This window comes from Mesorhizobium onobrychidis (genome assembly GCF_024707545.1).
Lineage (GTDB): Bacteria > Pseudomonadota > Alphaproteobacteria > Rhizobiales > Rhizobiaceae > Mesorhizobium > Mesorhizobium onobrychidis.
Window position 1 is genome coordinate 7,240,265 of record NZ_CP062229.1, and the last position, 57,671, is coordinate 7,297,935.

The following is a 57,671-nucleotide window of genomic DNA, read 5'->3' on the forward strand; positions in this document are numbered from 1 at the left end:
TCACCGGCAAGCACCGACTGCACGGCGCTGCGGATCTCCTCCATGCTGGCCGATTTGGAGATGAAACCCGAAGCGCCGAGATCGAGCGCGCGCCGGATGGTCACCGGATCGTCATGCGCCGACACCACCACCAGCGGCACCGTCGGATGGATGCCGCGCAGCGAGATCAGGCCGGAAAGGCCGCTAGCGCCCGGCATCGACAGGTCGAGCAGCACCAGATCGACGTCCTCATTGGCCACGACCAGCGCCTTGGCGCTTTCGAAATCGCCGGCCTCGTGAATGCCGGCGACGTTGCCGATGCCGGCAAGCGCCTCTCTCAGCGCACCGCGAAAAAGCGGATGATCGTCAGCGATGACGAAAGTGTAGCCCGACGGCACAAGTCCCTCCCCGAATCCCATTGATGATTGTCTGCTTCTTACGGGATCAGTCGAACGATTATGCGGCGATATCAGCCGTTTTCAAGCGGCAAAGGCTATGTGCCGGGTTTCCCCGGTGAACGGTGCTCAGGTTTTTTGCGGATTGGGCTTGGCGGCATCCTCGCCGCTATCCTTTTCCATGTCCTTGACGATGCCGATGAAGCTGCGCAGGAAGCGCTCCATATAGCTCATCGTCTTGTTGAAATCCTCCTCGCTTGGCAATGTCGACTCAAAGCGGGCGGCAAGCGAGTTCTCGAGCTTGACGACGCGCTGGTCGAGCGCCTTCACCGAATTTTGCAGCCGGTCGATCTCGTCCTGGAAGGCGGCGCGTTCATCGGCCGCCATCTTGCAGACGAGCTGACCGGAACGCTCCTCGCAGATCGACATCGCACCGGTCTGCGTGTCCATGCGGACATAGCCGGTGGCCGACTTTTCCAGCCGGTAGCGGTCGGCTTCCTCGGAAAAGGCCGATGCCGCGACGAGCGAGACGAGCGCTGCGGGTATCAAGACGTGCTGCGGACGCATATTGTCCTCCATAGGCCAGTAAGTGCAATTTATCGCATGTTTGCGCCGGAAATGGGGAAGAACCCTGGCCCGCTCTTTCCCGTATGGCTGGTTCGGACTATAGCGCAACCATGTCTCAGATTATCTACAAGATAGTGCCTGAACCGCTGTGGCGCGAGGCCGAAAGAGATGGCAGCTTCGCCGGCGCGCCGATCGATGTCGCCGACGGATTCATTCATTTTTCCACCGCCGGCCAGGCCAGGGAAACGGCGGCCAAACACTTTGCCGGCCAGACCGGGCTGCTGCTGGTCGCCGTCGATGGCGCCAGACTCGGTGATGCGCTGAAATACGAGGTCTCGCGCGGCGGCGCGCTGTTCCCGCATCTTTACGGCCCGCTCGACCTCAACGCCGTCGTCTGGGTGCAACCATTGCCGCTCGGCACCGATGGCCTGCACCAATTCCCGACGCTGGAGGCCGAATGAGCGTGCTCGATCGGCTCGGCCAGAGGTTCCTGTTTGCATTCGATCCGGAGGCCGCCCACGGCCTGTCGATCGCCGCGCTGAAATGCGGGCTGCCGGTCGCCCGGCGCCCTGTGCGCGACGAAAGGCTGAAAGTCAGCGTCTGCGGCATCGATTTCCCCAATCCGCTCGGCATGGCTGCCGGCTACGACAAAAACGCCGAGGTTCCCGATGCGCTGCTTGGCCTCGGCTTTGGCTTTGCCGAGGTCGGCACGATCACGCCGCTGCCGCAGGCCGGCAACCCGAAGCCGCGCATCTTCCGGCTGACATCGGACGAAGCGGTGATCAACCGGCTGGGCTTCAACAATGAGGGTCACGAGGCCGCCGAACAACGGCTTGCCGCCCGCAAGGGCCGCGCCGGCATCATCGGCGTCAATATCGGCGCCAACAAGGACAGCACCGACCGCGTCAGTGACTATGAACGAGGCGTTGTCAGGTTTGCGCCATACGCCAGCTATCTGACGGTCAACATCTCCTCGCCGAACACGCCGGGTCTGCGCAACATGCAGGCGCGTGAACAGCTTGGCGAGCTCCTGTCGCGCGTCATTGCCGCACGTACGGCGGCTGCAGTGCAGCCACCCGTCTTCCTCAAGATCGCGCCGGACCTGGTCGAGGCCGAGTTGGAGGATATCGCCGCCGAGGTCACCGAGAAGGCAATAGACGGTGTCATCGTCTCCAACACCACCATCGCGCGGCCGGGGCTGCGCAGCGCCGATCTTGCCGGCGAGACAGGCGGGCTTTCGGGAAAACCGTTGTTCGAGCGCTCGACCATCGTGCTGGCCAAGATACGCAAACTGCTTGGCCCGGACCGCGCCATCATCGGCGTCGGCGGCGTCGATTCCGCTGAGACGGCACTTGAAAAGATCCGCGCCGGCGCCGATCTCGTCCAGCTCTACACCGGCATGATCTATGCCGGGCCGGCACTGCCGGGCCGCATTCTTGCGGGGATGGCGCGTTTTGCGGATATGCAACGGCTCAAGTCGCTGCGCGAGTTGCGCGATAGCAGCCTCGATCAATGGTCGGCCAAGCCGCTCTGACCCGAAGTCGCTCTAAAACGCCGTCCGCATCCGCACACGCAAAATGGTAAGCAGGCTGAAGCCGCGCACCAGCAGGAAGACGTGCAGCGCCGCCCACAGGCCGTGATTGCCGAAGGCCGGCGCCAGGATGAGCAAGGCCGCGCTGAAGACAAGGAACGACAAAAGCATCATGTTGCGCATGTCGCGCGACCAGGTCGCGCCGATGAAGACACCATCCATCTGAAACGCCAGCACGCCGCTGAGCGCGGTGAACGCCGCCCAGGGCAGATAGATGTCAGCAACGGCGCGAACATCTTGTGACGTCGTGATCAGGGCGACCAGATCAGTTCCGCCCAGCAAAAGGACAAGCGTCGCCGTGGCCGCCAGCCCTAAGCCCCAGAACAGGGTCAGTCGCACCGCCTGCCGGAATTGCATCGCGGCACGCGCGCCCACGGCACGCCCGGCGAGCTGTTCGGCTGCCGTGGCGAAACCGTCGAGGAAATAGCCGGCGATGAGGAAGAAATTCATCAGCACCGCGTTGGCGGCCAGCGTCACCGTGCCGAATTGTGCGCCCTGGCGGGTGAACAGCGCGAAGGCGGCGAGCAGCGAAAACGACCGGATCATGATGTCACGGTTGAGCGACATCATGCGCAGGAATGCCGACAGGTCGAGGATGCGATGGCGCGGCAGCCGGGGCGCTGCCCAGAAGCGCCGGCCGATAATCGCCAGACCAAGCAGCATGGCGACGAATTCACCGGTGACGGTTGCCCAGGCGACGCCGGCGACGCCCCAGCCGAGCTCCAGCCCCAGCAGGATGCAGAGCGCGATGTTGATGCCGTTCAGCACCAATTGCAGCATCAGCCCAAGCACTCCCTCGCCACGCCCCAGCACATAGCCGAGGATGGCGTAGTTGATCAGCGAGAACGGTGCTGCAAGCAGCCTGATGCGGATGTAGACGGCCATCGCTTCGCTGACGCGCGGCTCGGCGCTCATGAACCATTGTCCGGCGATGGCGACCAGTGGCGCAAGTGCGGCAAGCACGATGCCAGCGACGACCGCGATCAGCACGGCGCGCCAGAAAACCGCCTGTTCCTCGAGTTCGTCGCCGCGTCCGAGAGCCTGGGCGACGAGACCGGTGGTGCCGGAGCGCAGGAAATTGAAGGAAGTGAAGACGACGTCGAAGACCAGGGCGCCCGCCGCCAGGCCGCCGAGAAGGGCAGCGTCGCCCAACTGCCCCACCACGGCCGTGTCGACGACGCCGAGCAGCGGCGTCGTCAGATAGGCAAGCGTCATCGGCACCGCGATGGCGAGCACCGAGCGGTTGGTGACGACGAAAGACCGGCCGTTGGCCGCTGCTGACACCTGATCCAGGACCGGCTTCCCCATCGTGGCTTGATCGAACAGCCGATGTGGCCCAGTTTCCGGACGCCGCGCAACCACTCATCCCGCCACGGCCAACCGAAACCCGCCTCTGGCGCACCCGCCGTAAACCACTCAAATGTCCCTGCAGATCGTTCATCATCCCGACTACGACGCCGGCTTCGCAGTCAACCATCGCTTCCCCATGAGCAAATACAAGCTGCTGATGGAAGCCTTGGGCGCGCGCGGACTGACCGGCCCCGCCGCTCTCAACGTGCCCGAACCGGCGCCGGCATCATGGCTGAAGCTTGCCCATGACGCCGGCTATGTCGACCAGGTGCTGGCCTGCGAAGTGCCTGAAAAAATCGAACGCGAGATCGGCTTCCCGGTGGGCCCGCGCGTCTCGCTCAGGGCGCAGCTTGCAACGGGCGGCACCGTGCTGGCCGCGCGGCTGGCGTTGCTGAACGGCATCGCCTGCAATACCGCCGGCGGCAGCCATCATGCGCGGCGCGCGCAAGGCGCCGGCTTCTGCACCTTCAACGATGTTGCCGTGGCTTCACTGGTGCTGCTTGCCGAAGCTGCCGCCGGCAACATCCTGATCGTCGATCTCGACGTGCATCAGGGCGACGGCACGGCGGACATTGTTGGCGAGCAGCGGCGCGTGTTCACCTTTTCCATGCATGGCGACCGCAACTATCCGACGCGAAAGATCGCTTCCGACCTCGACATCGCTCTGCCCGATGGCACCGGCGATGCGGCCTATCTCGAAAGGTTGGGCGGCGTCCTGCAGGAACTCACCGCCAAGGCGCGCTGGGACATCGTTTTCTACAATGCCGGGGTCGACGTTCATGCCGAGGACCGGCTTGGCAGGTTGTCGCTGTCGAACGAGGGGCTGCGCGCCCGCGACGACATGGTGATCCGCCATTTCCGCGCGCTCGGCATCCCGGTCTGCGGCGTTATCGGCGGCGGCTATTCGACTGATGTGGCGGCCCTCGCCGCGCGCCATTCCATCCTGTTCGAAGTGGCCTCAGGCTTCGCCTGAGCGCCTATCGTTTGGGCATGATCCTTTCCGAAAACCGGTTTCCCCTTTTCGGGATCATGCTCTATTTCCGATAATTGGTGATCCTGAGCAGGATGAAGGCCGGAATGACGATCGCCGCGCCCAGCAGGATATAGCCAAGGAAACGCTCAATGGCGCGGAAGCCCAGATTCCAGAGATCGACGAAGAAATTCCGGATGCCGTAGAGCACATCCATCGGCGACCAGCCGAATGCGTTCATGACAAGGCCGACGAGGAACGACACCACCAACAGCTTCAGGAGCACCCGGAGCGGCGTATCGCCGAGAAAGCGCGTTAGTGCGGACAAGGCGTGTCTCCAGATTCGGTTACAGGTCCAGAAATACGCACTTGCCGCGCTGGCATCAAGGCGGTCACCAACTCCAGTTGCCCCGGACAACGGGTTGGCCGGATTGTCTGCTCGCCAGTCTTGACACCGATGCTGCAGTGCAGCAAAATTAGGCGACAGAGGGTGACCCGTTGATATCGATCTGCCAGACCCACTCGTATCGCCCGGTGATGGACGGACTGCGCTGTCTCGCCGTGACCTGCGAACACAGGACTTCTTGAATGAAGTACAGGCGCGATATCGATGGTCTTCGGGCCGTTGCGGTCCTGCCGGTTGTACTCTTCCATTTCGGAATCTCGGCAATTCCAGGCGGTTTTACCGGCGTCGATATCTTCTTCGTCATATCCGGCTATCTGATCACCGGAAGCCTTCTGGACGACCTTGAACGCGGCCAGTTTTCGATCATCAGCTTCTATTGGCGCCGTGCCCGGCGCATCCTGCCGGCTCTGATCTTTGTCACGCTTCTCAGCTGCATTGCGGCATTGTTCATTCTTCTGCCGTCAGATCTCCACGAATTCAGTCTCAGCGTCATAGCGGCCTCGACTTTCTGGTCGAACATCTATTTTTGGAAGACGTCAAATTACTTCTCCATCGATGCCGAGCTCCGACCGCTGTTGCACACCTGGTCGCTTTCGGTCGAGGAGCAGTACTATATCTTTGCCCCAATCCTGATGTTCCTGATCTATCGCTATTTTGCCAAGCGCTGGCTGACGATACTCCTGCCGATCATTCTCGGCAGCTTCGTGCTGGCGGTCATGGCGACATGGCTGGCGCCAAACGCGGGATTCTACCTGCTGCCGACACGAGTCTGGGAACTCATGCTGGGCGCGGTGCTCATGCTGAAACGGCCCCCGCCCTTGAGCAACCGGTTCCTTATGGAACTGGTCGGGCTGGCCGGATTTGGCCTTCTCGCCATCGGGTTCTTCACGATTTCAGAGAGCGACCCGTTCCCGGGCTACAACGCTTTGTATCCGTGCCTCGGAACGGCCCTCCTTATCTATGTCGGCCAAAATAGCCCCTCGACGATCGCCAGCCGCATACTCGAAGTCCGGCCGCTGGTCTGGATCGGCCTCATCTCCTATTCGCTGTATCTTGTTCACTGGCCGATCAATGCGTTCGCACACTATCTTTCGTTACAAAAACTCGACCCTTCGATGACCGTTGCGATGACGGTTGCAAGCTTCGCATTGGCTGCATTTTCCTGGAAGTATATCGAGCAGCCGTTTCGGCAGAAAAGGAGCTTCACCGCCCCGGTGCCCATCTTCGCCTTTTCAGCGGGCGCGATCGCTCTTCTTTGCGCTGGCGGGGCGGCGGGGGCGCTCGGCAACGGCTTTCCGCAAAGGTTTCCGGACTATGCCCAACAGCGGATTCCTGTCGGGGACTGGGGCAATGGCACCTGTTTCAACGAGGGCTCCAGCCGGATCGAAAACTGGAATATCGAGGATTGCACGCGCACTCGCGGCTTCCCAACAACCGTTTTGTTGTGGGGCGACTCGTTCGCCGCCCACTATGTTTCAGGCCTGGACGCCAACATAAATCAGCTTCAAGCCAACATCGTGGAATACACTTACGCAGGCTGCCCACCGATTCTCTCCTACTTCTCCTATGCACGCCCGGATTGCGTGCGGTTCAATCAGCAAGCCCTGAAGATCGTCCAGGACGCCGGCATCAAGACGGTTGTACTCAGCGGTCGGTGGACCGACTACGAGGCCAGAAGTTTCGACGGTCTCCAGCAAACGATCGATACGCTTCGTGGCATGGGTGTGCGTGTGTTTGTCATCGGCCAGTCTCCACAGTTCATAACCGACGTTCGGAAAATCGCGTTCTTCGCAAAGCGCGAAAATCTCGATGATACATCGTGGCCAATGGCCATGGATCCCGACATCAACAACCGTGTGCGCACATTTACCAAAGGCGCCACCTTTATCGATCCGCTGAATTTCCTCTGTAGTGCAGGACGCTGCTCCTACGCCGACGCAGGCCAGTTTCTTTATTTCGACTATGGCCATTTCTCTTCAATCGGGGCCACGCTGGCAATTTCGAAATACTGGCCGGCCTTTGCCGCAGACGATGCCCTTGCCACGACGGAATAACAGTCGGGCGGCTGGCAAGGCACGAGTGCACGCTTAACCATTGCCCGAACGCCGGCTTGCGTGGTAACGAGGCTGCTGCGCGGGTATGATGTAATGGTAGCTTGTCAGCTTCCCAAGCTGAACGCGCGGGTTCGATTCCCGCTACCCGCTCCACCTTGCTCGCAAAGGGTTTGTGCTGGAACTCCCGACCCGTCCCTTTCGACTTGGGATCTCGAAGGTTCACAAATTATCTGCGATTTTCCTCAGGAATAGCCTGCGAGAGCAGGTCTGCTGGCCAATCCATTTTGCTACGGAGCGAGCTCGTCGACGGCATGGGCGATCTCGTTCTTGAACTCGACTTTCGTGCCCGGCTGCACGATAGAGCCAAGGTCTTCGGCATCCCAATTGGTCAGTCGGATGCAGCCATGCGAGAAGGTCGTGCCGATCTTGCCCGGTTCGGGCGTACCGTGGATGCCGTAGCTTTCGATGGAGAGATCGATCCAGACCGATCCCACGGGATTGTTCGGCCCGGCAGCGATGGTGAAGGGCCGCTTGGTCCGGACTCCCTTGAAAGCGAAGTCCGGATCGTAGTGATAGGTGGGGTTGCGCACCACGCGCTTGACCTCCGCCATGCCGCTTGGCGCCGGGTTTTCATCACTCCCAATCGAGGCGGGGTAGACTGAGAGCCATTTGCCGGAAGGATCGAGCACGCGCACCAGGCGAGCGCCTTTGTCGACCTCGATGCGGGCTACGCCAGCGGGAGGATCGCCCCGGCCAATATCAGGCACCACCAAGGTCGTGCCGGCCTTCCTGAAGCCGATGCCCGGATTGAGCATCCTGAGCAACTGTTCGCTGATATGGAAGCGCTCCGCCAGCTTCTCCGCCGCGGTGCGATAGCCGAGCCGCCGCAGACGGGCCATCCACTCCATGCGAGCCGGAATACGCCTGGTGAAGGGTCCGCGCACATCCTTGCGCGTTACCTCATAGGTGACCAGCACCGGGTCGGTGGAGGTTGCCATGAGCTTGCTCCAGGTCTGCGGAGTGAGCTTGCCATCGGGTGCGAGTCCGTTCGCCGCCTGAAAGGCGCCGACTGCCTTGGCGAAGTTCGCTGAAAGGCGACCGTCAATCAGCCCAGGCGAGAAGCGGGCGCGATCCAAGAGAATCTGCGCCTTCAGCACGGTCGGATCGACACCCTTCGGTTCGCCGGCGGCGAACTGGGCCTGATTGACGGTGGTTAGGTCCAGCTTGGCCGCCCCCGTCCCGCCGCATGCGAAGGCAAGCGTCGCGGCGAAGACGAGGAGAAATCTTATCATCGATAGCCTCGCTGGGACTGCAACAAGAGCCCGCCTCTATGACGCGGCACGGCCCTGTGTGGTTCCTTCGCTCGAGCGATATTCTGAATTGACGCGACATGACCGAAGAGCCGTGCAGCTGCGATAGCTGCCCAACGGATTGGCAATGGATTGCTTGATTTAACGCCGTCAGCCTACCTCTCTCAAAATGAAGTCGTGCAGCATCTTGGCCGCCGGCGACAGCACGCGATTTTTTACGGTGATCAGGCTGTAAGGCCTGACCTCGATGTCGAACTCGGTCTGGACGACGTCGATGGCGCCGGCCAGGCCCTCGGGGTTCTGGATGAACTTCGCCACCTGGATCGACACCGGCGCGATGGCGTCCGACTGCGCGACCATGACCAGGGTCAGGAGCAGCGAGCTGGTGTTGAGGATGCGGTCCGGCAGCGCGATGTTGCGGTTCAGGAAATTGCTTTCCATCGCCTGGCGCAACGGCGAGCCGCCCGACTGGAAAACCCAGTCGTAGGCGGCGGTCTCCTCCAGCCGCACCGCCTTGCCCTTAGCCAGCGGGTGGCCGCGGCGCACGATCAGGCAGGCTTTTTCGACGCCGATGACGCGGGCCTCGAACAGCCGTGGATTAAGATCGTCGGGGATGCGCGCGATGATGAAATCATGACGTGTGGCGATTAGCTCGCGCGCCAGCACATTGGAGGTCTCGACCTGCATGGTGATCTCGATACGCGGATAGATGCGCCGGATTTCGCGGATCGCCGGCACGGCGAGCTCGATCGCAGGGGCCGTCACCGCGCCCAGGAACACCGAGCCGCCCTTGCCCGCCTTGAGCTCGGATATCTCGCGGTCGACTTCACGCATCTCGAGCAGGATCGAACGCGCGCGCCTCGCCAATGCCTTGCCATAGGGCGTCAGCGTGATGCCGCGCGGCAGCCTTTCGCACAGCTTGACATCGAGCACCGCCTCCATCTCGGCGATCATGCGCGAGGCGGCGGGCTGCGAAATGTTCATGACCTGGGCTGCCGCGCTGACCCGGCCATGGTCATCGAGGGCTGCGATCATACGCATATGGCGCAGACTGAGGCCGCTGCGCAGCAAGGTCTCTCCGTCGCCGGGGGGTTCTTCGTAACTGGCTGAAAGTCCACCAGGATTCCGCAGCGCTGCCATGATCTTTGTTTGCTCCCCACTCATCGCCGGCCGGCAATCCGGCCAGGTCTTCGTCGGCTCTCAATATATCAGTTTCGGTATAGCAACCATCAAAGATCGCATTTGACAGTTATGGCAAAGAGCCACACCCTTGGCGCGTCCTGAGGCTTGACCGTCGCCAGCGAGAAAAATCGCATCGACCGGAACCAGAGTCTCAGGGCCGATTGGGAGGATACCGGAGATCGATATGGCGGCAGCGGCGCGTTTTGGCGCTCCTGCACGATCGCGCGGCCCACGAAACCCAGGGTGCGCGTCCATCAACCAGGGAGAGTTATGTGAAGATCATCAAGACACTGGCCGCCGTCGCGGCCCTTAGCATCGCGGCCATGACGGTCCCGGCGCAGGCAGGCGAAGGCCTCATCGGCGTGCTGATGCCGACCAAGACCTCGCAGCGCTGGATCAACGACGGCGACGCCGTCAAGTCCCAGCTCGAGGCTCTGGGCTACACTGTCGACCTGCAATATGCGCAGGACGATATCCCCAATCAGCTCAGCCAGCTGGAAAACGAAATCACCAAGGGCCCGAAGGCACTGATCATCGCCTCGATCGACGGCACCACGATGTCGGACGCACTGCAGAAGGCGGCTGACGCCGGCGTCGTCGTCGTCGCCTATGACCGGCTGATCAAGAAGACCCCGAATGTCGACTACTACACCACGTTCGACAATTTCGGCGTCGGCGTCATCCAGGCCAAATCGCTGCTCAAGGGCCTCGGCTATCCGGAAAACAAGGGTCCGTTCAACATCGAGCTGTTCGGCGGTTCGCCGGACGACAACAACGCCTTCTTCTTCTACGACGGCGCGATGTCCGTTCTGCAGCCGCTGATCGACGACAAGACCCTCGTGGTGAAGTCCGGCCAGATGGGCATGGACAAGGTCGGCACGCTCCGCTGGCTGGCGGCGACCGCCCAAGCCCGCATGGACAATCTGCTGTCCGCCAACTACTCGGATGGCAGCCGCGTCGATGGCGTGCTCTCGCCGTATGACGGTCTGTCGCGCGGCATCATCGCCTCGTTGCGCGCCGTCGGTTACGGCACGGCCGATCAGCCCTGGCCAATCGTCACCGGCCAGGACGCCGAAACCGCTTCGGTCAAGGCGATCATCGCCGGCGAGCAGTACTCGACGGTGTTCAAGGACACCCGCGAACTCGCCAAGGCGACGGTCGAGCTCGTCGACAAGGTGCTCTCGGGCGGCAAGCCGGAAGGCCTCGACACCACGACCTACAACAACGACGTCAAGGTCGTCCCCTCGATCCTGCTGACGCCGCATGAGGTCGACAAGTCGAACTACCAGGCGCTGGTGGTCGATTCCGGCTACATCAAGGCCGAAGAGCTGAAGTAACCGCAGTTGTAAAAACCGGGGTCCTGCGTAGCGCAGGACCCCTTTTGGTTAGCGAGCGACCCCGGTATTGTTTCCGGACCTCGGAGGAGTGGTATTCCTGATGGCCTCGACGATTTTGGAGATGCGTGACATCACCAAGACGTTTCCCGGCGTCAAGGCGCTGTCGAATGTCAACCTCAGCGTCGAGGAAGGCGAGATTCACGCCGTTGTCGGCGAGAACGGCGCCGGCAAGTCGACGCTGATGAAGGTGCTGTCGGGCGTGTATCCATCCGGCACTTATGACGGCGAAATCATCTATCGCGGCGATGAGTGCCATTTTAAGGGCATCCACGACAGCGAGCGCCGCGGCATCGTCATCATCCACCAGGAACTCGCGCTGGTTCCGATGCTGTCGATCGCCGAAAACATCTTTCTTGGCAACGAGCATGCCAGATACGGCGTCATCGACTGGAACGCCAACGAGACGCGCACCAGCGCTCTGCTCAAGAAGGTGGGCCTTAAGGAAGACCCCAAGACGTTGATTACCAATATCGGTGTCGGCAAGCAGCAATTGGTCGAGATCGCCAAGGCGCTCAGCAAGGAAGTGCAGCTGCTGATCCTCGACGAACCGACGGCGAGCCTGTCCGAAAAGGACAGCCAAGCGCTGCTCGACCTGCTGCTCGAATTCAAGCGGCAGGGCATCACCTCGATCCTGATCTCGCACAAGCTCAACGAGATCAACCGGGTCGCCGACAAGGTCACGATCATCCGCGACGGGCGGACCATCGAGACGCTGCCTAAGAAAGACATTTCGGAAGACCGCATCATCACCTCGATGGTCGGCCGCTCGCTAGACGACCGTTATCCGTCGCGCGAGCCCGAGATCGGTGAGATCGTGCTCCAGGTGAGGAACTGGTCGGTCTATCACCCGATCCATGCCGAGCGGCAAGTGATCAAGGGCATCGACATCGACGTCCGCAAGGGCGAGGTGGTGGGTATCGCCGGGCTGATGGGCGCTGGACGCACCGAATTCGCGATGAGCCTGTTCGGCCGCTCCTATGGCCGCCGCATCACCGGCGAGGTGCTGCTCAAGGGCAAGCCCATCGATGTCTCCTCTGTCAGCAAGGCAGTGGAACACGGCATCGCTTACGTCACCGAGGACCGCAAGACCTACGGTCTCAACCTGATCGATCACATCAAGCACAACATCACGCTGGCCAATCTTCCCGGCGTGTCGCGCCATAGCGTGATCGACGACATGCGCGAGCTCGCCGTCGCCAACGACTACAAGGCCAAGACCAACATCCGCTCGTCCAGCGTTTATCAGATGACCGGCAATCTATCGGGCGGCAATCAACAGAAGGTGGTGCTGTCGAAGTGGCTGTTCGCCAATCCGGAGGTGCTGATCCTCGACGAGCCGACGCGCGGCATCGACGTTGGCGCCAAGTATGAAATCTACACGATCATCGCGCGTCTCGCCTCGGAGGGTAAGGCGATCATCGTCATCTCGTCGGAGATGCCCGAACTGCTCGGCATCACCGACCGCATCTATGTCATGAACGAAGGACGTATCGTCGGCGAAATGGCGGCGAGCGATGCCAGCCAGGAAAAGATTATGCGCGCCATCGTTCGCGGAGAAGGAAAAGCATCATGAGCACCGAAAGCGCTCCCGTCCCGAAAAGCGGCGTCGCCGAAGATGTGCAGCAGGGGCCGCGCGTTGCCGTCTCGGCGCTGGTCACCAACCTGCGCGAATACGGCCTGATCCTGGCGCTTATCGCCATCATGGTATTCTTCCAGTACACGACGTCCGGAACGCTGTTCAAGCCGGTGAATTTGAGTAACCTGGTGCAGCAGAACAGCTTCATCATCGTGATGGCGCTGGGCATGCTGCTGGTGATCGTCTCCGGCCATATCGATCTCAGCGTCGGGTCCGTCGCCGGTTTCATCGGCGCGCTGGCGGCGATGATGATGGTCATCTGGCCTCTCGGCCCTTTCAGCAATCCGCTGGTGGTGTCGATCATCTGCCTGATCATCGGCGGCGCGATCGGCGCGGGACAAGGCTACTGGATCGCCTATCACCGAATACCTAGCTTCATCGTCACGCTGGCGGGGATGCTGATCTTCCGCGGCATCTGCCAGGCGCTGCTGGGTGGCGGGTCTTCCGTGGGGCCGCTTCCAGCCGGCTTCAAGGCGCTCAGTTCCGGCTTCATTCCGGACGTGATCGGCTCGTTGACGCTGATCCCGCCGGTCGTGAACGCCGCCGGCAAGACCATCGTCGGCAGCGGGCTGACGCTGCACATGACGACGATCGTGATCGGCCTCGTTGCCGTGCTCGCCTATGCCTATTTCGGACTCAGGGCACGGCGCAGCCGCGAGCGGCATGGCTACAAAGCCGAACCCTTCACGCTGTTCGTCGTCAAGACCCTGGTGACCAGCGCTCTGGCGCTGTTTCTGGTCTACCAATTCGCCACCTACAGAGGTCTGCCAATCGTTCTCGTGGTGATGGGCGTGCTGATCGCGCTGTTCGTCTTCGTCACCAAACGCATGACAGTCGGCCGCCGTATCTACGCAATGGGCGGCAATGCCAAGGCGGCGCAGCTATCGGGTATCAAGACCGAGCGGCTGACCCTGATGGTGTTCATCAATATGGGCGTGCTCTCGGCGCTCGGCGGGCTGATCATTGCGGCGCGCCTTGGCCAGGCGGTGCCGGCGGCCGGCCTCGGCAGCGAGCTCGACGTCATCGCCGCCGTGTTCATCGGCGGCGCTTCGGCGATGGGCGGCGTCGGTCAGGTTATTGGCGCGGTGGTCGGCGGTTTCATCATGGGCGTCATGAACAACGGCATGTCGATCATGGGCGTCAATGTCGATTGGCAACAGGTGGTCAAAGGCCTGGTGCTGCTCGGCGCCGTGGTCTTCGACGTCTACAACAAGAACAAGGCTTGAGGGCGAGGGAACACATGCATGTCGCCAAACGTGTGCAGCGTGTTGGGACAACAACATGCATAAAAACAAGGATTAAAGCGGGCCCCCTTTCAAACGCGGCGCGCTTTTAGGAGGCACGGGTCACATCGCGGCGCTGCCGGGCGGCGCAAAGAAGTCCCCCAGGGACCGGGCCCGCGAGCGCAATCCGGACGAAGAGTTCACCAGTGGCGCGGATACCATCCAAGCCGCGCTGGTCAAGGTTTGCCAACCCGGCAGCCAGGCCAAAGGCAATTGAGAGAGGGTACATCATGCTGATCTCCCAGATCCTCGACGACGCAGAGACCATCCGCGTCGTTGCCCGCAACGGCGGCAAGACCCGGATCATCAACGGCGCCCGCAGCGTCTATTCGCTGGCGATGGAGGCCGCGCGCACAGGCACCGGACTTGTCGCCCTCATCGAGCGCAAGGGCTTCGGTGAAGCGGTCGACCTCGATGCCGCCTACAAGAAGGGGCGGCTGTTGTCGCCAATCAACCATCCCGACCCGGCGCATCTCCACCTCACCGGCACCGGACTGACACATCTCGGCTCCGCCGCGACCCGCGATTCCATGCACAAGAAGCTCAGCACCGACGGCGAGGAGCAACTCACCGATTCCATGAAGATGTTCCGCATGGGGCTGGAGGGCGGCAAGCCGGCCAAGGGCCAGACGGGCGTGCAGCCGGAATGGTTCTACAAGGGCAACGGCACCATGGCGGTGGCGCCCGGTGCGGCACTTCTGTCGCCCGCCTTCGCCGAGGATGCCGGCGAGGAGCCGGAAGTCGCCGGCATCTATGTTATCGGCGACGACGGCGCCCCTTTCCGCGTCGGCTTCACGCTGTCAAACGAGTTTTCCGACCATGTCACCGAGCGCGTGAACTATCTTTTCCTCGCGCATTCCAAGCTGCGCAACGCTTCGTTCGGGCCGGAGATCCTGATTGGCGAACTGCCGTCGGACGTCCGGGGCTCCTCGCGCATCGTCCGCGACGGCAAGCTGCTGTGGGAAAAGCCGTTCCTGTCGGGCGAGGCGAACATGTCGCATACCATTGCCAATCTCGAACATCACCACTTCAAATATTCGGCCTTCCGCCAGCCGGGCGACGTGCATGTGCACATGTTCGGCACGGCAACGCTGTCCTTCGCCGACGGCGTCAGGACCGAGGCCGGCGACGTGTTCGAGATCGAGGCCAGGGATTTCGGCCTGCCGCTGCGCAACCCGCTTGAAATCGAGCAGCCGGTGAAGGTGGCGGTGAAGGCGCTGTAAAGTGGCACCTCTCCTTCTCCCCTTGTGGGAGAAGGTGGCCGAGCGAAGCTCGGTCGGATGAGGGGTGTTCCAGGGAACGCCAACCCCTCACTCCGTCCAGCACCCCTCAACCGTCTTGGCGCTGCGCGCCAATCCACCTTCTCCCACAAGGGGAGAAGGAAAGGACGCCTGACCTCAATAAATATCGAAATCGAAATATTTGGCCTGGATCTTCTTGTAGGTGCCGTCTGCGACGATCGCATCGATCGCCGCGTTGAGTTTTTCGCGCAGCGCATTGTCTTCCTTGCGCACGGCGATACCGGCTTCGGTCTCAGTGCCCTTGACGTCGCCGACCATCTTGCAGCAGCCGTCGCTCGACTTCTTCATCCAGTCCATCAGCACGAATTTGTCTGAGAGGACGGCATCGAGACGGCCGTTCATCAGGTCGGCGACCGCCTCCTCCTGGGTCGGGTAGAGCTTCGCCTCGGCGCCGGCCTTGATATAGACATCCTGGGCATAGTCGGCCTGGGTGGTCGAAGCCTGCGCGCCGACTGTCTTGCCGGCGAGTGCTGCGGGTTCGGTCGAGGCAATATCGCTGTCCTTCAAGGCCACCAGCGAAAGCGGCGTCGTATAGTATTTGTTGGTGAAGGAGACCTGCTTCTTGCGCTCCTCGGTGATGCTCATGGACGCGATGATGGCATCGAATTTTCTGGCCTGAAGCGCTGGGATCATGCCGTCCCAGTCCTGCGTGACAAGTTCGCATTCGACCTTCATCTGAGCGCAAAGCGCATTGGCAATGTCGATGTCGAAGCCGACGAGCTTGCCATCCGCGGTGATGGTGTTGAACGGCGGATAAGCGCCTTCGGTGGCGATCTTCAACTTTTCCTGTGCTTGCGCCGACAAGGACCCGGCAGCCATCACCAGCATGGCAGCGGCTGCTGTCGATGCGATCCATCTTGAAATCTGCATTTCTTGTTCCCTTGGTTCCAACCACCTTAACGGTTGGGCACAACCAAGCACGGCCCACAAGGTCAGGCAAGCACAGTCTGATTTAATCGGCGATCAGCGCGCGGCGCGGAAATGCTTGGACAGTTTCAGGCCCTGTGCCTGGTAGTTCGAGCCGAGATCAGTGCCGTAGAGCGCCTGCGGCCGCTTCAGCATGTGCTCGTAGACCAGCCGCCCGACGATCTGGCCGTGGTCGAGGATGAACGGCACTTCGTGGCTGCGCACTTCGAGCACCGCCCTGCTGCCGGTGCCGCCGGCCGCCGAATGACCGAAGCCCGGATCGAAAAAACCGGCATAATGGACACGGAATTCGCCGACCAGCGGATCGAATGGCGTCATCTCGGCGGCATAGAGCGGCGGCACATGCACCGCTTCCTGGCTGACGAGGATATAAAATTCGTCCGGATCGAGCACCAGTTCGCCGGCGCCGCTCTTGTAAAGCGGCTCCCAGAAATCGACGACATCCTGTGCCGCGCGCTTGTCGACATCGACCAGGCCGGTGTGGTGCTTGCCGCGGTAGCCGACCAGCCCGTCCTTGTCGCCATCGAGGTCGATCGACAGCGCGATGCCGCCACCGGAAATGTTCGGTGGCTCGGTGGCGACGAGCGTCTCGGCACGGTGCAATTCGTGCAGCTCGCTTTCCGACAAAAGTGCATTGCCGGTGCGGAACCTGATCTGAGACAGCCGCGAGCCGGCGCGGACAACGATCGGAAAGGTGCGCGGGCTGACTTCCAGATAGAGCGGGCCGTTGTAGCCGGCAGCGATCTTGTCGAACTCGTGGCCACGATCGGTCATCACGCGGGTGAAGATGTCGAGCCGTCCGGTCGAGCTCTTCGGGTTGGCGGAGGCGGAGATGTTTGCCGGAAGCGCCAGGCTCTCGAGCAGCGGCACGATATAGACGCAGCCCGTCTCCAGCACCGCACCGTCCGCGAGATTGATTTCGTGCAGCTTCAGACGGTCGAGTTTTTCAGCAACCCTGTGGTTGGGGCCGGGAAGGAAGGAGGCGCGCACCCGCCAGGCCTTGTCGCCAAGCCTGAGGTCGAGGCTGGCCGGCTGGACCTGGTCGGCATCAAGCGCGCGCGGCGACTTCAGCGCGCCCGACTGAAACAGCGCGGAAATGTCCTGATCGGGAAGAATGCCTGTCTGCCGCAAAGTCTGGCTCCGCTCGAAGGCCGGGCGAGGTCTCGTTTTTTTGCAGGTCCTTGCCACGGAACCTACTGGTACAAACCTCTTAATCATGCCGGCAATTGACGCAAGCGCGGTGCAGGTCTAAAGGGTCGTTATCCCGTGGTGATTTGGCCGGTCGGCTTGCAGCCACGTTAAACAAGTCGCTAAAGGACCGTCGGGCCGAAAGGCCGTATGGACCGGTTGCGACTTTCGCGGCCGGTTTTTTTGTGTTTGGACCATTTTTGGTGTTTGGAACAAGGTGATGACGAGCAACAAGCGCAACTGGAAGCCTCAGACCGCCCTCGTGCATGCGGGAACGCTACGTTCCGGCTTCGGCGAAACCTCCGAGGCGATGTATCTCACGCAAGGCTATGTCTACGACACGGCGCAGGCGGCGGAAGCCCGCTTCAAGGGCGAGGAACCGGGCTTCATCTATTCGCGCTATGCCAATCCGACTGTCGACATGTTCGAGAAGCGCATGTGTGCGCTGGAAGGTGCCGAAGATGCCCGCGCCACCGCATCCGGCATGGCGGCGGTCACAGCGGCGTTGCTGTGCAGCGCCAAGGCCGGCGACCACATAGTGGCGGCGCGCGCGCTGTTCGGCTCCTGCCGCTGGGTGGTCGAAACGCTGGCGCCGAAATACGGCATCGAGGCGACGCTGGTCGATGGCACCGAAATCGCCAATTGGGAAAAGGCGGTCAGGCCCAACACAAAGCTGTTCTTCCTTGAAAGCCCGACCAATCCGACGCTGGAAGTCGTCGACATCGCAGCCGTCGCCTCGCTTGCCAATTCGATCGGCGCGCGGCTGATCGTCGACAACGTCTTTGCCACGCCCTTACAGCAGAAGCCGTTGCAACTCGGCGCCCACATCGTCGTCTATTCGGCGACCAAGCACATCGACGGCCAGGGGCGCTGCCTCGGCGGCGTCATCCTGTCGGACAAGAAGTGGATCGACGAGAACCTGCACGACTATTTCCGCCACACCGGTCCCAGCCTGTCGCCGTTCAATGCCTGGACGCTGCTGAAGGGCCTGGAAACGCTGCCGCTGCGCGTGCGCCAGCAGACGGAAAGTGCCGGCCGGATCGCGGACTTCCTCGCCGAGCAGCCGGAGATCGCCCGCGTCATCTATCCCGGCCGCGCCGATCACCCGCAAGCGGCGGTCGTCAAGAAGCAGATGTCGGGCGGCTCGACGCTGATCTGCCTCGACGTCAAGGGCGGCAAACAGGCGGCTTTCGCCTTCCAGAACACGCTCGATATCGTGCTGATCTCTAACAATCTCGGCGATGCAAAGAGCCTGATCACCCACCCGGCGACGACGACGCACAAGAATCTGAGCGATGAGGCGCGTGCCGAACTCGGCATCGGGCCAGGCACGCTCAGGCTGTCCGTCGGCCTGGAGGACACAGACGACCTGCTCGAAGACATCGAGCAGGCACTGAAAGCCGCCAGATAGGGATACGCGCCGAACGGCTTCGCTCGAATTGTCAAAAGCAGGCGCGGTCAGGCGCCCGACGGGGTCTCTTCCAATTCCGCAACGGCGCTGGTGTGGATGGTCATCGTGTTGCCGCGCCAGTCGACGGCACCGCTGAGCCAGCCGCGCACCCAGATGGCGGGAAGCATCACGTCCCGCGCAACCATCGCCGGGATCATGCGCAGCGACAGGTGCCAGCCCTTGGCCGAGGCGAGAGCGCATTCCGGGAGATAGGCGACTACCAGCACGGCGACGGCGGTTGCCGACAGGCTGAAGCCGGCGCCGGCCGCAGCAATCAGCGCAAGCGCCAGCGGAACCGCCGCGCCGACCAATATTTCTGGCGCGAAGAACAGGGGGAAGGTGACCCGGCGCAGGCGTGCCCAGCGGGCCTGGCGCGACCAGATTTCGCCAAACGTGCGCAAACCGAGCGGCTGCTCGAAGGGCGAGGCGACGAGATTGACGCGCAGTCCAAGCCCGTTGACCAGCTTGGTCGCGGCGGCATCCTCGGCGATCTCAGCGGCAAGCGCACGGATGCCGCCATTGGCGTCGAGCATGAGCTTGTTCCACAACATGCTCTTGCCCTGGGCGAAACCGAGGCCGAGCGCCTCGCCGGTATATTGCCAGCGCGCCTGCAGCGTGTTGAGGAAAGCGCATTCGACCTCCGCCCAGAACCCGTCCGGCCGCGAGCCGATCGGCGTCGAGCAGACAAGGCCAGTGTCCGGCCGCCATGCCGCCATCAGATGCTGGACATAGTCCCTCGACATCAGGACGTTGGAATCGGCAAGGATGACCCAGCGGTGTCGCGCTGCCTCCCAGCCCTTCACGCAATTGTTGAGTTTCGGATTGCCGCTGATGCGGTCGTCGCCGACGAGCAGCCGGGCCGGCACGGCCGGAAAGCGGGCGATCGCGTCGGTGATCGGCCCGACCACCGGGTCGTCGGCATGGGCGACGCAGAAGATGAGTTCATAGCGCGGCCAGTCGAGAGAGAAGGCGCGCTCGAGCGTTTCCTCGGCAAACGGTTCGACGCCGCGCGACGGCACGACGATCGACACCGGCTGCGCCTTGCCCGCTGGCGGTGTGATCCTGCCAGGCCGCTTCAGCTTCAACGAAGCGAGCAGGATGCTGGCGAGATTGACAAGAAGCAGAGCTGTGGAAAGCAAGGCGGCGGTGACTGTCAATTCCATCGATATCTGGTCACTCCAGAAAAAACCGCCCGCATGAAAGCCGTTTCAACAGTTCGACAGAATGCTGAGTCGCCCGGCCCTGCACACCATCATTGTCATGTGTCACTTAAATGACATTGTTCTTCGGCACCTGCGCGCAAAGGAGGCGGGCAGCGACGGGAAGCACCCCGTTGACCAAGCTGCGGAGAGCGTCGAAAGTTCCGTCTACATATTGTGGAGTAGTCTATGTACAGCGCCGTCACGCGCAACATCGAAGTACAGGTCAGGCCGTTCTATCTGGAAGATCGCTCCGACCCGTCGGAGAACCGCTATGTCTGGGGCTACCAGGTGACCATCGACAACCAGTCGGATGAATTCGTGCAGCTTCTGTCACGCTATTGGCACATCACCGACGGCACCGGCCGGGTTGAGGAAGTGCGCGGCGCCGGCGTTGTCGGCGACCAGCCCGAACTCAACCCCGGCGACAGTTATCAATACACGTCTGGGTGCCCGCTCTCAACGCCATCCGGCATCATGGTCGGCCACTACACGATGCGCAACAAGCGGGGCGAGACGTTCGATGTCGCCATCCCCGCCTTTTCGCTCGACCTGCCGGGCACGCGGCGCACCGTCAATTGACGCTCACTTGAGTTCCTCGCCCTCGCGAAGCGGGGGAGAGGTGGCCCCACTCCGTCGGGCGAGGAACCCAAGTTCTGCGAAGGCACCGCACTCGGTATTTGGCGATTCCTACTTCCATTGGAAGAATGCCAGCGGGCAGATAGGCAGCACTGACGCTCGTTATTGCGCGGCGGCAAACTCCGCCGGGTCGAAGTCATATTGTTTCGAGCAGAATTCGCAGGCGACGTGAATGCCGCCATCCTCGGTGCTGTCCCTGATCTCGTCGGCGGAGAAGCCTCCGAGAATGCCGCGGATCTTCTCCCTGGAGCATGAGCACTGGTCGGCAACCGGTACGCCGCCGAAGACGCGCACGCCGTGCTCGTGGAACAGCCGGTAAAGCAGCCGCTCGGCGCCGATCGTCGGGTCGATCAGTTCCGTCGGCTCAATGGTGCCAAGCAACGCCAGCAGTTCCTGCCAGGAATTGTCGGCCGGATCGTGGATCTCCTGGCGCGGATCGCCGTCGCCGCCCGGAAGATCGGGCACGCGCATGCGGTCCGGCGATTGAGGCAGGAACTGCGCCAGGATGCCACCGGCACGCCATTGCTCGCGGGCGCCGCCGACGCCGGGCGTCAACAGCTTGGCCACCGTGAGCCTGAGATCGGTCGGGATCTGTTCCGACTGCCGAAAATAGGTGCGCGCGGCCTGCTCCAGCGTCTCGCCTTCGAGCTGGACGATGCCCTGATAGCGCTGCGTGTGGGCGCCCTGGTCGATCGTCAGCGCCAGGACACCGCTGCCGAGCAGCGTCTGCTGCGAAGTCTCACCGGCAGACGTCAGAGCCTCCAGCCGGTCGGCGTCGAAGCGCGCGTAGGCGCGTAGCGCATGCGGCGTGGAAAAATCCGCCACCAGCATATCGACCGGTCCGTCCGTGCGGGTCTGCAGGATGAACTTGCCTTCGAACTTGAGCGAGGTGCCGAGCAGCACCGTCAGCACGCAGGCTTCCGCCAGCAGGCGAGCGACCGGCTCGGGATAGTCATGACGGCTGAGGATCGCGTCGAGCATCAGCCCGAGCTGGACGGTGCGGCCACGCACGTCGAGCGGGCCGACCTCGAAGGGCACGACATGATCGTCGCCAGCGTAGCCGAATTCGCCGAGTTTGGGTTGTTGTTCAGCCAATTGATGAGTTTCCAACATGACAAAGCTCCAGGGCGCGGCCATGCCGCCCTCCGGGGCGCATGCGTCGAAACGCGCTCGATTTGCGTGATGCGCCTGAGATAGGCACCACGCAGTGCCGGATCAAGGTGGCCCGGATCAAGCGCCCAGACACCAGGCCAAAACCGCCTTCTGGGCGTGGAGCCGGTTCTCGGCCTCGTCGAACACTACCGAATGCGGCCCGTCGATGACTTCGTCGGTGACCTCCTCGCCGCGATGCGCCGGCAGGCAGTGCATGAACAATGCGTCCGGCTTTGCCTTCGCCATCAGCGCCGCATTGACCTGGTAGGGGGAGAAGACATTGTGGCCGCGAGCACGGTGCTCCTGGCCCATCGACACCCAGCAGTCGGTGACGACGCAGTCGGCCTCGTGGACCGCCTCCTCGGGCGAGCGGGTGAAGTGCAACTTGCCGCCATGCGCCGTCGACCAATCGACATGCTTCTGCGCCGGCTCGCTGCCTTCCGGCACGGCGACGTTGAGGTTGAAGCGGAACCGCGCCGAGGCCTCCAGCAGGGAATGCAGCACGTTGTTGCCGTCGCCAGTCCAGGCGATTGTCTTGCCGGCGACCGGACCGCGATGCTCCTCGAAGGTCATGATGTCGGCCATCAGTTGGCAGGGGTGGGTATCGTCGGTCAGCCCGTTGATGACGGGAACGGTGGCGTTCTCGGTCAGCTCCAGCAGCCGGTCATGCGATGTGGTTCGGATCATGATCGCATCGACATAGCGTGACAGCACCTTGGCCGTGTCGGCGATGGTTTCGGAGCGGCCGAGCTGCATCTCGGTGCCGGTCAGCATGATGGTCTCGCCGCCGAGCTGGCGCATGCCGACGTCGAAGGACACGCGCGTGCGCGTCGACGGTTTGTCGAAGATCATCGCCAGCACTTTGCCTTCGAGCGGTTTTGTCCGCTCGCCAGCCTTGAGCCTTGCCTTTCGCACCACGGCATCGTCCAGCATGAAGCGCAGATCGCCCTCGGAAACGGCGGAAAGATCAGTGAAATGGCGAAGGCTCATTTGGGGTCTTTCGACTGTTACTTCGCGGCAGCCGCGGCGATGGCATCGGCCAGGCCCCGGGCGCCGGCACGGATGCGGTCGAGCGCCTCATGGATCTCGGCGTCGGTGACGGTGAGCGGCGGCAGCAGGCGAAGAACGTTGTCGCCGGCCGGAACCGCAAGCAGATGCTGGTCGCGCAACGCCATGTTCACCTTGGTGTTGGGTGCGGCGCATTTCAGGCCGAGCATCAGGCCTGTGCCCCTGATGTCTTCGATGATGTCAGGAAACTCGTCGGCGACGCCCGCCAGCCCCTGCTTCAGCAGCAACGCCTTGCGCTGGACATCCTCCAGGAAGCCGTCTTCCAGCACCACGTCGAGCACGGCGTTGCCGACCGCCATCGCCAGCGGATTGCCGCCGAAAGTCGTGCCGTGCACGCCGGCGGTCATGCCGACGGCCGCCTCGTCGGTGGCGAGACAGGCGCCCATCGGGAAGCCGCCGCCGATGCCCTTGGCAACCGCCATTATGTCGGGCGTGACGCCAGCCCATTCATGCGCGAACAGTTTTCCGGTGCGGCCGATGCCGCACTGGACCTCATCGAAGATCAGGAGCAGGCCATGCTGTTCGCAGAGCTGCCTCAGCCGCTTCAGCGACTGCGTCGGCACCGGGCGGATGCCACCCTCGCCCTGCACCGGCTCGATCAGTATCGCGGCGGTCTCGGGCGTGATCGCCTTTTCGGCGGCGTCGATGTCGTCGAAGCCGACCTGGTCGAAACCTTCGACCTTGGGTCCGAAGCCTTCCAGGTATTTATACTGGCCGCCGGCGGCGATGGTCGCCAGCGTGCGGCCATGAAAGGCGCCTTCGAAGCTGATAATGCGAAAGCGCTCGGGATGGCCCTTGACGAAGTGGTAGCGCCGCGCCGTCTTGATGGCGCATTCCAGCGCCTCGGCGCCGGAATTGGTGAAGAACACCTTGTCGGCGAAGGTGGCGTCGACCAGCCGCTCGCCCAGACGGCTCTGCCCCGGAATCTCGTAGAGGTTCGAGACATGCCAGACCTTGGCCGCCTGCTCGGTGAGTGCCGAGACCAGATGCGGATGGCTATGGCCCAGCGAATTCACGGCGACGCCGCCGCCAAAATCGAGATATCGCTCGCCCTTGTCGGTGACCAGCCAAGTGCCTTCCCCATGGTCGAAGGCCAGGGGTGCGCGGGTAAAGGTCTCGAAAAGCGCCGAACCGCTCATTATATGCGTCTCCGGAACCGGAAAATCAAAAAGCCGCCAAAGCGGCGGCCTTTGCGGCTTATCGTGTTTTTCGGCCATGAAGTCAACGAAAACGTCGCGCAAGGACGCGCGGCAAGCTCTCCAGCGAGACGCCGGCTCATCAGCGACCGGGCAAGTTGGGGAAAACCGAAAAAACCGATTCGTGTTGGCCCTCAGACTCTTGTCACCGAGTCAGCGCATAAGGTAATTGTAGTCGAGAAATAACTAGATTTCGTGCGGCGGACCTAATCACCCGATATATGTGGTGTCTGCCCGGCGGAAGCCGGATCGTGGAAGGATTCCGATCGCCGCACATTTCAGCAGGAGCGCGGTCTCATGAATTGGACTGACGAGCGGGTCGAACTTCTTAGAAAATTGTGGTCGGAGGGACTGAGCGCCAGCCAGATCGCCGCACAGCTCGGGGGCGTCAGCCGCAATGCCGTCATCGGCAAGGTGCATCGGCTGAAACTGTCGGGCCGCGGACGCTCGACCGCCACGCCGGCACGCCAGAAGAAGAGCGTGCAAGGATCGAGCGTCCAGAAATCGGTGTCGCGGGCGGCAAGCACCGCGCGGCATATCACCACGTCGATCGGCGCGACCGCGCTGCAGGCGCAATTCGACACCGTACCGGTGGCGCGTCATTACGTCCGTCCGGTCGAGAACGTCGTCGTGCCGATCTCGCGGCATCTGCAACTCGTCGAGTTGACCGAGCGGACATGCAAATGGCCGAATGGCGATCCGCTTTCGGAAGAGTTCCATTTCTGCGGCAACGACGCGGCCGAAACCGGACCCTATTGCAAGTACCACGCTCGCATTGCGTTTCAGCCCGCTTCGGAGCGGCGGCGCAGTCGCTGAATAGCGAATAGCCTTTGCGAAAGGCGCAAGGTCGTTTCTTGCCCTATTCGCCATTCGCTTCCTTCACAGCCAGCCGCTCTTGCGGAAGCGCCAGTAGAGAACCGAGCAGACCAAAATAATCGCTCCCAGAACGACCGGGTAGCCATATTCCATCCTAAGTTCCGGCATGTCGTTGAAGTTCATGCCGTAGATGCCTGCGAGCGCTGTCGGCACCGCCAGGATTGCAGCCCATGAGGCGAGCTTCTTGGTGATCGCCGTTTCCTGGCTCTGGCCAACCAGGAGGCTCGCCTCGAAGGCAAATGCGAGCACCTCCCGCAAGCTGTCGATCTTCTCCTGGACGGTGCGGATGTGGTCGGTGACGTCGCGGAACAGCGGGTGCATGGCCGCATGGATCTGCGGCAGGTCGGCGCTGGTCAGCCGGCGGCAGACTTCCACCAGCGGCAGCGCGGCGTTGCGCAGGCGCAAGAGATCGCGGCGCAGCATGTAGAGCCGCTCTATGTCGGAGCCGGTCATCGGCTTCAGCAGAACCCTGTCCTCGATCGCCTCGACCTCGTCCTCGATCTGCTCGAGCACCGGCATGTAGTTGTCGACGATGAAATCGAGAATGGCATAGAGGACGAAATCCTCGCCCTTGGCTAGCGAATGCGGGCAGCTTTCCCAATGCTGGCGAACGACGGCATAAGAAGTCGACGGACCGTGCCTGACGCTGACGATGTAGCCGGCGCCGACGAACAGATGCGTCTCGCCGAAGGTGACGCGCCTGTCGATCAGTTGAGCCGTGCGGGCAACGATGAACAACGCATCGCCATATTGCTCGATCTTCGGCCGCTGATGCGGATGCTCGGCGTCCTCGATCGCCAGATCGTGCAGGTGGAATTGCGCCTGGACGCGAAGCAACAGGTTGCGGTCCGGCTCCAGCAGGCCGATCCAGACGACATGACCTGGCTTCTTGGCCCATTCGCCAGCTTCCTCGATCGGAATGTCGGCGACACGCCGGCCGGCGGTATAGACGCTGGAAGCGACGATGGCCGATGTCGGCGGGGCCGGCGTCAGGTTCCGAACGGTTTCCATCGCTACCTCCTGGAGGCATGGCCTCGGGTCAGGATCAGGAACGTTCGGTAAAGCTTAGCCTAAATCAGCAATGGGTTCGAGAGGCAGCCGTTCACTTCGCCGGTAGCGTTGCGGGAAGCACAATCTTGTCTGTCTTGTCGCCCTTCGGCCGCTCGGCCGGCATCTGGTCGCCGGTGACGATGTAGTAGATCGTCTCGGCGATATTGGTGGCGTGATCGCCGATCCGCTCGATATTCTTGGCGCAAAACAGCAGGTGCGTGCAAGGCGTGATGTTGCGCGGATCTTCCATCATGTATGTCAGCAACTCGCGAAACAGCGAGGTGTACACGGCGTCGATCTGATCATCGCGATCACGCACGAAGCCGATCTTTTCCACCGAGCGCGACGCGTAGACGTCGAGCACTTCCTTGAGCTGCGTCAACGCCAGGTCGGCCAAGGCCTCAATGCCACGGAACAGGCTGGTCGGCTGGCGCCCTTCTATGACGGCAACCACGCGCTTGGCGACATTCTTGCCGAGGTCGCCGACCCGTTCGAGGTCCGCCGAGATGCGGATCGCGCCGACGATCTCGCGCAAATCCGTCGCCATCGGCTGGCGCTTGGCGATGATGATGATCGCCTTGTCGTCGATCTCGCGCTGCCCTTCGTCCAGAACGGCATCGTCACGGATGACTTTCTGGGCAAGGCCGGGGTCGGCGTTGACCAGGGCCGCGATCGCCTGTTCGACCATGCGTTCGGCATGCCCGCCCATCGCGGCGATGCGCTTCGACAGATATTTCAGCTCCTCGTCATAGGCGCTGACGATGTGCACGGACTGCATGGAGATGCCTTCCCGGGGTCTTCTGGTCCGAGTCGTTTCCTCGAATCCCCGCTGATACGCTAGCCGGATGACAGAAAAAAGAAACCGTTAGAGCGACGTGCGTCCACTTGGACACAGAGTACGCTCTAAGTCCCTTATCCACGCATCCGGCTGTCCTAAAATCTTCCGGTTTTCGGGCCGACGCGTTCTTAGGTAGTGAGGCGTCCGTGCGCTGGCAAATGCACCGTGAAAGCTGCGCCCTTGCCGACCTCCGACTTGATTGAGAGCCTGGCGTTGTGGCGCGTCAGGATATGCTTGACGATGGACAGGCCAAGCCCGGTGCCTTTCTGGGTCCGGCTGTTTTCGACATCGACGCGGTAGAAGCGTTCGGTGATGCGCGGGATGTGCTCCTCGGGAATGCCGGGACCGAAGTCCCGGATGGTGACGTCAATGCCCGGTTCGGGACCGTCATCGCTATGAGCAATCGTCACCACGACACGTCCACCCGACTGTCCGTATTTGCAGGCGTTTTCCAGCAGATTCTCGAAAACCTGGAAAAGTTCATCGCGGTCCCCCGGCACATTGAGCGGCCCTTCCGCGAAATCCCGCTCGATGGCAACGCCGTTTTCCCTGGCAAGCGGCCCCAGCGAGTCGATGACGCTGTCGAGGGTCTGGCGGAGATCGACCTCGGTTCCCGGCTTCAGATAAGGTTTCATTTCCAGTCGCGACAGCGACAGCAGGTCGTCGATCAGGCGCGCCATGCGGCCGGTCTGGTTCTGCATGATCTGCAGGAACTGCTCGCGCGCCGCCGGGTCGTTGCGGGCCGGGCCGCGCAGCGTCTCGATGAAACCGGAGATCGAGGCGAGCGGGGTGCGCAGTTCATGGCTGGCATTGGCGATGAAGTCGGCCCGCATCCGGTCGATGCGTCGCGCCTCGCTCTGGTCCTTGAAGACCAGCACATAGAGGTCGGTGCCGTGACCGACCGAAGACGCACTCACCCGATAGGCCCGTTCGACCGGCAGCTTTTCGGTATAGTCAACGACATCCGAAGCGGCGGCGCCCGATAAAATACTGTCCAGCAAGGCCTGCATCTCGGGCGCCCGGAATTTCAGCGACAGCAACATGCCCGGTGCGATGCCGCCGAAGGCGGCGAAGGCGGCGGCGTTGGCATGGACGATCGTGGCGGTGCGATCGAAGATGATCAGCGGATCGGCAACGGCGGCCGCCAGATATTCTCCCGACAGCTGTTGTAGCCCGCCCGCCTCGATCGCCGCGGCATCCTCAGCGGACTGGCGCGCAACGCCGGCCGGCAGCATCGCGGCGGCAAGCAGCAGCACGGCACATGCCAGCAGCACCACATAGCCGGTCACGTCTGCGAAACCATAGACCGTCAGGACCGCGACGATGCCGGCCGCCAGCAGCAAGCGGCTGTTCCACAACCGGGTGGCGACCAGTTGCGCTGTGCTTCGCTGTTCTGTGCCGCCCATGTCAGCCATTGTCAGCCATTCGCGCGCACTCCTCCACCCGGTCCGGCCGGGTGCAAACTTCCCGCTGGACCGGCGCTAGAGCGCCGTGCGTCCAATTGGACGCACAGAGGACGCTCTACCACTGTTAATCTGCTGCATCGTTCTTTCCGAAAACGATTCCGATTTTCGGGCCGATGCAGTAAGGCTCCCAATAGCATGAGTCCGGAAACTGGAAAGGTTCGTCTCGATGAAAAACCCCAAGGAAGATGCCGCCGCGCCCGTTCCAGGTCCGCTGAAGATCCGCATCGACGGCAAGGAGCGCGAGTTCGACATCGAGGATCCAAAGCTTCCGGACTGGGTCGAAGACAACAAGCTGAGCGCCGGCGGCTACCCCTACGACAAGAAAATGAAAAGCGACGAGTATGACGAGACGCTCGAGCGGCTGCAGATCGAGCTGGTCAAGGCGCAGGCATGGCTGCAATCGACGGGCAAGCGGGTGATGTCGCTGTTCGAAGGACGCGATGCCGCAGGCAAGGGCGGCACGATCTTCGCGCTGCGCCAGTACATGAACCCCAGGACAGCGCGCAACGTAGCGCTGACCAAGCCTAGCCCAACCGAACTCGGGCAATGGTATTTTCAGCGCTATGTCGCGCACTTCCCGACATCCGGCGAGTTCGTCACCTTCGACCGCTCCTGGTATAATCGCGCCGGCGTCGAGCCGGTCATGAGCTTCTGCACGCCGGAGCAGCACCAGAAATTCCTGGACGAGACGCCGTATTTTGAACGGATGATCTGCAACGAGGGCATCCATTTCTTCAAGTTCTGGCTAAACATCGGTCGGGAAACACAGCTTGAGCGATTTCACGATCGCCGCTGGAGTCCTTTGAAGAGCTGGAAATTCTCGCCGATCGACATTGCCGGCATCACCAAATGGGACGACTACACCAAGGCGCGCGATCTCATGTTCGCACGCACGCACGAGGAATTCGCGCCCTGGATCATCGTGCGTGCCAACGACAAGCAGCGCGCGCGACTTGCCATCATCCGGCGCATCCTGTTGTCGCTTCCCTATGACGGCCGCGATCTCGACGCCATCGGCAAGGAAGACAAGAAGATCATCGGGGAAGGGCCTTCGTTCCTGGGAATACAGGCCTGAAGAGTGCCGCGCGCCCCCAAGGACGCGCGGCACGATTCCAGATGTTCCTGTCATTCTGCCGAATGACTTCTCATGCCGCCAGCCGAGCAATCCGCTGCAGCCGCCGCAGCGTGGTATCGTCCTGTAAAGCCTGCTGAAACAGCGAAATCTCCTGGTCAATGCGATCGCAGAGCGCGCCTGTGTCGCCCTTGAGCAGGTCGCGCGTCTGCAGCAGTGCGGCGACCGGCTTCTTGGCGAGTTGCCTGGCTCTGCCAAGTGCGGCTTCCTCGACATCGCCCACCACGATCTCCGTGACCAGGCCAAGCAACCTGGCGTCCTCGGCACTGAGCGTGTCGCCCAGGCAGAAGAAGCGGAAAGCGCCGGCATAACCGAGTTTCTGCGGCGCCAGGATGCTGGTCGCCGCGTCCGGCACGAGGCCGAAATCGACGAACGGCACCCGGAACGTGCTTTCATCAGATGCGATCACCATGTCGCAATGGAACAGGATGGTGCAGCCGACGCCGACGGCGTCGCCATCGACACAGGCAAGGACCGGTTTCGGGAACGTCGCCAATGTGCGGAACATGTCGGTGACGGCGGCGATCAATCGTTGATGCTTGGTGGCGTCGAGGAATTCGGAAAAATCGCCGCCGAGGCAGAAGCAGCCGGCGAGGCCGCGCAGCACCACGACGCGCACATCATCGTCGATTGCGGCTTCGTGGAAGATCTTGGCCAGGCTTTCATAAGCTCGCCCGTCCAGCACGGGTCGGCCGTCTTCCGACGACACCGTGACAATCAGGGTATGATTCCGAAACTCTGTTTGCGGGTGGATGTTCATGGCTGTCTCCAATTCTCACGAGGCCTGCCTCATTCCGAGCCTGTCGGGATATCCCCTGGCCAGCACCGGCGCGAAATGACTGCGACGCGAACGCACCACCTCAAGCGTATGCTCGTTGAAGGTGAGCAGTGTGGCGACGACCTGCTGGTTGCCATAGGTGCGCTGGTAGCCAAGCGGCTTCGCCAGGAAGTGCAACTGCAGCGCCCGCAGGACCCACATCGGCTCGAACTCGATGATCACCTGGTTGACGTTCCGCTTCAGCCCCCACTCGACGAAGCCGGCAATGAGCTCGGTGCCGACCGTCGAGACGCCGCGCTTGCCGTCACGAAATCCCGGCGCCACCGCGTAGCGGGTCAGTTCCCAAACGTTCGGGCCGGACGGTGGCGTCCCTTCATAGAGGTCCGCCAGCACCTCGGTCAGAAGATGCGCCCGCGTTGTCGGCAACATCCGCTGATAACCGGCGAGCTCGCCATTGCGGACGACGAGCTGATGCACCGCCTCGTCATGGTCGAACTGATCGATCTCAAGGCCATCGGGGCGCTGCAGGTCGGTCCACCCCATCTCCTCGACGAAAATCTTGTAGCGCAATCGATGGACGGCCTCCCAAAGGTCGGGACGTTCCATAAGTTCCTGTGTGGTAAGGGAAAAAAGCATCTGCCGTCTCCTAGGTTCAATAGGAAGATACGGCCGGGCTGTCCCGAGAAAATTACGCGATCACGTAGGCAAGAATTTCTAGGCCGGCACGGCCGAGCTAGCTAATATAGCCGCGCCTTATCGCTTCCGCGACCGCCTGCACCCGGTTGACGGCACCGAGTTTGCTTTTGGCGTTAAGAAGGTGTTTCTCTGACGTGTGTTCCGAAATGCCGAGAATCTGTGAAATCTCCCATTCGGACTTGCCGACGGCGGCCCATTGCATGCATTCGCGCTCACGCGGCGTCAGTTCGACGTGGTCGATGGTCTGGGCCGCCATCGTGTGGAGTTGCATGGCACGGCCGATCGCATAGGTCGCGGCCAGCGACACCAGTCCGAAATCGGCGCCAGACAATTCGACGGCTTCGCCGCCGAGCGACACCATGACGATCTGGCCATCGAGCGTGACCAGCGGGAAGGCCAAACCGTCGCGCAGCTTGAATTCGCCGGCGTCGCCCATCACTTCGCCGCTGCTCTTGTCGATGCGGATGCTCTGGGACGCCTCCCGCCACTGGAACGGCGCCTGAAGCTGCTTCATGTGGCTGACGACGGGGTCGTGGTCGACATAGTTGCGCGCCACATAGCGCTCCAGCCATTCTCCCGGCCACTCGCAAAGCAGCACATGGTCCTTTTGCTGGCCTCTTGGCGTGCCCGGTTGCGGAACCGTTCCGGCCATCAGCGCAGTCAGGCCGAACTCCGAGGTTATGCCAAGCAGCTTTTCGCAGACTGCGGCCGCCGTATTGGCGTGCTGCAGCTGATCTATGAATTCCAGTGTACGATCGAAGTGGCCCATCGCAACATCTACCCCATGTTGCCTTCCGCGTTGAGATCAACGGTCCAGTGCTGACCTGCACTTTGGCATCGACCCCGGATTACAAACCTGCTCCTCTCTGTTTGCAGCGCCTTGCAGCTACCCTCCAGCCGACGCCACACATGTTTGCAAGCTCGCTGAAGCATAACCCTAAATCGGCGTGATGAAATCAAAAACCGTTGTGCCTGTGTCATTTTCGTACCAAAAGCCACATTGGACAGGACAGGGCGGAGCTCGATCGTGGCAATTCGGTGGATATCCGTCGTCTTGATGCTGTCAATGACGGGGGCACAGTGGCTCACGGCAGCGCGTGCCGCGGAGCCGCAAGTGCCGGTGCTGTGGGATGCAAAGGAGCGGCTGCCGAAGCCTGACCTTTCCGCGCTGCCGCGTCTGAGATTCCTGACCACCACTGATTTCCCGCCGTTCAACTTCCTCGACGGGGCAGGCCGCTTGTCCGGCTTCCACGTCGATCTGGCGCGCGCCATCTGCGACGAACTCGGCGTCGCGGAAAAATGCCAGATCCAGGCGCTGCCCTGGGCCGAGCTCGAAGGAGCGCTGCAGAAGGGCGAGGGCGAAGCAATCATTGCCGGCATCGCCGCCACGCCGGAGTCGCGGTCGAAGTACGCCTTCTCCCGTTCCTACCTGCAGTTTCCTGCGCGCTTCATCATGCCGAAGACAAAGGCGCTCGCGGAACCGATCTTCGACAGACTGCGCGGCAGGCGCGTCGGCGTGATCGCCGGCTCCGCGCATGAGCGGATGCTGCGCGAATATTTCGGCACCGTTCAGGTCGTCCCCTTCGACCGGCCGGAAGAACTCTATGATGATCTCAAGGCCGGCAAGGTCGACGCCGCCTTCGGCGACGGCATGCGCTTCGCCTTCTGGCTGGGCGGTTCGGATGCCGCAGCATGCTGCCGCTTTGCCGGCGGACCGTATCTGGCGCCAGAATATCTGGGCTCGGGCATGGCCATCGCCACCAGGGCCAACGATCCGGCGCTGGCCGCAGCGTTCGACTACGCACTGCAGGAGATTTCGGTGAAAGGCGTCTTCGCCGAATTCTATCTGCGCTATTTCCCGGTCAGTTTTTTCTGATCCGGTCCGGTCAGCTTCTTCTGACCCTTCAGGGCGCCGATCAAGTCAGCGTGCGAAGGCGGGCCTTGGCGGCGCGGGCGATGGCGGCCACGGTGAGCGTGTCGAGATCGAGTTGGCGACGGATAAGCTGCAGCACCCTCACCTCCTCCAAGCGCATTTCGAGGTCGACGGCGGCAACCTCGAAGGCTGCGGCATAGGCGGTATCAAGCAGGCGTTCGGGCAGTGCGTCAGCGACCCGCGCCAAAACACCTTCCAGCCCGTCCTTTTCGTGCAGCATCTTTTGGCAGTCCTGGGCGACGCCGACCAGCCGGTCATGGTCGAAGTCCTCGAACACCGGCCATGAGCGGACGACGTCGCCGATCCGCGCCAGTTCGACATCGGTCATGTCGCGATCGGACGCGGAGGTGATGACCATCAGATAGATCAGGGCTTCATGCGGCGGCAACGACATTAAAAACTCCTCAAACGGGCTCCGAAGTTAGGAACGCGGCACCGACGCCGCAAGGAAAAAGAGCCGCGATCGTTGACGCCCACGGCAGGCACGCCTAGAGACCGGTTGAAAAAGCCTCTTCCGGCCCCCTTTTTGCGGCGATGCCGGCGAACAGTTTGGAAAACAGTGACATGGCGGGATCAAACATCATCGATCTCAATCCCGAGGTGCTTGCGGCAGCGGCCGAAAGCAAGGCGTGGCCGTTCGAGGAAGCCAGGAAGATCGTCGAGCGCTACAAAGGCACTGACTTTCCCGAGACCGTACTGTTTGAGACCGGCTACGGTCCGTCGGGGCTGCCGCACATCGGTACTTTCGGCGAGGTCGCACGCACCTCGATGGTGCGCCACGCCTTCCGCGTCCTCACCCGGGACACGGTCAAGACCAAGATATTGTGCTTTTCCGACGACATGGACGGCATGCGCAAGATTCCGGACAGCGTCCCCGATCGCGCCGCACTCGAGCCGCACCTGCACAAGCCGCTCTCGTCCGTCCCCAATCCTTTCGGCGGCGACTATACGAGCTTCGCAGACCACAACAACGCAATGCTTTGCCGTTTCCTGGACACGTTCGGCTTCGACTACGAGTTCGCCAGCGCGACGGAATACTACAAGGCTGGCCGTTTCGACGACGTTCTGCTGCGCGCTGCCGAACGTTTCGATAAGATTATGGACGTGATGCTGCCGACGCTCGGAGAGGAGCGTCAGACGACCTACAGTCCGTTCTTGCCGATTTCCCCCAAAAGTGGCCGCGTGCTTTACGTCCCCATGAAGCATGTCGACGCCAAGGCCGGCACTATCACCTTCGATGATGACGGCACCGAAACCACGCTGCCCATAACCGGCGGCAGGGTGAAGCTGCAGTGGAAGCCGGATTTCGGCATGCGCTGGGCGGCGCTCGGCGTCGATTTCGAAATGTTCGGCAAAGATCACCAGACGAATGCGGTGATCTACGACCGTATCTGCAATATCCTGGGCGGGCGCGCGCCCGAGCATTTCGTCTATGAGCTGTTCCTGGACGAGAACGGCCAGAAGATTTCGAAGTCGAAGGGCAACGGACTGACCATAGACGAGTGGCTGACCTACGCGCCGACCGAAAGCCTCGAGCTCTACATGTACCAGCGGCCGCGGCAGGCCAAGAAGCTCTATTTCGACGTCATTCCGAAGGCGGTGGACGAGTATTACGCCTTTCTGTCCGCCTATCGCCGGCAGGAGTGGAAGGAGCGGCTGGGAAATCCCGTCTGGCACATGCATGACGGTAACCCGCCTGTCGTCGACCTGCCGGTGTCGTTCGCGCTGCTGCTCAATTTGGTCAGTGCCTCGAACGCCCAGAACAAGGACGTGCTGTGGGGGTTCATTTCGCGCCACACATCAGGCGTGACGCCGAAGACCCATCCCGAGCTCGACCGGCTGGCCGAGTATGCAATCCGCTATTTCGACGATTTCGTGAAGCCGGCTAAGGTGTACCGGGCCGCCGACGCGGTCGAGCGCGAGGCGCTGACGAAACTCTCCGAGGCGCTCGCCGCGTTGCCGCCAGATGCCGATGGCGAGGTGATCCAGAATGCCGCCCTCAACGTTGCGCGCAAGATCGAACGCTATCAGGACCGTTCGAAGCAGAGCCCGGAAGGCGGACCGGGCGTCTCCGTCGCCTTTTTCCAGATGATCTACCAGGTGCTGATCGGACAGGAGCGCGGCCCGCGCTTCGGTTCCTTCGCCGCGCTCTACGGCATCGCAGAAACGCGCACGCTCATTCAGAAGGCGCTGGCTGGTCAGCTGGCGGCGTAGCCGTCGTCTCGGTTGGCGGTGTAGCCGTCGCCGACGGATCGAGAATCGGCTGCGTCGGCTGCGCTGCCGCGACAGGGGCTGGTGCCGGAGGCAGGCCGGAGAGACTGGGCGCCGGCCCGAAAATGCCCTTCCTCGCCGTACGCGCCTTCTCGCCGGCCTCGACGTAAGGGCCACCCTTGGCTGCGCGCGCCCAGCCGTTTTCGATCAACCACTGACCGACATCCTGGTTGCCAACGCGGCATTCAGCGGCGATCAGGTCGCGGCCGCCTTCGGGCGGCACCGCGCAAACCACCGCCCGGCCGCGCAGGAAAGCACGGAACGCCGTTCGCGCCCGGCTGCCGCACGTCCAGGATTTGCCGCCGTCGGCGCAAGTCTCGTCCTGCCTGACGATGTCGATACCCGAAATCGCGACCGAGTAGCCCTTGGCCTGGATCACACCGGCGGCAGTTGCAATCGGCTGGAACAGTTTTGTCCCGTTCCAGTCGTCGGGCATTTTCGATTTGGGCGGTCTGGCCAGCGCCAGATCACTCAGCGGCGCGCGCGGCTCGACCCGTTCAAGCTCTTCGGGTTGAAGCTGCGGCGGCGCGACGACCTCGGGATCGATGGCTGTGGAATGCGCCTCCGGCCTCGCCGCCTTGGGTCGCGGGATCGCTGATGTGGCAGGCGCTTCGGATTGCGCCGCCATGCCGGCCTGCGCTCGAGCTGCGACACGGCCGTTTTCGTCGTGCAGCACGGCGCGGCCGCCGGCGGTGATCGCGGCCCCCATCACCAGGATCGTCAACACCGCAGCGGCTGCATGAAACGGGCGCACCGGCGGCCCTTACTGGCTTGCCCAGACAATCCGCGCCACCCATTCGACATCGCGCATGGGGATGTCGCGGTCCGGGTGATCGGGATTGAGCGAGACCAGCATGATCGACTTCGCCGTCTGACGGTCCAGCACCTTGGCCATGACCTCGCCGGCATTGGTCTTGACGACGACCCGGTCGCCCTTGCGGGTGGCAGCGCCCGGCTCGACGATCAGCACGTCGCCGTTGCGATAGAGCGGCAGCATGGAATCGCCCTGGACCTGCAGCGCATAGGAGGTTCCGGTCGCCTGTGCCGGAAGCTCGATCAGGTCCCAGCCCTGCCCCGCCGGAAAGCCGGCATCATCGAAGAAACCGCCGGCGCCGGCCTGGGCGAAGCCGAGCAGCGGCACCGAAGACCTCTGTGCGGGCAGGGGTCCTGGGCCGGGCTTGCCGCGGCCTTCGACGAGTCCCGTGAATTCGTCGAGCGAGGCGCCCGTCGCCTCGATGATCTTGGCCAGCGATTCGGTCGACGGCCAGCGCGGCCGCCCGTCCGAGGACAACCGCTTCGACTTGTTGAAGGCGGTCGAATCGAGGCCCGCACGCTTCGCCAGCCCCGAGGCCGAGAGCGAATAACGCTCGGCGAGAGCATCGATTGCGGCCCATACGCGGTCATGCGAGAGCACTTTTGCTCTCCTTCAGAACAGGAAAAAATACCTTCTCTGTTCTAACCGGTGGCCGCGATCTTGTCCACCAAGAAGGCGGCGTCACGCCGCCTTCTTGGCCTCGCTCCTGGCATAGGGATCGAAGCGTTCGTAGAAAGTCTCGCCCTTTTCCGCCATGTCGAGCAGGAGCTTCGGCGCCTTGAACTCGGCGCCGTACTTCTTCTGCAGACCCTTGGCGATCTTGACGAATTTCTTTGCGCCGATGCCGTCGATGTAGGACAGCACGCCGCCGGTAAAGGGCGCGAAGCCGAAAGCGAGGATCGAGCCGACATCGGCTTCGCGCGGATCGGTGACGATGCCCTCCTGCATCACCCGGGCCGCCTCCAATGCAATGGTGACCAGGAGCCGCTGCTTCAGTTCCTCATAGTCGACCTTTTCAGGCGCCAACTGCGGATAGAGATCCTTCAGACCCGGCCACAACTTCTTCTTGGCAGGCTTTTGCGGATAGTCGTAAAAACCCTTGCCGTTCTTGCGGCCAAAGCGGCCATGACTATCGACCAGCGTGTTGATCAGCGCCATCTGCTTCGGGTCGACCGCGTTTTCGCCGAGATCGCGCATGGTCTGCTTCATGATCTTCTGCGCGAGGTCGATCGCCGTTTCGTCCGTGAGCGCCAGAGGACCGACCGGCATGCCGGCGGCCTTCGCCGCATTCTCGATCATCGGCGCCGGAACGCCCTCGATGAGCATCTTGTAGGCTTCCGACATATAGCGCAGCACGCAGCGGTTGACGTAGAAGCCTCGCGTGTCGTTGACGACGATCGGCGTCTTCTTGATGGCGCGGACGAAGTCGATCGCGGTGGCCAGCGCCTTGTCGCCCGTCTTCTTGCCCAAAATGATCTCGACCAGCATCATCTTGTCGACCGGCGAGAAGAAATGGATGCCGATGAAATTCTTCGGCCGCGCTGAATTCTTCGCCAGCGACGTGATCGGGATGGTAGACGTATTCGAGGCGAAGACCGCCGCCGGCTTCAGCATGGCCTCCGCCTTTTCGGTGGCGTCCTTCTTGACGCCCGAATCCTCGAACACCGCCTCGATCACCAGGTCGCAGCCTGCGAGGTCGGCATAGTCGGCCGTCGGCGTGATCAGCGACAGCAGCCTGTCCTTGTCCTCCGGCTTGGCGCGGCCCTTCCTGACCTGATCCGAGATCAGGCTGTCCGAATGCGCCTTGCCCTTGGCGGCAGCTTCCATGTCGCGGTCGAGCAGCGCCACCGGAATGCCGGCCCTGGCCGTAACATAGGCGATGCCGGCGCCCATGAAACCGGCGCCGAGCACGCCGATCTTCTTGAACTTGGTTTCCGGCGCGCCGGCCGGGCGGCGAGCACCCTTGTTCAGTTCCTGCAGCGACACGAACAGCGAGCGGATCATCGCCGCCGCTTCTCTTGTCTGCATGATCTCGGTGAAATAGCGCTGCTCGATGCGCAAAGCGGTGTCGAACGGCACCAGCAGGCCTTCATAGACGCATTTCAGGATGGCGGCGGCGGCAGGATAGTTGCCATAGGTCTCGCGACGCAGGATGGCGATTGCCGGTGGCCACAGATTGGCGCCGGCCACCGAATAGATCGGGCCGCCGGGCAGCTTGAAGCCCTTCTCGTCCCACGGCGCCACCGGCTTCAAGCCATTTTTGATCATGGCTTTGGCGGTTTCGACCAGCTTTTGCGGCTCGGCGATCTCGTGGATCAGGCCCATCGACTTGGCCTTCTGCGGCGACAGCGTCTGGCCGGAGGTCAGCATCTGCAGCGCCTGCTGCTGGTCGGTTAGCCGCGGCACGCGCTGGGTGCCGCCGGCGCCTGGGAAAATGCCGATCTTCACTTCGGGGAGCGCCATCCTGACCTTGTCGGAATCGGCCGCGACACGACCATGGCAAGCGAGCGACAGCTCGAACGCGCCGCCCATGCAGGTGCCGTTGATCGCCGACACCCATGGCTTGCCTGAGGTTTCCAGCTTGCGGAACAGGCCGGTCATATAGCCGGCGTTGTCGAACAGCGCCTTGGTCGCCTTGTCCAGGTCCTTGGCTTTGTCAGCGGCGAAGGTCGCCAACATCTTTTGCAGCATGGTGATGTCGGCGCCGCCCGAGAAACTATCCTTGCCGGAGGTGATCACCGCCCCCTTTATCGCCGCGTCGCTCGCCACCTTGTCGACAATGGAGTTCAGTTCCAGCATCGCTTCTTCGGTGAAGACGTTCATCGACCGGCCAGGCATGTCCCAGGTGACCAGCGCGATGCCGTCGGCGTCGATGTCGAGGGTGAAATTGGTATAGCTCATCGGTCTCTCTCCCGTCAGACGCGTTCGATGATCGTTGCGGTGCCCATGCCGGCGCCGATGCAGAGCGTCACCAGCGCGGTATCGAGGTCGCGACGCTCAAGTTCGTCCAGCACCGTTCCGAAGATCATCGCACCCGTGGCGCCGAGCGGATGGCCCATGGCGATGGCGCCGCCATTGACGTTGATCCTGTCGTGCGAAATATCGAAAGCCTGCATGTAGCGCAGCACCACCGAGGCGAAAGCCTCGTTGAGCTCGAACAGATCGATGTCCGACAGCTTCATCCTGGCGCGCTTCAGCAGCTTCTCGGTCACGTCTACCGGACCGGTCAGCATCAGAACCGGTTCCGAACCGATATTGGCGAATGCACGGATGCGCGCGCGCGGCTTCAGGCCGATCGTCTTTCCAGCCTTCTTCGAGCCGAGCAGAACGGCCGCCGCGCCGTCGACGATACCGGACGAATTGCCGGCGTGGTGGACGTGGTTGACCTCTTCCACCTCGGGATGCTTCTGCACCGCGACGGCATCGAAGCCGCCCATTTCGCCGGGCATGACGAAAGACGGGTTGAGTGCCGCCAGCGACTGCATATCGGTCGCAGGCCGCATGTGCTCATCGTGGTCGAGGATGGTCAGGCCGTTCTGGTCCTTGATCGAGATCACCGATTTCTTGAAGCGGCCCTCGCCCCAGGCTTTGGCAGCACGCTTCTGGCTCTCGACCGCATAGGCGTCGACGTCGTCGCGCGAAAAGCCGTATTTCGTGGCGATCAGGTCGGCCGAGATGCCTTGCGGCACGAACCAGCCCGGCAGGCCAACCGAGGGGTCCATGAACCAGGCGCCACCGGATGCGCCCATGCCGACGCGCGACATCGATTCGACGCCGCCGGCGATGACAATCTCGTCGGCGCCTTGCGCAATTTTGGCTGCGCCGAAATTGATGGCGTCCAGGCCAGAGGCGCAGAAGCGCGAGATCTGCATGCCGGGCGCTTTCGTGTCGTAGCCCGCCTCGAAGGCGGCGGCGCGCGGAATAACAGACCCCGCCTCGCCCACCGGGTCGACGCAACCGAAGATGATGTCGTCGACGGTGCCGGTATCCAGCCCATTGCGGTCGCGGATCGCCTCGAGCACTTTGGCGCCGAGCCGCACCGCCGGCACCTCGTGCAGCGAGCCATCCTTCTTGCCCCTGCCGCGCGGCGTGCGCACGGCGTCATAGACATAAGCTTCGGCCATTTTCCTGCTCCTTGGTTTGCCGAAAAGTCGCTCAGAGAGAGCGTCCAATCAGCAATTTCATGATCTCGTTGGTGCCGCCGTAGATACGCTGGACGCGGGCGTCGCGGAACATGCGGGCGATCGGATACTCATTCATGTAGCCATAGCCGCCATGCAATTGAAGGCATTCGTCGACGACTTTTCCCTGCAGGTCGGACAGCCAGTATTTGGCCATCGAGGCCGTCACCGGGTCGAGGCCTCCATTGATATGGCGGGCGACGCAGTCATTGTAGAAGACGCGGCCGATGGTCGCTTCGGTCTTCAGTTCGGCCAGCTTGAACTGGGTATTCTGGAATTCGATAATCGCTTTGCCGAAGGCTTTGCGCTCCTTGACGTAGTCGATGGTCTGCGCCAGCGCCCGCTCGATCATGGCGATGGCGCCGGTGCCGATCTGCAGCCGCTCCTGCGGCAATTGTTGCATCAGTTGGACGAAGCCCTGGCCTTCCTCGTGACCGAGCAGATTGGAGGTCGGCACGCGCATATCGTTGAAGAACAGTTCCGACGTGTCGTTGGCCTTGAGCCCGATCTTGTCGAGGTTGCGGCCGCGCTCGAACCCTTCCACCTCGTCGGTCTCGACGACGATCAGCGAAGTGCCCTTGGCGCCTTTCTCCGGATCGGTCTTGGTGACGATTATGATGAAGTTGGCGAGCTGGCCGTTGGTGATGAAGGTCTTCGAGCCGTTGACCTTGTATTGGTTGCCATCCTTCTCGGCTCGCGTCTTGACGCCCTGCAGGTCGGAGCCGGCGCCGGGCTCGGTCATGGCGATGGCGCCGATCAACTCGCCGGTCGCCAGTTTCGGCAGCCATTTCTTCTTCTGCTCCTCCGAGCCGTAGTGGAGGATGTAAGGGGCGACGATCGAACTATGCAGGCCGATGCCGAAACCGTCGACGCCGACATGGCCGATCGCCTCGATGATGGCGCTCTCATGCGCGAATGTCCCGCCCGAACCGCCATATTCCTCCGGCATCGAGGCACAGAGCAGACCGGCCGCACCTGCCTTCAGCCAGCTCTCGCGGTCGACCATCTCGTTCTTCTCGAACTCGTCATAGCGCGGCGCGATCTCTTCCGACATGAAGCGGTGCGCCATGTCGTAGAGCATGCCCACCTCGTCCGCCGCCCAGGCGGGTTTCGGGAGGCCGAGGATTTCGGCGGGGTTGGTCATGCTATTTCTCCCGCGCCAACGCTCCCCTCCCCCTCGAGGGGAGGGTGGCCGCGAAGCGACCGGGTGGGGTCGCCGGTGGCGTGCTCGATCTTATCTTTTACAACCTGCGCCATATGCCACGGCATTGCGATTATTCTCCTCCCAAGGCATGTCACCAGTCGGCGCGCTGCACGCAGGACCCCTCCCGGCCCTTCGGGCCAACCTCCCCTCGAGGGGGAGGGGAACGTCGAGCTTAGAACGCTTCCGCCGGCAGCGCCATTAGCGTGTCCGCGCCGCTGGAGATGCGGGCGAGGTGCGCCGACGTCTCCGGCATGATCCGCTCCATGAAGAAGCGCGCCGTCACCAGCTTGCTGTCGTAGAAGGCAGAAGAACCATTGGCGTCATTCGCCAATTTCGCCCCGGCTGCCTTGGCCATCTGCGCCCACATATAGCCCAGTGCCACCAGGCCGAAGAGATGCATGTAGTCGGTCGAGGCGGCACCGGCGTTGTCGGGCTTGGTCATGCCGTTCTGCATCAGCCACATCGTCGCCGCCTGCAGATCGTTGAGGCCCTTCTTCAGCGCCTTGGTAAAGGGCGCCATCTTCTCGTCAGTGCGGTTCTCTTCGCAGAACTCGCCGACCTCCTTGAAGAAGGCCTGCACGGCGCGGCCGCCATTCAAGGCCAGTTTGCGGCCGACGAGGTCGAGCGCCTGGATGCCGTTGGCGCCCTCGTATATCATGGCGATGCGGGCATCGCGCACGAACTGGCTCATGCCGTGCTCTTCGATATAGCCGTGGCCGCCGAACACTTGCTGCGCCATCACCGCGTGGTCGAAGCCCTTGTCGGTGAGCACGCCCTTGACCACCGGCGTCATCAGGCCGGTGTAGTCGTCGGCGGCCTGGCGGTCCTTGTCGTCACTGGCACGGTGCGCGATGTCCGACTTGATCGCCGTCCACAGCGCCAGCGCGCGGCCGGCCTCGTTGAAGGCCTTCATAGTCATCAGGCTGCGGCGGATGTCGGGATGGACGATGATCGGATCGGCCTTCTTGTCCGGCGCCTTCGGCCCGGACAGCGAGCGGCCCTGCAGGCGATCCTTGGCATAGGACACAGCGTTCTGGTAGGCGACCTCCGACAGAGAGAGCCCTTGCAGGCCGACGCCGAGCCGGGCCTCGTTCATCATCGTGAACATGGCCTTCAGCCCGCCATTGGCGTCGCCGAGCAGCATGCCTTGCGCCTCGTCATAGTTCATGACGCAGGTCGAATTGCCATGGATGCCCATCTTCTCCTCGATCGAGCCGCAGGAGACGGTGTTCTTCTCGCCCGGATTGCCGGATGCATCGAGCTTGAGCTTCGGCACGATGAACAGAGAAATACCCTTCACGCCTTCCGGTGCGCCCTCGATGCGGGCCAGCACGAGGTGGACGATGTTGTCCGACATGTCGTGCTCGCCGGCCGAGATGAATATCTTCTGGCCTGAAATCCTGTAGGTGCCGTCTCCATTGGGAACCGCCTTGGTGCGCAGCAGGCCGAGATCGGTGCCGCAATGCGGCTCGGTCAGGTTCATGGTGCCGGTCCAGATGCCCTCGACCAGCTTCGGCAGCCATGTCGCCTTCTGCTCGTCGGTGCCATGGGTAATGATCGCCGCGATCGCGCCCTGCGTCAGGCCGGGATACATCATCAGCGACATGTTGGCCGAAACCATATACTCGGAAACAGCGGTATGCACCGCGTAAGGCAGACCCTGGCCGCCAAATTCGATGGGTGCGGCCAGCCCCATCCAGCCGCCGTCGCGATACTGGTCGAAGGCCTCCTTGAAGCCTTTCGGCGTCGTCACCGAACCGTCGTCATGGCGCACGCAGCCTTGCATATCGCCGACGCGGTTCAGCGGCTGCATGACGTTTTCGGCGAGCTTGGCGCCTTCGGCGAGGATGGCCTCGACCACATCCGGCGTCGCGTCGGAAAATCCGGGAAGATTGGAATAGCGCTGGTAGCGCAGTACCTCGTTCAGCACGAACAGCGTGTCCTGAACCGGCGCCCTGTAGATCGGCATGCGTTTCCTCCACCATGCGGCCTTGGCTCCGAAATCAAGCCCCAGAAAATGGATCAGGGACAGCATGCGGACCAATGTTCAGGTCGGGATAGCAAAAGTTGACGTTTGCGTAAACGTCAATTTTTTGATGTGGCAAATTTTTCCGGGGCCTCACCCGCGAGCGTAGCGGCGCTACACCATTGAAACCAGTGCGGAACGATTGAAATGTATTCATCCCGACGCAGCCGGAAGGCAGAAAGAGCCGCGCGGCCAGCGCCACGCGGCTCTCGTTCGTCAGAAGGCCGTTCACCGGAAGCCGGCGAGGCCGAATTATCCGGCGGCGCTGGCCTGCGGCGCCGAACGTTCGATCAACATCTGACGCACCGCCGCCATCGAGTTGCTCAACTCGTTGATGGCATCGTCGATCAGCGCCCGCTGCTTCTGCAGACGGGCAAGCTGCTTCTCCGACTTGTCGAGCGCCAGTCGCAACTGCTTGGTGTTGGAGCCAGTCGGGTCATACAGATCCATCATCTGCTTGACATCGCGCAGCGAGAATCCGACCTTGCGGCCGAGCAGGATCAGCTTCAGCCGCGCCTTGTCGCGTCGCGTATAGAGACGGGTCGAGCCGTCGCGCTGCGGAGTGAGAAGACCCTTGTCCTCGTAGAAACGCAGCGTGCGCAGCGTTACTCCGTACTTCTTGGCCATCTCGCCGATGCGGACAAGATCCTCGCCGGCTTTGTTAGACATATCATTGGTATTGGCCGCGGCTTCGCCGGGCGAAACAAGTTTCATGGTCACTGGCTTTCCCCATCTGGTGGCGCCGCGGTCCCGGACCTTGCGTCGCCTGAGCGGAAGCGGGGGCGTGCTTCCACTCGTGGTTTCAACAAACAAACCGCAAACGGCACAGTCTGTGCACCTTTACGTTTACGTCAATTCTATACCGATAGCCGCCTCACGAAGCAAGGGCGTTGTGGGGAAGGAACTTTTTGCCGCATCCGCCAGCGCATGGCCCGGCCGCGCTTAGGCGGCCCGCCAACAACGTTGTAACTTCTTAAGCTTAGTTAACGCGTTGTTTACCACGTTGGGCGAAATGTGCGCATGTCGGTTACCCGTGTTTATCCTGTAGCGAATTTTTCACGGTTTTTCGGAGCGCGGGTGAACCCCGGGAAGTTGGTCTTCCACCGCAGCAAAGCGCGCGGCCGCATTCGTTTCCGGCAGGACTTTGGGAAACTGGTCATAAGCCAGCAGTAATTCTGAACGGGCGCATCGATGAACAGCAAGCGGTCCTATCTCGATACACTCAACGCCGGCAGGCAGCGCAGGCCGTACACCACGCTTGAACAGCTCAACCGTTCCCTGGAAACGCTGGAGCAGCGGCTGGAGCGGACGCGCGAGGACCTGAGCGAGCGTCCCGATCCGCGCCGGCCGAGCGCCGAGCCGCGCTATGCCAGCGCCCGGCCCTATGAGGATCCGCGCCCCGCGCAGCCGCCGAAAAGCCCGGAGCCGGCTGCCTTTGACCAGAGTTACCAGGCGATCGCCCGCGATATCGACCGTGTGCGCGGCCAAGAAGACGGTGTCGCCGTGGTCGGCAAGATCGCCGGCGAATTGCGTGGCCTGCGCGAGGAACTGCGCCACCAGATGACCGCCGGCCTGCAGCGCGAATTCGAAGCGCTGCGCAAGGACATCGAGCGGGCTTTCCAGGCAAGCGCCCAGCCGGGTGGTCAATCGGGAGGCGGCAAAGGCAGCGCCGAACTCGGCGTCGAGTTCGAGCGGCTTTCCGGCGCCATCCAGACTCTGGCCGAAAAGAGCGACGACAGAAGCGTCAACATGCTCCGGCTCGATCTGGAGCAGGTCAAGGCCGCACTCGACACGTTGGCGCGCGAGGAGAGCGTGCAGGCAGTTGGCCGCCGCTGGGACGAGTTCGACCGCCGCTGGACCGCGTTCGAGGATCGTGTCGATGCCGATCAGCGACAGCGGTCGGACGCACCCGGTCTTTCGATGCTGACCGAACGGCTCGAACAGATCAGCAATGCCGTCAACAATCTGCCGGAATCGCTGTCGCTGCGTTCGCTCGAAGAGAAGGTCCGCACGCTTGCCGGCGCCGTCGATCATTTCGCCCGCCAGCAGGACAATCTCGGCAGCAGCACATTCGCAATGATCGACGAGCGGCTGGACGAGATTTCCCGCGCCATCGTCGCCTCGACCGTCGCCGCGCAGGCCAATTCATTCGACCCCGAAGCATTCGAGCGTATCGAGAAGCGGATCGCCTCGCTTGCCGAACAGATCGAGGAAGTGACGCAAGTCCACCCCAGCGGCGAGGTCATCGACCGCCTCAACATGCTGTCGAGCCGGGTCGACGATCTTGCCAACCGGGCCAATTTGCCTGAGCAGGCGATGGAGCGTCTCGACAAGCAGATCGCGCTTATTGCCGACAAGATCGACCGGGCGCCTGCCATGCCGGACGCCGACTATATCTTCCAGGGGCTGGAACAGCGTTTCGACGTGCTGTCCGGCATGATGGAGCGACGCCAGGGCGACGCGATCGAACAGGGCAACATGCTGTTTCGCGATCTCGAGCGCCGGCTGGACGAAGTTGCCGACAGGCTGGACCAGCGCATGCCGCAGATCGACGGGGCCGGCATCATGGACGCCCTAGACGCCCGCTTCAGCGCGCTGGCCAAGCGCTTGGAGACGCGCGTTCCCGATTCCGCAAGCGAAGCGGCGATCCGTGGCCTGGAAAGCCGGCTCGAAGACATTTCAATCCGGCTGGATTCATCTGCGGCACAAGTCGCCGGCATCGACCCGGCCCTGATCCGCAGCCTGGAAGCGCAGGTCGCGGGCCTGTCGGCGCACCTTTCGAAACCCGGCGCGCCACTGCCGGAATTGGAGGATATCAGCCCTCGTCTCAACGAAATCGAGAAGTCGCTGGCTGGCACCCGCGATTCCATCCTCAGCGCGGCGCGCGAGGCAGCCGAGAGCGCCGTCCGTTCGTTGGCGGGCTCCAGTGCCAACACGGCGGCCGTCTCTGGCCTCGCCCAGGATCTGAAGACACTCGAAGCACTGACGCGCCGTTCCGATGAGCGCAATTCGAGGACCTTCGAAGCCATCCACGACACGCTGCTCAAGATCGTCGACCGGCTGGGCTCGCTGGAAACCGGCGAACCGACCGACGCTGTGAGCGAACTTCTGAATACGCAACCGGCCGAGCCGGACAGCTGGCGCGGCGTGCGACCGTCAAAGATGGCCGTGCGTGACGCGCCGTCCATGGACATCGACCAGCCATTGCCGCTGACGGAAGAGATGGCCGAGCTCGACAGCCATGTCTCTGCCATCATCAGCAATGAATCAGGTTCGCGTAGCGAACCGGGCACGCGTACGCCGGCCGAAGCCGCCGCCGCCGCGGCCATGGCGGCGCTTGGCTCGGACACGGCGGAAAAAAGCCAGCCGACCGGCGGCCGGAAGTCGATGCTCGGCGGACTGGCGCGCGCCTTCAAGGCCAAGAAGGAGACGATCGTTCCACCGCTTGCCGGCTCGGCGCCTGATGTCGAGATACCGAGCGCCGATCTCGACGAGCCGCTGGATCCGAAGGTTGCCAACCGCCCGCTGGAGCCCGGCTCCGGCCCACCCGACCTCAACGCCATCATGAAACGCGTGCGCGACGAACGCGGACCGCCGGTCAGGCCCGGCAGTGTCGATGCATCGAAAGCCGACTTCATCGCCGCAGCCAGACGCGCGGCGCAAGCGGCGGCCGCCGAGGCCGACGCTCTCAAGCGGCAATCGAAGATGAGCGGCCCGGTGAAGGCGCTCAGGATCGGCGACCTGCTCAAGGCGCGGCGCAAGCCGATCCTGATGGCGGCCGCCGCAGTCATGCTGGCGCTCGCCGGCCTGCAACTGGGCACGGCCTTTTTCTCCGACCCCGTTGAAATAGCCAGCAACGATGCGGCGCCGATCGCGGCCGCGCAGCCAGCGAAAACCACGTCGGCCGGTACCGCCAGCGAGCCGAAGACGGACGCGCAAACTGCAGCACAGGACAGCGCGCAAGCCCGCGCCGTCCGGCAGGCAGAGCCGTCCGAATCGGTAGCCGAGGACGACATGCCGGCACGGACCGCCCGCGCCGCGCTGGCGGACGCCGGAACGCCGATGGGCAACGCACCCGAGGCCGAACCCGTTCCTGCGCTCGTCACTCCAACGGCGCCGCCCGATCCGGCGGCGAATGTGACAGCCTCGGCACCTGCGGGCCCGACGGCTGCGGACATCGAGCCAATGGCCACAGCGCGGGCTGCCACGCCCGCGACCCAAGAGATGACCGGCACGGTCACGCCTGCGGATGCTTCGACGGCGGCGGCCACTGCCAAGATCGACATCCCAGCCGATGCCGGCCCAGCTGCCTTGCGTGACGCAGCGGCCGGCGGCGACGCCAAGGCGTTGTTCGAGATCGGCTCGCGCTACGCCGAATCGCGCGGCGTCAAGCAAGACATGGCAGCGGCCGCGAAATGGTACGAGAAATCAGCCGAACTCGGGTTCGCGCCGGCGGAATACCGCATCGGCAACTTCTATGAGAAGGGCACGGGCGTCGCGCGCGACGTCAAGAAGGCGAAGACCTGGTACCAGCTCGCCGCGGAGCAAGGCAACGCCAGCGCCATGCACAATCTCGCCGTGCTCTTTGCCATGGCTGCGGACGGCGTGACCGACAATGAATCGGCCGCGCACTGGTTCCAGGCGGCTGCCGATCTCGGTGTCAAGGACAGCCAGTTCAATCTCGGCATCCTGGCGGCGAAGGGCGTCGGCATGAAGCAGAATCTCGAAGAATCCTACAAATGGTTCGCGCTCGTTGCCAAGACCGGCGACAAGGATGCGGCGGCAAAGCGCGACGAGATCGCCAAGGCGCTCAGGCCCGAGCAGCTCGAACGCGCACGCGCCGCCGCCGAACTGTGGAAGGCAAAGCCGCTCGATCCTGCGGCCAATTCGGCCGACATTCCCGAATCGTGGCAGGACGGCACGCCGCAGACGACCGCCAGCGTCGACATGAAGAAGGTCGTTCAGAACATCCAGCGCATTCTCAACAAGAACGGCTATGAGGCCGGCAATGCCGACGGCGTGATGGGCCAGAAAACCGAGGATGCCATCATGGCTTTCCAGACCGACAACGACTTGAAGGCGACGGGCGCGGTCGACGAAAAACTGGTCAAGGCGCTGCTCGCGCGCAAATAACGTCAGATGCGTCGTTTCCGCGACGCCTTTGCCACACATTTGCCTGTTAACTGATTGAGTTGTTTTTTGTTTCGGCGGCGTGGCGAGGTTTGACTTCGCCGCCCGGCCGGCGCAAGAACGAGATAGGCTTTTTGGCGCGAAATGCCCGCAACGGTTGCATTCGTCGAGAGGCAAACTGATCGAGACTGACGGGTGGGCATCTATCTCCCGATCGCGGAAATTTCCGTCAACATCTTCGTGCTGCTGGCCATGGGCGCGGCGGTGGGTTTCCTTTCGGGCATGTTCGGAGTGGGCGGCGGCTTCCTTATCACGCCGCTGCTGATCTTCTACAATATACCGCCGGCGATCGCGGTCGCCACCGGCGCCAACCAGGTTATCGCCTCCTCCTTCTCCGGCGCATTGTCGCACGTGAAGCGCGGCACGCTCGACTTCAAACTCGGCGGTGTGCTTTTGGCAGGCGGCATCGTCGGCTCAACCGGCGGCATCTTTGTCTTTGGCTTCTTGCGCAGGCTCGGCCAGCTCGACCTGTTCATCTCGCTGCTCTATGTCGTGCTGCTTGGCACCGTCGGCGGGCTGATGCTGGTCGAGAGCGTCAATGCGCTACGCGCCACGCGCAGCGGCGCGGCACCGGTGCTGAAGAAATCCGGCCAGCACAATTGGATCCACCGCTTGCCGCTGAAGATGCGGTTCAGGGCCTCGAAGCTTTTCGTCAGCGTCATCCCGGTGCTCGGCCTCGGTGCCGGCATCGGTTTCCTATCGTCGATCATGGGCGTCGGCGGCGGCTTCATCATGGTACCGGCGCTGATCTATCTCTTGAAAGTGCCGACCAACGTCGTCATCGGCACCTCGCTATTCCAGATCATCTTCACCTCGGCCTACACCACGCTGGTCCATGCCACCACCAATCAGACAGTCGACGTCATGCTCGCCTTCCTGTTGATGGCGGGCGGCGTCGCCGGCGCGCAATACGGCGCCAAGGCCGGCCAAAGGCTGCGTGGCGAGCAGCTCAGGGCGCTGCTGGCATTGCTGGTGCTGGCGGTTGCCATCCGGCTCGCCATCGATCTGTTCGTGACGCCGCCCAACCTCTATTCCCTATCCGGCGTGGATCCGACCTGATGGCGGGCTTGAGGGCGTTCTTGGCCGTTGCCTCGCTGTCGCTGTTCGCCGCCTCGTCACCGGGAAAAGCGCAGACGCCGGTTACCGAAAACATCCAGATCGGCCTGTCCACCGACCATGTCTCAATCACCGCCGGGTTTTCAGGTGCCGACCTCACCATCTTCGGCTCATTGGAAAATGCCGACCCGCTTGTCGCGCGCCGAGGGCGCTACGACATCATCGTCGTGCTTGAGGGTCCGGCCCGGCCGGTCGTCGTGCGCCGCAAGGACCGGGTGCTCGGCCTCTGGATCAATCTGGAGTCCGAGACCTTCGAGAATGTGCCGGTGTCCTATTCGGTGGCGACGACGCGCCCGCTGCAGGACGTCACCGACCCCAACAGCTACAAGCAATTGTCGCTCGGCGCCGCCAACATCTACATGCAGCCGGCCGACGACGGCGACAGTCCGGCGACAATCCAGGAATTCACCGCGGCGCTGCGCGAGCGCAAAACGGCGACCGGCCTCTACAGCGAGAATGTCGGCGGCGTGCAGTTCCTGTCGCAGAACCTGTTCCGCGCCACCGTCAGGCTCGCCCCCAACGTTCCAGTCGGTACCCACAAGGCCCGTGCGTTCCTGTTCAAGAGCGGCCTGTTCATCAAGGAAAGCTCCGCCCAACTCGAAATCCGCAAGTCCGGTTTCGAACAGTCGATCTTCCGCGTTGCCCACGATTATTCCTTTCTCTACGGCGTCTTCGCTGTATCGCTGGCCATGCTGACCGGCTGGCTCGGAAGACTGGTCTTCCGAAAGGACTAGCCCCCTTGCGAAAGGTTGTTCCCCTTTTGGGGCTCATGGGTTAGACCGCGACCCCGGCCCGACCGGACACGAGCTGTCGCTCCCCCACAATCAGAATACAGGCTTCACGATGCGATCAGCATTCGGCGGTATCGACTTCGGCACTTCGAATTCCACCGTGGGCGTGGTCAGGAACGGGCAGCCACGGCTGGTGGCGCTGGAGGACGGCGAGGTCACACTGCCGAGCGCCGTGTTCTTCAATTTCGAGGACAACCGCACTTATTTTGGGCGCCGCGCCATCGCCAACTATACCGACAGCATCGAAGGTCGCCTGATGCGCTCGCTGAAGAGCGTGCTCGGCAGTTCGCTTGTCCATGAAAAGACGCGCATCAAGTCCCGATCGATCGCCTTCACCGAGATCATTGGTCTGTTCGTCGGCCATCTCAGGAAAAGGCTGGAAGAGGATGCGGACGACACGGTTGAAAGCGTGGTGCTCGGTCGTCCCGTGCAGTTCGTCGACGACGATGCCGAGGCCGATGCCAAGGCCGAAGGTGAACTCGAAAACACGGCCCGCACCCAGGGCTTCAAGCACATCGCCTTCCAGTTCGAGCCGATCGCGGCGGCGCTCGACTACGAGCAGAAGGTCACGCGGGAAGAACTGGCGCTGATCGTCGACATGGGCGGCGGCACGTCCGACTTCTCGATCGTGCGGGTCTCGCCGCAGCGCGCCCGCTCCCTCGATCGCAAGGACGACATCCTGGCGAGCCGAGGCATCCACATCGGCGGCACCGACTTCGATCGGCTGTTGAGCATCACCCATGTGATGCCGCAACTCGGCTACCTCTCGCCGACCAAGGACGGCAAGCGCAACTTGCCGGCCAGCTACTTCATCGACTTGGCGACATGGCAACGCATCAATCTGGTCTACACCGCCAGGGCGATGACCCATCTGCGCCAGATCCGCTACGAAGCGGAACGCGCCGACCTGGTCGACCGCTTCATCCACATCGTCGAGCATCGTTACGGGCACGCGCTGGCCGCTTTGGTTGAAACGGCCAAGATCGAGCTGACGCAGCAACTTTCTGGTGATGTCGTAGTCGCGCTGCCCGGAGCGAGTTTCGCGGCAGTAATTTCGCGCGCCGGGCTTGAGGCCACGATCGCCAGGGAAATCGAACGGGTGGCCGCGACGGTTGGTGAGACCATCCGCGACGCGCAGGTGAAACCATCCGCCATCACCGCGGTGTTCTTGACCGGCGGATCGACCGCCATCCCGCTGGCAAGGCAGCAGATATTAGCCTTGGTGCCGCAGGCGTCCGTCATCGAAGGTGATATGTTCGGCTCGGTCGGGCTTGGGCTGGCGCTCGATGCGCAGCGGAAATTCGGCTGACTCGGCTTACCCGCGGACGGTCTCGCCGGCCTTCGCGCCCAGATGCGCCTTGAGCGCCATCTGGGCCAGACTTGCCTGCCGGTCACGATGCGTGATCATGGCGAAATCACGTTTCGGCAGATCGATCGGCACGGAACGCAAGCTGCCTTCGGCAACGGCGCGTTCGACAACGAGTTCCGAAATGATGGTGGCGCCGGCGCCAGCCTCGACCGCCTGACGGACCGCCTCGTTGCTCGGCAGCACCAGGAATATTCGCAGGTCCGCGAACGAGATCCCTTCGCGGCGGGCAAGATCTTCCAGCACCTCGCGGGTGCCCGACCCGCCCTCCCTGATGATCCAGCGGATCTCGCTGATGTCGGGATGCCCGCGCGAGACTTCAGCGATCTCGGGATGCGAATGCGCCACGACCAGCATCAGGCGATCCACATCGACCTTGGCGCGCCGCAATATGTCTGAATCAGTGCGCCCCTCGACCAGGCCAAAATCCGCCGTGCCGTCCAGGACATTGGTCTCGACCTGTCTGGTGTTGCCGATGGTCACGCTCAGCCTGACGGCGGGATAGGCCTCGTGGAAGGAGGCCAGCCGGCGCGGCAGCCAGTAGCTGGCGATGGTCTGGCTGGCGGCGATTGAAAGGCTGCCGGTGATCGTCTGCGAGACGTGCTCCAGCACATTGTGAGCGGCAGCCGCCCGTTCGAGCACGGCCTTGGCCTCAGGCAGGAACCGGCGGCCGGTCTGCGCCAGCTCGATGTTGCGGCCGACCCGGTTGAACAGCTGGACGCCGTGCTGCTGTTCGAGCGAGCGGATGGCGGCCGACGCCGCCGATTGGGAAATACCCAGCAGCTCGGCTGCCTTAGTCATGTGTCCTCGTTCGGCGACAGCAACGAAGATCCGCAATTGGTCCAGGGTCATGAGAGAATTAAGAAAGAAATTCGATTGGAATTACAAGAGCAACTTGTTAGACGGATCGATCGTTTTGTTCTAAGTTTTGCAGGAAATTGGAAAAATATCGCGGCCAGTCCGCAAAAGGCAGAAAGTGATCGGGCGGTTCAAATCCCTGTTTGCCCATTGGACGCGCAGCTTGCGGCGGCGGCTCACCGGCGACGGCTATCATCCGGAAGAGCATTACATGCGCGGCCCCGGGCCAAAAACGCGAGCCAAATACTCGGACCACAGCAGATCATGAGCCACGGACCGCTGCGCGGCGCCAATTCCGCACCGTCCCAACGGTCGCTTGCCGACACGCGCGCGCCCGACGAGGGCGATGGCGTCGATACTTCGCCCGATATCTCCGACAGCATCGCCAAGACAACCTGCTACATGTGCGCCTGTCGCTGCGGCATCGACGTCCACATCAAAGACGGCAAGGTCCGCTACATCAACGGCAACAAGGACCATCCGATCAATCGCGGCGTGCTGTGCGGCAAGGGCAGTGCCGGCATCATGCAGCACTACAGTCCGGCCCGGTTGAAGAAACCATTGCTGCGCACAGGTCCGCGCGGCTCGGGAGAATTTCGTGAGATCGAGTGGGAGGAGGCTTTCTCAATCGCGACGGAACGACTTTCGAAAATCCGCCGGACCGATCCGAAGAAACTCGCCTTCTTCACCGGGCGCGATCAGTCGCAATCGTTGACCGGCTGGTGGGCGAGCCAGTTCGGCACGCCGAATTTCGCCGCCCATGGCGGCTTCTGCTCGGTCAACATGGCGGCCGGCGGGCTCTATACGATCGGCGGCTCGTTCTGGGAGTTCGGCGAACCCGACTGGGACAACACGAGATACTTCATGCTGTTCGGCGTTGCCGAGGACCATGATTCCAATCCGATCAAGATCGGTCTCGGCAAGCTCAAGGCGCGCGGGGCCAAGGTGGTTTCGATCAATCCGTGCCGCACCGGCTACAACGCCATTGCTGATGACTGGATCGGCATCCGGCCCGGCACCGACGGCCTGTTCGTGTTAGCCCTCATCCATGAACTGCTGAAGGCCGGCCGTGTCGATCTCGATTATTTGCTGCGCTACACCAACGCCCATGTCCTCGTCATCCAGGAGCCGAATGCGGCCGACGATGGGCTGTTCGCACGCGACGGTAACGGCAATCCGCTGGCCTGGGACAGGGTAGCGAAAGTGTCCGTCAGCGCCACCGATAATGGTGCAAAACCGGCGCTGACCGGCAACTTCCAGGTCGATGGCCGCCGCTGCGTTCCGGTCTTCCAGCTCGTCGCCGACCGCTATCTGCAGGAGAGCTATTCTCCCGACGCGGTCGCCGGATGCTGTGGCGTTCCCGCCGACACCATCCGCCGGATCGCCGCCGAACTGGCGCATGTCGCTTTCGAGCAAGCAATCGAACTGCCGATAGCGTGGACCGACTGGGCCGGTCGCCGGCACGAGACGATGAAGGGCCGGCCGGTGTCGATGCATGCGATGCGGGGCATCTCGGCCCATTCGAACGGGTTTCACACCTGCCGCGCCATCCACCTCCTCCAGGTGCTTCTCGGCACGGTGGACGTGCCGGGCGGGTTTCGCTTCAAGCCGCCTTATCCCCGGTCGGTGCCGCCGGGGCCGAAGCCGGCGGGCAAGGACGTCAGGCCGATGACGCCGCTCGAAGGCATGCCGCTCGGTTTCGTCTGCGGACCGGACGATCTGCTCCTCGATGACGCCGGCACGGCTGTTCGCATCGATAAGGCCTATTCCTGGGATGCACCGCTTGCCGCGCACGGCCTCATGCACACGGTCATCCGCAATGCCTGGGCCGGCGATCCCTATCCGATCGACACGCTGATGATGTACATGTCCAACATGGCCTGGAACTCGTCGATGAACACCGTCGAGACGATGGCGATGCTGACCGACAGCGACGAGGCCGGAAATTACAAAATCCCCTTCATCATTTATTCCGACGCCTATTATTCCGAGACCGTGCCGTTCGCCGATCTCGTGCTTCCCGACACCACCTATCTCGAAAGGCATGACTGCATCAGCCTGCTCGATCGGCCGATCAGCCATGCCGACGGCCCGGGCGACGCCATCCGCCATCCCGTCGTCGAGCCGGATCGTGATGTCAGGCCGTTCCAGACGGTGTTGATCGAGCTCGGCGCGCGCCTCGGCCTGCCCGGCTTCGTCGACGACGACGGCTCGGCCAAATACCGCGACTATGCCGATTACATCGTCAATCATGAGCGCACGCCGGGCATCGGCCCGCTCGCCGGCTGGCGCGGCAAGGACGGAACCTCGATCGGCAAAGGCGAGGCCAATCCTGATCAGCTTCAGCGCTACATCGACAATGGCGGCTTTTGGCACCATGATTTTGCGGACGACCAGCGCTACTACAAGATGGCCAACCGCTCCTATCTCGACTTCGCCGAGAACATGGGATTCATCCCGAAAGCCGAGCCGATCGTCTTCCAGCTCTATTCGGAACCGATTCAGCGGTTTCGCCTCGCCGCGCGCGGCCATGGGCGGGTGCTGCCGCCGGAGGCGGAGCGCAGCCGCATCGAGACCTATATGGACCCGCTGCCGTTCTGGTACACGCCCTTCGAGGAGGCGGCTGTCGACCTCGAGAAATACCCGCTGCACGCGCTGACGCAGCGGCCGATGCACATGTATCATTCCTGGGGCTCGCAGAACGCCTGGCTCAGGCAGATCACCAGCCAGAACCGGCTGTTCGTGCACAACCGGACCGCCGCCGGCCTCGGCCTTGTCGACGATGACTGGGTGTGGATCGAGAGCATCAACGGCAAGGTCAAGGGACAGATCAAGCTGGTCGACGGCGTCAACGCGGACACGGTGTGGACCTGGAACGCCATCGGCAAGCGGCGCGGCAGCTGGGGGCTGAAGGATGACGCCGCCGAATCCAACCGTGGCTTCCTGCTCAATCACATCATCGGCGACCAGACCTCTGCCGATGCCAATGGTAAACGCTACTCGAATTCCGACCCGGTGACCGGCCAGGCGGCATGGTTCGACCTGCGTGTCCGCATCGTCAAATGCGCGGCTGAAGAAGCCGGCTTCACCGAGCCGCAGTTCGAGCGGTTCCGACAGCCGCCGCACTCTGAGCCCTCGCCCGACAAACTCAGTTTCGGCGCGGAATTCCGCCGGGAGAGAGAGGCTGCCGAATGACTTGCCTTCCCGCCCAAACCGACAAGAAGCTCGGACTCGTCATCGATCTCGACACCTGCGTCGGCTGCCAGGCCTGCGTTACCGCCTGCAAGGAATGGAACACCGGCGGCCATATGGCGCCGCTAACCGACATCGACCCCTATGGCGGCAATGTCGACGGCGTCTGGTTCAACCGCGTGCACAGCTATGAGCACATGACCGAGATGGGTGGGCGCACGGTCAATTTCCCACGCTCCTGCCTGCACTGCGAGACACCGGCGTGCGTCACGGTCTGCCCGACCGGCGCCTCCTACAAACGGGCGTCGGATGGCATCGTGCTGGTCGACGAGGACAAATGCATCGGCTGCAAACTGTGCAGCTGGGCCTGTCCCTACGGAGCGCGCGAATTCGACACCGATGTCGGCGTGATGAAGAAATGCACGTTGTGCGTCGACCGCATCTACAACGACAATCTGGCGGAAGAAGATCGCGTGCCGGCCTGCGTCGCTGCTTGCCCGACCAGCGCGCGGCATTTCGGCGATCTGGGCGATCCGGCATCGGCTATCTCGCAACTGGTGGCCGAGCGCGGCGGTGTCGATCTGATGCCGGAAATGGGCTATAAGCCGACCAACAAATATCTGCCGCCACGTGCCCACACCACCCGCGCCGCATCGGTGCCGGCGCCGGCGCTTGAAGCGGTGCGGGCCGAAGGCGGCTTCCTCGGCTGGGTCGACCGCATGCTTTCGAACTGACCAGCGCCTTCATGCATCCAGCATTCTCGGTCGTCTTTTTCACCACCGCCACGGGCGCCGGTTACGGCCTGCTCGCGCTGCTTGGCGTGCTCGCCGGACAGGGCTTTATCCCGCCCGATTTCTGGCTTGGCCTTACCGGCATGGGGCTGGCGCTTGGCCTGATCTCGGCAGGCCTGCTGTCGTCGGCCGGCCATCTCGGCCGGCCCGAACGCGCCTGGCGTGCCTTCTCGCAATGGCGTAGCTCATGGCTGTCGCGCGAAGGTGTTGCCTCGGTCGCCACCTTCGTGCCGGCGGGACTGTTCGGTATTGGCTGGGTGGTCCTCGGCCGTACGAGCGGCTGGGTGGCTGTCGCCGGGCTGCTCGCTGCCATCGGCGCGGTCGCAACCGTCTGCACCACCGGCATGATCTACGCGTCGTTGAAGCCGATCGCCCAATGGCACAGCCGCTTCACTCTGCCCGGCTATCTGATCTTTTCGGCGATGAGCGGCAGCGTGCTGCTCAACGCGCTGCTGCAGGGTTTCGCCTTCGGCTCGACTATCGTTCTGGCGGGTTGCGTGCTGCTGACCTTGCTCGGCTGGGGCTGGAAGCTGGCAACCTGGCGACACAATGACAGGCTGGAAATCCCGACCAACGCCAACACCGCGACCGGACTTGCCGGCGGTACTGTGCGGTCGCTGGAATGGCCGCACACCGAGGAAAACTACCTGCTCAAGGAGATGGGCTTTCGCGTCGCGCGCAAGCACAAGGCGCGGCTGCGTCAAATCACGCAAGCGCTGGCCTTCGCGCTGCCCGCCCTGCTGCTGGTTGCCGCCTTCGCCTTGCCATGGCCTTATGCGGCGGTGCTCTCGACATTCGCCGCAATCGTCCAATTCGCCGGCATGCTGGTCGAACGCTGGCTGTTCTTCGCCGAGGCGAAGCA

At 62.7% G+C, this 57,671-nt stretch carries 48 protein-coding genes, 1 tRNA gene and 1 riboswitch (2 of these 50 running past the window's edge); of the genes, 22 read left to right on the forward strand and 27 right to left on the reverse strand.

The window, feature by feature from the left end; genetic code table 11:
• On the reverse strand, positions 1-377 hold the 5' portion of the coding sequence (locus IHQ72_RS35615) for a response regulator transcription factor (RefSeq protein ID WP_258124064.1). The gene continues 283 nt to the left of window position 1, outside the view; only the first 377 of its 660 coding nucleotides appear in the window; the start codon lies at positions 375-377; its stop codon lies beyond the left edge, outside the window.
• Between the two features lie 126 nt (positions 378-503).
• Positions 504-941 (reverse strand): hypothetical protein, encoded by a 438-nt coding sequence (locus IHQ72_RS35620; RefSeq protein WP_258120530.1) that lies wholly within the window; start codon positions 939-941, stop codon positions 504-506.
• Between the two features lie 110 nt (positions 942-1,051).
• Here IHQ72_RS35620 and IHQ72_RS35625 point away from each other — a divergent pair, with 110 nt between their 5' ends.
• Both IHQ72_RS35625 and IHQ72_RS35630 read left to right on the forward strand, forming a co-directional pair.
• On the forward strand, positions 1,052-1,402 hold the full coding sequence (locus tag IHQ72_RS35625; RefSeq protein WP_258120531.1) for a DUF952 domain-containing protein: 351 nt from the start codon (positions 1,052-1,054) through the stop codon (positions 1,400-1,402).
• A complete protein-coding gene (locus tag IHQ72_RS35630) occupies positions 1,399-2,475 on the forward strand; it encodes a quinone-dependent dihydroorotate dehydrogenase (protein ID WP_258120532.1) in 1,077 nt (358 codons plus the stop codon). Before IHQ72_RS35625 ends, IHQ72_RS35630 begins: the two co-directional genes overlap by 4 nt.
• Positions 2,476-2,487: 12 nt before the next feature.
• On the opposite strand, the gene IHQ72_RS35635 is transcribed toward IHQ72_RS35630, so the two are convergent.
• Positions 2,488-3,840, reverse strand: a complete 1,353-nt coding sequence (locus IHQ72_RS35635) for an MATE family efflux transporter (protein WP_258120533.1) — start codon at positions 3,838-3,840, stop codon at positions 2,488-2,490.
• Positions 3,841-3,952: 112 nt separating this feature from the next.
• Between IHQ72_RS35635 and IHQ72_RS35640 the strand changes: the two genes are divergently transcribed.
• A complete protein-coding gene (locus IHQ72_RS35640) occupies positions 3,953-4,855 on the forward strand; it encodes a histone deacetylase family protein (protein ID WP_258120534.1) in 903 nt (300 codons plus the stop codon).
• Between the two features lie 61 nt (positions 4,856-4,916).
• Here IHQ72_RS35640 and IHQ72_RS35645 read toward each other — a convergent pair whose 3' ends face one another.
• On the reverse strand, positions 4,917-5,180 hold the full coding sequence (locus IHQ72_RS35645) for a DUF6460 domain-containing protein (RefSeq protein WP_258120535.1): 264 nt from the start codon (positions 5,178-5,180) through the stop codon (positions 4,917-4,919).
• A 260-nt stretch (positions 5,181-5,440) separates the two neighbouring features.
• On the opposite strand from IHQ72_RS35645, the gene IHQ72_RS35650 reads away from it, so the two are divergent.
• Together IHQ72_RS35650 and IHQ72_RS35655 are read left to right on the forward strand one after the other, a co-directional pair.
• Positions 5,441-7,312: an acyltransferase family protein gene (locus IHQ72_RS35650; RefSeq protein ID WP_258120536.1), complete on the forward strand. Its 1,872-nt coding sequence runs from the start codon at positions 5,441-5,443 to the stop codon at positions 7,310-7,312.
• A gap of 79 nt (positions 7,313-7,391) precedes the next feature.
• Positions 7,392-7,465, forward strand: a tRNA-Gly gene (locus IHQ72_RS35655).
• Positions 7,466-7,599: 134 nt separating this feature from the next.
• On the opposite strand, the gene IHQ72_RS35660 is transcribed toward IHQ72_RS35655, so the two are convergent.
• Together IHQ72_RS35660 and IHQ72_RS35665 are read right to left on the reverse strand one after the other, a co-directional pair.
• Positions 7,600-8,604, reverse strand: a complete 1,005-nt coding sequence (locus tag IHQ72_RS35660) for a L,D-transpeptidase family protein (protein ID WP_258120537.1) — start codon at positions 8,602-8,604, stop codon at positions 7,600-7,602.
• 168 nt (positions 8,605-8,772) lie between these two features.
• The gene (locus IHQ72_RS35665; protein WP_127316418.1) at positions 8,773-9,762 is read right to left on the reverse strand and encodes a LysR family transcriptional regulator; all 990 of its coding nucleotides are present in this window, start codon (positions 9,760-9,762) and stop codon (positions 8,773-8,775) included.
• 314 nt (positions 9,763-10,076) lie between these two features.
• Between IHQ72_RS35665 and chvE the strand changes: the two genes are divergently transcribed.
• The 4 genes from chvE (at position 10,077) to araD1 (ending at position 15,343) form a co-directional block, all read left to right on the forward strand.
• A complete protein-coding gene (gene chvE / locus IHQ72_RS35670) occupies positions 10,077-11,141 on the forward strand; it encodes a multiple monosaccharide ABC transporter substrate-binding protein (protein WP_029356817.1) in 1,065 nt (354 codons plus the stop codon).
• A gap of 100 nt (positions 11,142-11,241) precedes the next feature.
• A complete protein-coding gene (gene mmsA / locus IHQ72_RS35675; RefSeq protein WP_095493533.1) occupies positions 11,242-12,774 on the forward strand; it encodes a multiple monosaccharide ABC transporter ATP-binding protein in 1,533 nt (510 codons plus the stop codon).
• A complete protein-coding gene (gene mmsB / locus IHQ72_RS35680) occupies positions 12,771-14,063 on the forward strand; it encodes a multiple monosaccharide ABC transporter permease (protein ID WP_258120541.1) in 1,293 nt (430 codons plus the stop codon). Before mmsA ends, mmsB begins: the two co-directional genes overlap by 4 nt.
• A gap of 287 nt (positions 14,064-14,350) precedes the next feature.
• A complete protein-coding gene (araD1, locus tag IHQ72_RS35685; RefSeq protein WP_258120543.1) occupies positions 14,351-15,343 on the forward strand; it encodes an AraD1 family protein in 993 nt (330 codons plus the stop codon).
• Between the two features lie 174 nt (positions 15,344-15,517).
• Here the strand turns inward: araD1 and IHQ72_RS35690 are convergent, their stop codons facing one another.
• Both IHQ72_RS35690 and IHQ72_RS35695 read right to left on the reverse strand, forming a co-directional pair.
• The gene (locus IHQ72_RS35690; RefSeq protein ID WP_258120544.1) at positions 15,518-16,291 is read right to left on the reverse strand and encodes an ABC transporter substrate-binding protein; all 774 of its coding nucleotides are present in this window, start codon (positions 16,289-16,291) and stop codon (positions 15,518-15,520) included.
• A gap of 93 nt (positions 16,292-16,384) precedes the next feature.
• On the reverse strand, positions 16,385-17,479 hold the full coding sequence (locus tag IHQ72_RS35695) for a 2'-deoxycytidine 5'-triphosphate deaminase (RefSeq protein ID WP_258120545.1): 1,095 nt from the start codon (positions 17,477-17,479) through the stop codon (positions 16,385-16,387).
• A gap of 125 nt (positions 17,480-17,604) precedes the next feature.
• A riboswitch (SAM riboswitch) is annotated at positions 17,605-17,682 on the forward strand.
• Between the two features lie 74 nt (positions 17,683-17,756).
• Between IHQ72_RS35695 and IHQ72_RS35700 the strand changes: the two genes are divergently transcribed.
• A complete protein-coding gene (locus tag IHQ72_RS35700; protein ID WP_258120546.1) occupies positions 17,757-18,947 on the forward strand; it encodes an O-succinylhomoserine sulfhydrylase in 1,191 nt (396 codons plus the stop codon).
• Positions 18,948-18,994: 47 nt separating this feature from the next.
• Here IHQ72_RS35700 and IHQ72_RS35705 read toward each other — a convergent pair whose 3' ends face one another.
• A complete protein-coding gene (locus tag IHQ72_RS35705; RefSeq protein ID WP_258120547.1) occupies positions 18,995-20,149 on the reverse strand; it encodes a ceramide glucosyltransferase in 1,155 nt (384 codons plus the stop codon).
• A 225-nt stretch (positions 20,150-20,374) separates the two neighbouring features.
• On the opposite strand from IHQ72_RS35705, the gene apaG reads away from it, so the two are divergent.
• Positions 20,375-20,767, forward strand: coding sequence for a Co2+/Mg2+ efflux facilitator ApaG/CorD (apaG, locus tag IHQ72_RS35710; protein ID WP_065005838.1), 393 nt, complete (start codon positions 20,375-20,377; stop codon positions 20,765-20,767).
• 159 nt (positions 20,768-20,926) lie between these two features.
• Here apaG and IHQ72_RS35715 read toward each other — a convergent pair whose 3' ends face one another.
• The 3 genes from IHQ72_RS35715 to IHQ72_RS35725 form a co-directional block, all read right to left on the reverse strand.
• Positions 20,927-21,961 (reverse strand): Hsp33 family molecular chaperone, encoded by a 1,035-nt coding sequence (locus IHQ72_RS35715; RefSeq protein WP_258120548.1) that lies wholly within the window; start codon positions 21,959-21,961, stop codon positions 20,927-20,929.
• Between the two features lie 93 nt (positions 21,962-22,054).
• On the reverse strand, positions 22,055-22,966 hold the full coding sequence (argF, locus tag IHQ72_RS35720; RefSeq protein ID WP_123146572.1) for an ornithine carbamoyltransferase: 912 nt from the start codon (positions 22,964-22,966) through the stop codon (positions 22,055-22,057).
• 17 nt (positions 22,967-22,983) lie between these two features.
• Entirely contained in the window at positions 22,984-24,183 is a 1,200-nt protein-coding gene (locus IHQ72_RS35725; protein WP_258120549.1) for an aspartate aminotransferase family protein, read from the reverse strand.
• A gap of 354 nt (positions 24,184-24,537) precedes the next feature.
• Here IHQ72_RS35725 and IHQ72_RS35730 point away from each other — a divergent pair, with 354 nt between their 5' ends.
• Complete coding sequence (locus IHQ72_RS35730; protein ID WP_095493542.1) at positions 24,538-25,056, forward strand: GcrA family cell cycle regulator; 519 nt, start codon at positions 24,538-24,540, stop codon at positions 25,054-25,056.
• Between the two features lie 63 nt (positions 25,057-25,119).
• On the opposite strand, the gene IHQ72_RS35735 is transcribed toward IHQ72_RS35730, so the two are convergent.
• The 3 genes from IHQ72_RS35735 to IHQ72_RS35745 form a co-directional block, all read right to left on the reverse strand.
• The gene (locus tag IHQ72_RS35735) at positions 25,120-26,127 is read right to left on the reverse strand and encodes a magnesium and cobalt transport protein CorA (protein WP_123146570.1); all 1,008 of its coding nucleotides are present in this window, start codon (positions 26,125-26,127) and stop codon (positions 25,120-25,122) included.
• A 91-nt stretch (positions 26,128-26,218) separates the two neighbouring features.
• Complete coding sequence (gene phoU, locus IHQ72_RS35740; protein ID WP_258120550.1) at positions 26,219-26,944, reverse strand: phosphate signaling complex protein PhoU; 726 nt, start codon at positions 26,942-26,944, stop codon at positions 26,219-26,221.
• 188 nt (positions 26,945-27,132) lie between these two features.
• Complete coding sequence (locus IHQ72_RS35745; RefSeq protein WP_258120551.1) at positions 27,133-28,419, reverse strand: sensor histidine kinase; 1,287 nt, start codon at positions 28,417-28,419, stop codon at positions 27,133-27,135.
• A 217-nt stretch (positions 28,420-28,636) separates the two neighbouring features.
• Between IHQ72_RS35745 and ppk2 the strand changes: the two genes are divergently transcribed.
• Positions 28,637-29,545 (forward strand): polyphosphate kinase 2, encoded by a 909-nt coding sequence (gene ppk2, locus IHQ72_RS35750; protein WP_258120552.1) that lies wholly within the window; start codon positions 28,637-28,639, stop codon positions 29,543-29,545.
• 70 nt (positions 29,546-29,615) lie between these two features.
• Here the strand turns inward: ppk2 and IHQ72_RS35755 are convergent, their stop codons facing one another.
• The 3 genes from IHQ72_RS35755 to IHQ72_RS35765 form a co-directional block, all read right to left on the reverse strand.
• Positions 29,616-30,362: an enoyl-CoA hydratase-related protein gene (locus IHQ72_RS35755; RefSeq protein WP_123146566.1), complete on the reverse strand. Its 747-nt coding sequence runs from the start codon at positions 30,360-30,362 to the stop codon at positions 29,616-29,618.
• 15 nt (positions 30,363-30,377) lie between these two features.
• Positions 30,378-31,016 carry an acyl-homoserine-lactone synthase gene (locus IHQ72_RS35760; RefSeq protein ID WP_095493548.1) on the reverse strand — a complete coding sequence of 213 codons (639 nt, stop codon included), beginning with the start codon at positions 31,014-31,016 and terminating at the stop codon, positions 30,378-30,380.
• A gap of 97 nt (positions 31,017-31,113) precedes the next feature.
• The gene (locus IHQ72_RS35765) at positions 31,114-31,845 is read right to left on the reverse strand and encodes a helix-turn-helix transcriptional regulator (RefSeq protein WP_095493549.1); all 732 of its coding nucleotides are present in this window, start codon (positions 31,843-31,845) and stop codon (positions 31,114-31,116) included.
• Positions 31,846-32,103: 258 nt separating this feature from the next.
• Here IHQ72_RS35765 and IHQ72_RS35770 point away from each other — a divergent pair, with 258 nt between their 5' ends.
• Positions 32,104-32,952 carry an ABC transporter substrate-binding protein gene (locus IHQ72_RS35770; protein WP_374120319.1) on the forward strand — a complete coding sequence of 283 codons (849 nt, stop codon included), beginning with the start codon at positions 32,104-32,106 and terminating at the stop codon, positions 32,950-32,952.
• Positions 32,953-32,992: 40 nt separating this feature from the next.
• Here the strand turns inward: IHQ72_RS35770 and IHQ72_RS35775 are convergent, their stop codons facing one another.
• A complete protein-coding gene (locus IHQ72_RS35775; protein WP_258120553.1) occupies positions 32,993-33,403 on the reverse strand; it encodes a tellurite resistance TerB family protein in 411 nt (136 codons plus the stop codon).
• A gap of 170 nt (positions 33,404-33,573) precedes the next feature.
• Here IHQ72_RS35775 and IHQ72_RS35780 point away from each other — a divergent pair, with 170 nt between their 5' ends.
• Complete coding sequence (locus IHQ72_RS35780; protein WP_258120554.1) at positions 33,574-35,223, forward strand: lysine--tRNA ligase; 1,650 nt, start codon at positions 33,574-33,576, stop codon at positions 35,221-35,223.
• Here the strand turns inward: IHQ72_RS35780 and IHQ72_RS35785 are convergent.
• The 7 genes from IHQ72_RS35785 to IHQ72_RS35815 all read right to left on the reverse strand — a co-directional run bounded on the left by IHQ72_RS35785 (position 35,186) and on the right by IHQ72_RS35815 (position 44,219).
• Positions 35,186-36,034, reverse strand: a complete 849-nt coding sequence (locus tag IHQ72_RS35785) for a thermonuclease family protein (protein ID WP_258120555.1) — start codon at positions 36,032-36,034, stop codon at positions 35,186-35,188. The two genes, IHQ72_RS35780 and IHQ72_RS35785, sit on opposite strands and share 38 nt — an antisense overlap.
• Before the next feature lie 9 nt (positions 36,035-36,043).
• Positions 36,044-36,694 carry a S24 family peptidase gene (locus IHQ72_RS35790; protein ID WP_192362895.1) on the reverse strand — a complete coding sequence of 217 codons (651 nt, stop codon included), beginning with the start codon at positions 36,692-36,694 and terminating at the stop codon, positions 36,044-36,046.
• Between the two features lie 81 nt (positions 36,695-36,775).
• A complete protein-coding gene (locus IHQ72_RS35795; protein ID WP_258120556.1) occupies positions 36,776-38,995 on the reverse strand; it encodes a 3-hydroxyacyl-CoA dehydrogenase NAD-binding domain-containing protein in 2,220 nt (739 codons plus the stop codon).
• Positions 38,996-39,009: 14 nt separating this feature from the next.
• Complete coding sequence (locus tag IHQ72_RS35800) at positions 39,010-40,218, reverse strand: acetyl-CoA C-acetyltransferase (RefSeq protein WP_258120557.1); 1,209 nt, start codon at positions 40,216-40,218, stop codon at positions 39,010-39,012.
• A gap of 31 nt (positions 40,219-40,249) precedes the next feature.
• Positions 40,250-41,419, reverse strand: coding sequence for an acyl-CoA dehydrogenase family protein (locus IHQ72_RS35805; RefSeq protein ID WP_258120558.1), 1,170 nt, complete (start codon positions 41,417-41,419; stop codon positions 40,250-40,252).
• 232 nt (positions 41,420-41,651) lie between these two features.
• On the reverse strand, positions 41,652-43,448 hold the full coding sequence (locus IHQ72_RS35810) for an acyl-CoA dehydrogenase (RefSeq protein ID WP_258120559.1): 1,797 nt from the start codon (positions 43,446-43,448) through the stop codon (positions 41,652-41,654).
• Between the two features lie 309 nt (positions 43,449-43,757).
• The gene (locus IHQ72_RS35815) at positions 43,758-44,219 is read right to left on the reverse strand and encodes a MerR family transcriptional regulator (RefSeq protein ID WP_258120560.1); all 462 of its coding nucleotides are present in this window, start codon (positions 44,217-44,219) and stop codon (positions 43,758-43,760) included.
• 477 nt (positions 44,220-44,696) lie between these two features.
• Here IHQ72_RS35815 and IHQ72_RS35820 point away from each other — a divergent pair, with 477 nt between their 5' ends.
• The 4 genes from IHQ72_RS35820 (at position 44,697) to IHQ72_RS35835 (ending at position 51,911) form a co-directional block, all read left to right on the forward strand.
• Complete coding sequence (locus IHQ72_RS35820; protein WP_258120561.1) at positions 44,697-48,638, forward strand: peptidoglycan-binding protein; 3,942 nt, start codon at positions 44,697-44,699, stop codon at positions 48,636-48,638.
• A 192-nt stretch (positions 48,639-48,830) separates the two neighbouring features.
• Positions 48,831-49,754 (forward strand): sulfite exporter TauE/SafE family protein, encoded by a 924-nt coding sequence (locus IHQ72_RS35825; protein ID WP_095493560.1) that lies wholly within the window; start codon positions 48,831-48,833, stop codon positions 49,752-49,754.
• The gene (locus IHQ72_RS35830; protein ID WP_258120562.1) at positions 49,754-50,545 is read left to right on the forward strand and encodes a TIGR02186 family protein; all 792 of its coding nucleotides are present in this window, start codon (positions 49,754-49,756) and stop codon (positions 50,543-50,545) included. Before IHQ72_RS35825 ends, IHQ72_RS35830 begins: the two co-directional genes overlap by 1 nt.
• Positions 50,546-50,654: 109 nt before the next feature.
• Positions 50,655-51,911 (forward strand): Hsp70 family protein, encoded by a 1,257-nt coding sequence (locus IHQ72_RS35835; protein WP_258120563.1) that lies wholly within the window; start codon positions 50,655-50,657, stop codon positions 51,909-51,911.
• Between the two features lie 6 nt (positions 51,912-51,917).
• Here IHQ72_RS35835 and IHQ72_RS35840 read toward each other — a convergent pair whose 3' ends face one another.
• Complete coding sequence (locus tag IHQ72_RS35840; protein ID WP_258120564.1) at positions 51,918-52,820, reverse strand: LysR substrate-binding domain-containing protein; 903 nt, start codon at positions 52,818-52,820, stop codon at positions 51,918-51,920.
• A gap of 270 nt (positions 52,821-53,090) precedes the next feature.
• On the opposite strand from IHQ72_RS35840, the gene IHQ72_RS35845 reads away from it, so the two are divergent.
• The 3 genes in view from IHQ72_RS35845 to IHQ72_RS35855 are tightly spaced (at most 11 nt apart) and all read left to right on the forward strand, a layout consistent with a single transcriptional unit that may run on beyond the window.
• Positions 53,091-56,021: a molybdopterin oxidoreductase family protein gene (locus IHQ72_RS35845; RefSeq protein ID WP_258120565.1), complete on the forward strand. Its 2,931-nt coding sequence runs from the start codon at positions 53,091-53,093 to the stop codon at positions 56,019-56,021.
• The gene (locus tag IHQ72_RS35850) at positions 56,018-56,752 is read left to right on the forward strand and encodes a 4Fe-4S dicluster domain-containing protein (protein ID WP_258120566.1); all 735 of its coding nucleotides are present in this window, start codon (positions 56,018-56,020) and stop codon (positions 56,750-56,752) included. The genes IHQ72_RS35845 and IHQ72_RS35850 overlap by 4 nt, the downstream gene beginning before the upstream one ends.
• A gap of 11 nt (positions 56,753-56,763) precedes the next feature.
• A protein-coding gene (locus tag IHQ72_RS35855) for a dimethyl sulfoxide reductase anchor subunit family protein (protein ID WP_258120567.1) crosses the window boundary here: on the forward strand, positions 56,764-57,671 show its 5' portion. The gene runs 28 nt beyond the window's last position; the window shows 908 of its 936 coding nt (coding positions 1-908); its start codon is at positions 56,764-56,766; its stop codon lies off the right edge, out of view.

Bases quoted from the DNA above. Each gene is read 5' to 3' on its own strand.
- IHQ72_RS35620 (WP_258120530.1), bottom strand. From the start codon at position 941: ATGCGTCCGCAGCACGTCTTGATACCCGCAGCGCTCGTCTCGCTCGTC.
- IHQ72_RS35625 (WP_258120531.1), top strand. From the start codon at position 1,052: ATGTCTCAGATTATCTACAAGATAGTGCCTGAACCGCTGTGGCGCGAG.
- IHQ72_RS35630 (WP_258120532.1), top strand. From the start codon at position 1,399: ATGAGCGTGCTCGATCGGCTCGGCCAGAGGTTCCTGTTTGCATTCGAT.
- IHQ72_RS35635 (WP_258120533.1), bottom strand. From the start codon at position 3,840: ATGGGGAAGCCGGTCCTGGATCAGGTGTCAGCAGCGGCCAACGGCCGG.
- IHQ72_RS35640 (WP_258120534.1), top strand. From the start codon at position 3,953: ATGTCCCTGCAGATCGTTCATCATCCCGACTACGACGCCGGCTTCGCA.
- IHQ72_RS35650 (WP_258120536.1), top strand. From the start codon at position 5,441: ATGAAGTACAGGCGCGATATCGATGGTCTTCGGGCCGTTGCGGTCCTG.
- IHQ72_RS35660 (WP_258120537.1), bottom strand. From the start codon at position 8,604: ATGATAAGATTTCTCCTCGTCTTCGCCGCGACGCTTGCCTTCGCATGC.
- IHQ72_RS35665 (WP_127316418.1), bottom strand. From the start codon at position 9,762: ATGGCAGCGCTGCGGAATCCTGGTGGACTTTCAGCCAGTTACGAAGAA.
- mmsA (WP_095493533.1), top strand. From the start codon at position 11,242: ATGGCCTCGACGATTTTGGAGATGCGTGACATCACCAAGACGTTTCCC.
- mmsB (WP_258120541.1), top strand. From the start codon at position 12,771: ATGAGCACCGAAAGCGCTCCCGTCCCGAAAAGCGGCGTCGCCGAAGAT.
- araD1 (WP_258120543.1), top strand. From the start codon at position 14,351: ATGCTGATCTCCCAGATCCTCGACGACGCAGAGACCATCCGCGTCGTT.
- IHQ72_RS35690 (WP_258120544.1), bottom strand. From the start codon at position 16,291: ATGCAGATTTCAAGATGGATCGCATCGACAGCAGCCGCTGCCATGCTG.
- IHQ72_RS35700 (WP_258120546.1), top strand. From the start codon at position 17,757: ATGACGAGCAACAAGCGCAACTGGAAGCCTCAGACCGCCCTCGTGCAT.
- IHQ72_RS35705 (WP_258120547.1), bottom strand. From the start codon at position 20,149: ATGGAATTGACAGTCACCGCCGCCTTGCTTTCCACAGCTCTGCTTCTT.
- apaG (WP_065005838.1), top strand. From the start codon at position 20,375: ATGTACAGCGCCGTCACGCGCAACATCGAAGTACAGGTCAGGCCGTTC.
- IHQ72_RS35715 (WP_258120548.1), bottom strand. From the start codon at position 21,961: ATGGCCGCGCCCTGGAGCTTTGTCATGTTGGAAACTCATCAATTGGCT.
- argF (WP_123146572.1), bottom strand. From the start codon at position 22,966: ATGAGCCTTCGCCATTTCACTGATCTTTCCGCCGTTTCCGAGGGCGAT.
- IHQ72_RS35725 (WP_258120549.1), bottom strand. From the start codon at position 24,183: ATGAGCGGTTCGGCGCTTTTCGAGACCTTTACCCGCGCACCCCTGGCC.
- IHQ72_RS35730 (WP_095493542.1), top strand. From the start codon at position 24,538: ATGAATTGGACTGACGAGCGGGTCGAACTTCTTAGAAAATTGTGGTCG.
- IHQ72_RS35735 (WP_123146570.1), bottom strand. From the start codon at position 26,127: ATGGAAACCGTTCGGAACCTGACGCCGGCCCCGCCGACATCGGCCATC.
- phoU (WP_258120550.1), bottom strand. From the start codon at position 26,944: ATGCAGTCCGTGCACATCGTCAGCGCCTATGACGAGGAGCTGAAATAT.
- IHQ72_RS35745 (WP_258120551.1), bottom strand. From the start codon at position 28,419: ATGGCTGACATGGGCGGCACAGAACAGCGAAGCACAGCGCAACTGGTC.
- ppk2 (WP_258120552.1), top strand. From the start codon at position 28,637: ATGAAAAACCCCAAGGAAGATGCCGCCGCGCCCGTTCCAGGTCCGCTG.
- IHQ72_RS35755 (WP_123146566.1), bottom strand. From the start codon at position 30,362: ATGAACATCCACCCGCAAACAGAGTTTCGGAATCATACCCTGATTGTC.
- IHQ72_RS35760 (WP_095493548.1), bottom strand. From the start codon at position 31,016: ATGCTTTTTTCCCTTACCACACAGGAACTTATGGAACGTCCCGACCTT.
- IHQ72_RS35765 (WP_095493549.1), bottom strand. From the start codon at position 31,845: ATGGGCCACTTCGATCGTACACTGGAATTCATAGATCAGCTGCAGCAC.
- IHQ72_RS35775 (WP_258120553.1), bottom strand. From the start codon at position 33,403: ATGTCGTTGCCGCCGCATGAAGCCCTGATCTATCTGATGGTCATCACC.
- IHQ72_RS35780 (WP_258120554.1), top strand. From the start codon at position 33,574: ATGGCGGGATCAAACATCATCGATCTCAATCCCGAGGTGCTTGCGGCA.
- IHQ72_RS35795 (WP_258120556.1), bottom strand. From the start codon at position 38,995: ATGAGCTATACCAATTTCACCCTCGACATCGACGCCGACGGCATCGCG.
- IHQ72_RS35800 (WP_258120557.1), bottom strand. From the start codon at position 40,218: ATGGCCGAAGCTTATGTCTATGACGCCGTGCGCACGCCGCGCGGCAGG.
- IHQ72_RS35805 (WP_258120558.1), bottom strand. From the start codon at position 41,419: ATGACCAACCCCGCCGAAATCCTCGGCCTCCCGAAACCCGCCTGGGCG.
- IHQ72_RS35810 (WP_258120559.1), bottom strand. From the start codon at position 43,448: ATGCCGATCTACAGGGCGCCGGTTCAGGACACGCTGTTCGTGCTGAAC.
- IHQ72_RS35815 (WP_258120560.1), bottom strand. From the start codon at position 44,219: ATGAAACTTGTTTCGCCCGGCGAAGCCGCGGCCAATACCAATGATATG.
- IHQ72_RS35820 (WP_258120561.1), top strand. From the start codon at position 44,697: ATGAACAGCAAGCGGTCCTATCTCGATACACTCAACGCCGGCAGGCAG.
- IHQ72_RS35830 (WP_258120562.1), top strand. From the start codon at position 49,754: ATGGCGGGCTTGAGGGCGTTCTTGGCCGTTGCCTCGCTGTCGCTGTTC.
- IHQ72_RS35835 (WP_258120563.1), top strand. From the start codon at position 50,655: ATGCGATCAGCATTCGGCGGTATCGACTTCGGCACTTCGAATTCCACC.
- IHQ72_RS35840 (WP_258120564.1), bottom strand. From the start codon at position 52,820: ATGACCCTGGACCAATTGCGGATCTTCGTTGCTGTCGCCGAACGAGGA.
- IHQ72_RS35845 (WP_258120565.1), top strand. From the start codon at position 53,091: ATGAGCCACGGACCGCTGCGCGGCGCCAATTCCGCACCGTCCCAACGG.
- IHQ72_RS35850 (WP_258120566.1), top strand. From the start codon at position 56,018: ATGACTTGCCTTCCCGCCCAAACCGACAAGAAGCTCGGACTCGTCATC.